Source organism: Nocardioides asiaticus, from assembly GCF_040049175.1.
In the GTDB taxonomy this organism is placed as follows: Bacteria; Actinomycetota; Actinomycetes; order Propionibacteriales; family Nocardioidaceae; genus Nocardioides; species Nocardioides cheoyonin.
Map to the genome: position 1 here is coordinate 1 of NZ_JBDZDM010000006.1, position 55,771 is coordinate 55,771.

54 protein-coding genes (1 of these 54 cut by a window edge) are annotated in these 55,771 nt (G+C 71.8%); 20 read left to right on the plus strand and 34 right to left on the minus strand.

What is annotated here, in order from left to right:
- Positions 1-219 precede the first annotated feature (219 nt).
- Positions 220-1,737, minus strand: coding sequence for a tRNA (N6-isopentenyl adenosine(37)-C2)-methylthiotransferase MiaB (gene miaB, locus ABLE53_RS20090; RefSeq protein ID WP_348860928.1), 1,518 nt, complete (start codon positions 1,735-1,737; stop codon positions 220-222).
- Between the two features lie 65 nt (positions 1,738-1,802).
- Here miaB and ABLE53_RS20095 point away from each other — a divergent pair, with 65 nt between their 5' ends.
- The 5 genes from ABLE53_RS20095 to ABLE53_RS20115 all read left to right on the plus strand — a co-directional run bounded on the left by ABLE53_RS20095 (position 1,803) and on the right by ABLE53_RS20115 (position 5,844).
- Entirely contained in the window at positions 1,803-2,339 is a 537-nt protein-coding gene (locus tag ABLE53_RS20095; RefSeq protein ID WP_348860929.1) for a YbhB/YbcL family Raf kinase inhibitor-like protein, read from the plus strand.
- A 101-nt stretch (positions 2,340-2,440) separates the two neighbouring features.
- Positions 2,441-3,217, plus strand: a complete 777-nt coding sequence (locus tag ABLE53_RS20100) for an amino acid ABC transporter ATP-binding protein (RefSeq protein ID WP_425474897.1) — start codon at positions 2,441-2,443, stop codon at positions 3,215-3,217.
- 47 nt (positions 3,218-3,264) lie between these two features.
- Positions 3,265-4,152, plus strand: coding sequence for a glutamate ABC transporter substrate-binding protein (locus tag ABLE53_RS20105; protein WP_348860930.1), 888 nt, complete (start codon positions 3,265-3,267; stop codon positions 4,150-4,152).
- 77 nt (positions 4,153-4,229) lie between these two features.
- On the plus strand, positions 4,230-4,904 hold the full coding sequence (locus ABLE53_RS20110) for an amino acid ABC transporter permease (protein ID WP_348860931.1): 675 nt from the start codon (positions 4,230-4,232) through the stop codon (positions 4,902-4,904).
- Between the two features lie 79 nt (positions 4,905-4,983).
- Positions 4,984-5,844: an amino acid ABC transporter permease gene (locus tag ABLE53_RS20115; protein WP_348860932.1), complete on the plus strand. Its 861-nt coding sequence runs from the start codon at positions 4,984-4,986 to the stop codon at positions 5,842-5,844.
- 15 nt (positions 5,845-5,859) lie between these two features.
- Here the strand turns inward: ABLE53_RS20115 and ABLE53_RS20120 are convergent, their stop codons facing one another.
- The 5 genes from ABLE53_RS20120 to ABLE53_RS20140 form a co-directional block, all read right to left on the minus strand.
- The gene (locus tag ABLE53_RS20120; RefSeq protein WP_348860933.1) at positions 5,860-6,588 is read right to left on the minus strand and encodes a type 1 glutamine amidotransferase; all 729 of its coding nucleotides are present in this window, start codon (positions 6,586-6,588) and stop codon (positions 5,860-5,862) included.
- Between the two features lie 31 nt (positions 6,589-6,619).
- Complete coding sequence (locus tag ABLE53_RS20125) at positions 6,620-7,135, minus strand: hotdog fold domain-containing protein (RefSeq protein WP_348860934.1); 516 nt, start codon at positions 7,133-7,135, stop codon at positions 6,620-6,622.
- A 52-nt stretch (positions 7,136-7,187) separates the two neighbouring features.
- Positions 7,188-7,466 carry a metal-sensitive transcriptional regulator gene (locus tag ABLE53_RS20130; protein WP_348860935.1) on the minus strand — a complete coding sequence of 93 codons (279 nt, stop codon included), beginning with the start codon at positions 7,464-7,466 and terminating at the stop codon, positions 7,188-7,190.
- Between the two features lie 81 nt (positions 7,467-7,547).
- A complete protein-coding gene (locus ABLE53_RS20135; RefSeq protein ID WP_348860936.1) occupies positions 7,548-7,931 on the minus strand; it encodes a VOC family protein in 384 nt (127 codons plus the stop codon).
- Between the two features lie 38 nt (positions 7,932-7,969).
- Entirely contained in the window at positions 7,970-8,752 is a 783-nt protein-coding gene (locus tag ABLE53_RS20140) for a methyltransferase domain-containing protein (RefSeq protein ID WP_348860937.1), read from the minus strand.
- A 102-nt stretch (positions 8,753-8,854) separates the two neighbouring features.
- Here ABLE53_RS20140 and ABLE53_RS20145 point away from each other — a divergent pair, with 102 nt between their 5' ends.
- On the plus strand, positions 8,855-9,346 hold the full coding sequence (locus tag ABLE53_RS20145; protein ID WP_348860938.1) for a MarR family winged helix-turn-helix transcriptional regulator: 492 nt from the start codon (positions 8,855-8,857) through the stop codon (positions 9,344-9,346).
- Positions 9,347-9,460: 114 nt separating this feature from the next.
- Here the strand turns inward: ABLE53_RS20145 and ABLE53_RS20150 are convergent, their stop codons facing one another.
- From ABLE53_RS20150 to rsmI, 7 genes are all read right to left on the minus strand, one after another.
- Positions 9,461-11,344 (minus strand): ABC-F family ATP-binding cassette domain-containing protein, encoded by a 1,884-nt coding sequence (locus ABLE53_RS20150; RefSeq protein WP_348860939.1) that lies wholly within the window; start codon positions 11,342-11,344, stop codon positions 9,461-9,463.
- A 66-nt stretch (positions 11,345-11,410) separates the two neighbouring features.
- Positions 11,411-12,298 (minus strand): 4-(cytidine 5'-diphospho)-2-C-methyl-D-erythritol kinase, encoded by an 888-nt coding sequence (locus tag ABLE53_RS20155; RefSeq protein WP_348860940.1) that lies wholly within the window; start codon positions 12,296-12,298, stop codon positions 11,411-11,413.
- A complete protein-coding gene (rsmA, locus tag ABLE53_RS20160) occupies positions 12,295-13,179 on the minus strand; it encodes a 16S rRNA (adenine(1518)-N(6)/adenine(1519)-N(6))-dimethyltransferase RsmA (protein WP_348860941.1) in 885 nt (294 codons plus the stop codon). Before rsmA ends, ABLE53_RS20155 begins: the two co-directional genes overlap by 4 nt.
- A 76-nt stretch (positions 13,180-13,255) precedes the next feature.
- Positions 13,256-14,422: a resuscitation-promoting factor gene (locus tag ABLE53_RS20165; protein ID WP_348860942.1), complete on the minus strand. Its 1,167-nt coding sequence runs from the start codon at positions 14,420-14,422 to the stop codon at positions 13,256-13,258.
- Between the two features lie 449 nt (positions 14,423-14,871).
- Positions 14,872-15,699, minus strand: a complete 828-nt coding sequence (locus ABLE53_RS20170) for a TatD family hydrolase (RefSeq protein ID WP_348860943.1) — start codon at positions 15,697-15,699, stop codon at positions 14,872-14,874.
- A 79-nt stretch (positions 15,700-15,778) separates the two neighbouring features.
- Entirely contained in the window at positions 15,779-16,639 is an 861-nt protein-coding gene (locus tag ABLE53_RS20175; protein ID WP_348860944.1) for an alpha/beta fold hydrolase, read from the minus strand.
- Positions 16,636-17,508: a 16S rRNA (cytidine(1402)-2'-O)-methyltransferase gene (gene rsmI / locus ABLE53_RS20180; RefSeq protein ID WP_348860945.1), complete on the minus strand. Its 873-nt coding sequence runs from the start codon at positions 17,506-17,508 to the stop codon at positions 16,636-16,638. The genes ABLE53_RS20175 and rsmI overlap by 4 nt, the downstream gene beginning before the upstream one ends.
- A 33-nt stretch (positions 17,509-17,541) precedes the next feature.
- On the opposite strand from rsmI, the gene ABLE53_RS20185 reads away from it, so the two are divergent.
- Genes ABLE53_RS20185 through ABLE53_RS20200 form a run of 4 tightly spaced genes read left to right on the plus strand, consistent with a single transcriptional unit; the run spans position 17,542 to position 21,239 of the window.
- On the plus strand, positions 17,542-19,269 hold the full coding sequence (locus tag ABLE53_RS20185) for a dolichyl-phosphate-mannose--protein mannosyltransferase (protein WP_348860946.1): 1,728 nt from the start codon (positions 17,542-17,544) through the stop codon (positions 19,267-19,269).
- Positions 19,270-19,282: 13 nt separating this feature from the next.
- The gene (locus tag ABLE53_RS20190; protein WP_348860947.1) at positions 19,283-20,443 is read left to right on the plus strand and encodes an N-acetylglucosamine-6-phosphate deacetylase; all 1,161 of its coding nucleotides are present in this window, start codon (positions 19,283-19,285) and stop codon (positions 20,441-20,443) included.
- Positions 20,444-20,484: 41 nt separating this feature from the next.
- Entirely contained in the window at positions 20,485-20,811 is a 327-nt protein-coding gene (locus ABLE53_RS20195; RefSeq protein WP_348860948.1) for an antibiotic biosynthesis monooxygenase family protein, read from the plus strand.
- The gene (locus ABLE53_RS20200; RefSeq protein WP_348860949.1) at positions 20,808-21,239 is read left to right on the plus strand and encodes a DUF3054 domain-containing protein; all 432 of its coding nucleotides are present in this window, start codon (positions 20,808-20,810) and stop codon (positions 21,237-21,239) included. Before ABLE53_RS20195 ends, ABLE53_RS20200 begins: the two co-directional genes overlap by 4 nt.
- Positions 21,240-21,251: 12 nt before the next feature.
- Here the strand turns inward: ABLE53_RS20200 and nicT are convergent, their stop codons facing one another.
- Complete coding sequence (gene nicT / locus ABLE53_RS20205) at positions 21,252-22,358, minus strand: Nickel transporter NicT (RefSeq protein ID WP_348860950.1); 1,107 nt, start codon at positions 22,356-22,358, stop codon at positions 21,252-21,254.
- An 86-nt stretch (positions 22,359-22,444) separates the two neighbouring features.
- A complete protein-coding gene (locus ABLE53_RS20210; protein WP_348860951.1) occupies positions 22,445-23,359 on the minus strand; it encodes a LysR substrate-binding domain-containing protein in 915 nt (304 codons plus the stop codon).
- 80 nt (positions 23,360-23,439) lie between these two features.
- Between ABLE53_RS20210 and ABLE53_RS20215 the strand changes: the two genes are divergently transcribed.
- Genes ABLE53_RS20215 through ABLE53_RS20225 form a run of 3 tightly spaced genes read left to right on the plus strand, consistent with a single transcriptional unit; the run spans position 23,440 to position 26,135 of the window.
- Positions 23,440-24,657: an acetyl-CoA C-acetyltransferase gene (locus tag ABLE53_RS20215; protein ID WP_348860952.1), complete on the plus strand. Its 1,218-nt coding sequence runs from the start codon at positions 23,440-23,442 to the stop codon at positions 24,655-24,657.
- Between the two features lie 49 nt (positions 24,658-24,706).
- A complete protein-coding gene (locus ABLE53_RS20220) occupies positions 24,707-25,486 on the plus strand; it encodes a CoA transferase subunit A (protein ID WP_348860953.1) in 780 nt (259 codons plus the stop codon).
- Between the two features lies 1 nt (position 25,487).
- On the plus strand, positions 25,488-26,135 hold the full coding sequence (locus tag ABLE53_RS20225) for a CoA transferase subunit B (RefSeq protein WP_348860954.1): 648 nt from the start codon (positions 25,488-25,490) through the stop codon (positions 26,133-26,135).
- Positions 26,136-26,287: 152 nt separating this feature from the next.
- On the opposite strand, the gene ABLE53_RS20230 is transcribed toward ABLE53_RS20225, so the two are convergent.
- From ABLE53_RS20230 to benA, 4 genes are read right to left on the minus strand one after another with little or no spacing between them, the layout of a single operon-like run.
- The gene (locus ABLE53_RS20230) at positions 26,288-28,993 is read right to left on the minus strand and encodes a helix-turn-helix transcriptional regulator (RefSeq protein WP_348860955.1); all 2,706 of its coding nucleotides are present in this window, start codon (positions 28,991-28,993) and stop codon (positions 26,288-26,290) included.
- Between the two features lie 27 nt (positions 28,994-29,020).
- Positions 29,021-31,750: a benzoate 1,2-dioxygenase electron transfer component BenC gene (benC, locus tag ABLE53_RS20235; protein WP_348860956.1), complete on the minus strand. Its 2,730-nt coding sequence runs from the start codon at positions 31,748-31,750 to the stop codon at positions 29,021-29,023.
- A 9-nt stretch (positions 31,751-31,759) separates the two neighbouring features.
- A complete protein-coding gene (benB, locus tag ABLE53_RS20240; protein WP_348860957.1) occupies positions 31,760-32,305 on the minus strand; it encodes a benzoate 1,2-dioxygenase small subunit in 546 nt (181 codons plus the stop codon).
- Positions 32,302-33,738, minus strand: coding sequence for a benzoate 1,2-dioxygenase large subunit (gene benA / locus ABLE53_RS20245; protein WP_348860958.1), 1,437 nt, complete (start codon positions 33,736-33,738; stop codon positions 32,302-32,304). Before benA ends, benB begins: the two co-directional genes overlap by 4 nt.
- A 237-nt stretch (positions 33,739-33,975) precedes the next feature.
- On the opposite strand from benA, the gene ABLE53_RS20250 reads away from it, so the two are divergent.
- The 6 genes from ABLE53_RS20250 (at position 33,976) to ABLE53_RS20275 (ending at position 39,637) form a co-directional block, all read left to right on the plus strand.
- Positions 33,976-34,896, plus strand: coding sequence for a LysR substrate-binding domain-containing protein (locus tag ABLE53_RS20250; protein ID WP_348860959.1), 921 nt, complete (start codon positions 33,976-33,978; stop codon positions 34,894-34,896).
- Entirely contained in the window at positions 34,893-35,996 is a 1,104-nt protein-coding gene (locus tag ABLE53_RS20255; protein WP_348860960.1) for a mandelate racemase/muconate lactonizing enzyme family protein, read from the plus strand. Before ABLE53_RS20250 ends, ABLE53_RS20255 begins: the two co-directional genes overlap by 4 nt.
- Before the next feature lie 67 nt (positions 35,997-36,063).
- Positions 36,064-36,948 (plus strand): catechol 1,2-dioxygenase, encoded by an 885-nt coding sequence (gene catA, locus ABLE53_RS20260; RefSeq protein ID WP_348860961.1) that lies wholly within the window; start codon positions 36,064-36,066, stop codon positions 36,946-36,948.
- 7 nt (positions 36,949-36,955) lie between these two features.
- Positions 36,956-37,249, plus strand: coding sequence for a muconolactone Delta-isomerase (gene catC / locus ABLE53_RS20265; RefSeq protein ID WP_348860962.1), 294 nt, complete (start codon positions 36,956-36,958; stop codon positions 37,247-37,249).
- 131 nt (positions 37,250-37,380) lie between these two features.
- Complete coding sequence (locus ABLE53_RS20270) at positions 37,381-37,788, plus strand: hypothetical protein (protein WP_348860963.1); 408 nt, start codon at positions 37,381-37,383, stop codon at positions 37,786-37,788.
- A gap of 70 nt (positions 37,789-37,858) precedes the next feature.
- Positions 37,859-39,637 carry a CocE/NonD family hydrolase gene (locus ABLE53_RS20275; protein WP_348861256.1) on the plus strand — a complete coding sequence of 593 codons (1,779 nt, stop codon included), beginning with the start codon at positions 37,859-37,861 and terminating at the stop codon, positions 39,635-39,637.
- On the opposite strand, the gene ABLE53_RS20280 is transcribed toward ABLE53_RS20275, so the two are convergent.
- Complete coding sequence (locus ABLE53_RS20280) at positions 39,634-41,118, minus strand: amino acid permease (protein WP_425474898.1); 1,485 nt, start codon at positions 41,116-41,118, stop codon at positions 39,634-39,636. The genes ABLE53_RS20275 and ABLE53_RS20280 overlap by 4 nt on opposite strands.
- Before the next feature lie 136 nt (positions 41,119-41,254).
- Here ABLE53_RS20280 and gndA point away from each other — a divergent pair, with 136 nt between their 5' ends.
- A complete protein-coding gene (gene gndA / locus ABLE53_RS20285; RefSeq protein ID WP_348860964.1) occupies positions 41,255-42,706 on the plus strand; it encodes an NADP-dependent phosphogluconate dehydrogenase in 1,452 nt (483 codons plus the stop codon).
- A gap of 12 nt (positions 42,707-42,718) precedes the next feature.
- Here gndA and ABLE53_RS20290 read toward each other — a convergent pair whose 3' ends face one another.
- The 14 genes from ABLE53_RS20290 to ABLE53_RS20355 form a co-directional block, all read right to left on the minus strand.
- Positions 42,719-43,252, minus strand: a complete 534-nt coding sequence (locus ABLE53_RS20290) for a glutathione peroxidase (protein WP_348860965.1) — start codon at positions 43,250-43,252, stop codon at positions 42,719-42,721.
- A gap of 174 nt (positions 43,253-43,426) precedes the next feature.
- The gene (gene katG / locus ABLE53_RS20295) at positions 43,427-45,670 is read right to left on the minus strand and encodes a catalase/peroxidase HPI (RefSeq protein ID WP_348860966.1); all 2,244 of its coding nucleotides are present in this window, start codon (positions 45,668-45,670) and stop codon (positions 43,427-43,429) included.
- A gap of 33 nt (positions 45,671-45,703) precedes the next feature.
- Positions 45,704-46,111, minus strand: coding sequence for a Fur family transcriptional regulator (locus tag ABLE53_RS20300; RefSeq protein WP_348861258.1), 408 nt, complete (start codon positions 46,109-46,111; stop codon positions 45,704-45,706).
- A 193-nt stretch (positions 46,112-46,304) separates the two neighbouring features.
- Complete coding sequence (locus tag ABLE53_RS20305) at positions 46,305-46,799, minus strand: flavin reductase family protein (RefSeq protein WP_348860967.1); 495 nt, start codon at positions 46,797-46,799, stop codon at positions 46,305-46,307.
- The gene (locus ABLE53_RS20310) at positions 46,796-47,293 is read right to left on the minus strand and encodes an NAD(P)H-dependent oxidoreductase (RefSeq protein WP_348860968.1); all 498 of its coding nucleotides are present in this window, start codon (positions 47,291-47,293) and stop codon (positions 46,796-46,798) included. Before ABLE53_RS20310 ends, ABLE53_RS20305 begins: the two co-directional genes overlap by 4 nt.
- Before the next feature lie 27 nt (positions 47,294-47,320).
- Positions 47,321-48,058 carry an alpha/beta hydrolase gene (locus tag ABLE53_RS20315; protein ID WP_348860969.1) on the minus strand — a complete coding sequence of 246 codons (738 nt, stop codon included), beginning with the start codon at positions 48,056-48,058 and terminating at the stop codon, positions 47,321-47,323.
- A gap of 35 nt (positions 48,059-48,093) precedes the next feature.
- A complete protein-coding gene (locus ABLE53_RS20320) occupies positions 48,094-48,672 on the minus strand; it encodes a cysteine dioxygenase family protein (RefSeq protein ID WP_348860970.1) in 579 nt (192 codons plus the stop codon).
- A complete protein-coding gene (locus ABLE53_RS20325; protein ID WP_348860971.1) occupies positions 48,669-49,391 on the minus strand; it encodes an enoyl-CoA hydratase/isomerase family protein in 723 nt (240 codons plus the stop codon). Before ABLE53_RS20325 ends, ABLE53_RS20320 begins: the two co-directional genes overlap by 4 nt.
- Complete coding sequence (locus ABLE53_RS20330) at positions 49,388-50,581, minus strand: CaiB/BaiF CoA transferase family protein (protein WP_348860972.1); 1,194 nt, start codon at positions 50,579-50,581, stop codon at positions 49,388-49,390. Before ABLE53_RS20330 ends, ABLE53_RS20325 begins: the two co-directional genes overlap by 4 nt.
- A complete protein-coding gene (locus ABLE53_RS20335; protein WP_348860973.1) occupies positions 50,574-51,716 on the minus strand; it encodes an LLM class flavin-dependent oxidoreductase in 1,143 nt (380 codons plus the stop codon). Before ABLE53_RS20335 ends, ABLE53_RS20330 begins: the two co-directional genes overlap by 8 nt.
- Positions 51,717-51,731: 15 nt before the next feature.
- Positions 51,732-52,862, minus strand: coding sequence for an LLM class flavin-dependent oxidoreductase (locus tag ABLE53_RS20340; RefSeq protein WP_348860974.1), 1,131 nt, complete (start codon positions 52,860-52,862; stop codon positions 51,732-51,734).
- Positions 52,859-53,917, minus strand: coding sequence for an ABC transporter ATP-binding protein (locus tag ABLE53_RS20345; protein WP_348860975.1), 1,059 nt, complete (start codon positions 53,915-53,917; stop codon positions 52,859-52,861). The genes ABLE53_RS20340 and ABLE53_RS20345 overlap by 4 nt, the downstream gene beginning before the upstream one ends.
- Positions 53,914-54,969, minus strand: a complete 1,056-nt coding sequence (locus tag ABLE53_RS20350; RefSeq protein ID WP_348860976.1) for an ABC transporter ATP-binding protein — start codon at positions 54,967-54,969, stop codon at positions 53,914-53,916. Before ABLE53_RS20350 ends, ABLE53_RS20345 begins: the two co-directional genes overlap by 4 nt.
- Positions 54,953-55,771, minus strand: partial view of an ABC transporter permease gene (locus ABLE53_RS20355; RefSeq protein WP_348860977.1) — the 3' portion only. 108 nt of this gene lie beyond the right edge of the window; 819 of the gene's 927 nt are visible here — the last part of the coding sequence; its start codon lies beyond the right edge, outside the window — the gene reads right to left on this strand; its stop codon occupies positions 54,953-54,955. The genes ABLE53_RS20350 and ABLE53_RS20355 overlap by 17 nt, the downstream gene beginning before the upstream one ends.

Genomic DNA, 55,771 nt, shown 5'->3' on the forward strand with positions numbered 1-55,771 from the left:
CGCATCGCCGCCACCCTCAACCAGCGGCCACGGCCTACCCTGGACCTACAGACCCCAGCCCAACGGCTGGCCCAGCTGCTCGACCAAGCAGCCTGACCCAGCGTTGCTTCGACCGATTGACCTCGCCGACACTTCGCCTGTCACCCACGGAGCGATCTGTCACGGTGACACTTTGCTGAGCGGGCTCGTCGGCCCCGCCCGCACCGAGGCAGGCGGCGCTCAGCCGCAGACCGGGGCCTGCGGGAGCGGGGCAGGGACGCCGACGCCGGGCATGCCCAGCCCGACCGCGCGCGGCTCGGCCGGCCGGGCCTGGCGGGCCTCCCAGGCGTCGCCCGACCGCGTACGCCGTACGCCGAGCACCGGACCGTCGGCCACGAGGTGGTGGGGCGCGGCGTAGGTGACCTCGACGGTCACCATGTCGCCCGGCCGGATCTCAACGGGCTCGAGCCCCGTCGACGGCGCGGAGCTGCTCTGCCGGATCTCAGCGGAGCTGAAGTGCACGAGCCGGTTGTCGGGGGCTCGCCCGGTGAGCCGGTGGGTGGCGGAGTCCTTGCGGCCCTCGCCCTCGGCGACCATCAGCTCCACGGTGCGGCCGACCTGCCTCTTGTTCTCCTCCCACGCGATCTCGTTGACCACGTCGACGAGCCGCTGGTAGCGGTCGGAGACCACGGCCGGATCGACCTGGTCCTCGAGCGAGGCGGCGGGCGTGCCGGGGCGCTTGGAGTACTGGAACGTGAAGGCCGACGAGAAGCGCGCGGCGCGGACGACGTCGAGCGTCGCCTGGAAGTCCTCCTCGGTCTCGCCGGGGAAGCCCACGATGATGTCGGTCGTGATCGCCGCCTCCGGGATCGCTGCGCGCACCCGCTCGATGATCCCGAGGTACTTCCGCTGCCGGTAGGACCGCCGCATCGCGCGCAGCACGGCGTCCGAGCCGGACTGCAGCGGCATGTGCAGCGACGGCATCACGTTGGGCGTCTCGGCCATCGCCTCGATGACGTCGTCGGTGAACTCCGCGGGGTGGGGCGAGGTGAACCGCACCCGCTCGAGCCCCTCGATCTCGCCGCACGCGCGCAGCAGCTTCGAGAAGGCCTGGCGGTCGCCGAACTCGACGCCGTACGCGTTGACGTTCTGGCCGAGCAGGGTCACCTCGGTGACACCCTCGGCGACCAGCGCGCGGATCTCGGCGAGGATGTCGCCGGGCCGGCGGTCCTTCTCCTTGCCGCGCAACGACGGAACGATGCAGAACGTGCAGGTGTTGTTGCAGCCGACCGAGATCGACACCCAGGCGGCGTACGCCGACTCGCGCTTGGTCGGCAGGGTCGAGGGGAAGACCTCGAGCGACTCGAGGATCTCGACCTGCGCCTCCCCCTGCACCCGCGCGCGTTCGAGCAGCACCGGCAGCGAGCCGATGTTGTGGGTGCCGAAGACGACGTCGACCCACGGCGCCCGCGCGGTGATCGTGTCGCGGTCCTTCTGCGCGAGGCAGCCGCCGACGGCGATCTGCATGCCGGGCCGCTGCGCCTTGACCGGGGCGAGGTGGCCGAGGTTGCCGTACAGCTTGTTGTCGGCGTTCTCCCGCACCGCACAGGTGTTGAAGACGACCACGTCGGCCTGCTCGCCGTCGCCGGCCGGCGCGTAGCCCGCGTCCTCGAGCAGCCCGGACAGACGCTCGGAGTCGTGGACGTTCATCTGGCACCCGTAGGTGCGGACCTCGTAGGTGCGGGCGGCGGTCGACATAACGGCTTCAAGGGTACGGCGGCGGCCCCTGCCGCTCACAAACCACGCTGTGGCACGGTGGACCCGTGCGACGGCTCGCCTTCGTGCTCGCGACCGCGCCGCTGGTGCTCGCCGGCTGCGGCGGGTCGGACTCGCCCGCGGAGCCCGCCGCGAGCACGCCGGCGCGGATCACCGTGACCTCGCCGGCGGTCGCGAACGGCCGACTGCGTACGCCGTACACCTGCGACGGCGCGGGCGCGACGCCGAGGATCTCCTGGTCCGGGGTGCCCGGCGACGCCCAGGCGCTGGCGGTCGTCGTCGACGACCCGGACGCGCCGGGCGGGACCTACTACCACTGGGTGGTGCTCGACCTGCCGGCGACGGCGACCGGGCTGAACGAGCAGCGCGCGAGCGTCGACGGCACCGAGGCGTCGAACTCCGGCGACGACACCGGCTGGCAACCGGCCTGCCCGCCGGACGGGACCCACCACTACCGGTTCACCGTCTACGCCCTGAGCGCGCCCACCGGCCTGCGCGACGGCGCCGACCTGGACGACGCGCTGGCGGCGATCGACTCCACGACGGTCGCCCGCGGCACGCTCACGGCGACGTACGCCCGCTGACGGGCCCACGGCCCGGGCCGCGGAGCCGCTCGAACACGCATTCCATAGTTTGTCGATGCTTATTGGCGGGAGTCGTATCCCCCTCGCTAGGGTCTCCGGCCATGACAGTGCTGGAGCAAGAGCCCACGAGCGCCGCGCCGGGTGAGCCGCTGGTGGTCCTCGACCACGTGGACAAGCACTTCGGCTCCCTCCACGTGCTCAAGGACATCAACCTCTCCGTCAAGCGCGGCGAGGTGGTCGTCGTGATCGGCCCGTCGGGCTCGGGCAAGTCCACGCTGTGCCGCACCGTCAACCGGCTCGAGACGATCGACGCAGGACAGATCTCGCTCGACGGCAAGCCGCTGCCGGCGGAGGGCAAGGCGCTGGCCCGGCTGCGCGCCGAGGTCGGGATGGTCTTCCAGAGCTTCAACCTCTTCGCCCACAAGACGATCCTCGACAACGTCACCCTCGGCCCGATCAAGGTCCGCCATCAGAGGCGGGCTGATGCCGAGAAGAAGGCCAAGGAGCTCCTCGACCGGGTCGGCGTCGGCCAACAGGCCGGCAAGTATCCCGCCCAGCTCTCCGGCGGCCAGCAGCAGCGCGTCGCGATCGCCCGCGCGCTCGCGATGGAGCCGAAGGTGATGCTCTTCGACGAGCCGACCTCCGCACTCGACCCCGAGATGATCAAGGAGGTGCTCGACGTCATGGTCGACCTGGCCAAGCAGGGCATGACCATGGTCGTCGTCACCCACGAGATGGGCTTCGCGCGTACGGCGGCGGACCGGGTCGTGTTCATGGCCGACGGCCAGATCGTCGAGGAGGGGACTCCCGAGGAGTTCTTCACCAACCCGAAGAGCGACCGCGCCCGGGACTTCCTCGGCAAGATCCTCAAGCACTGAGCCCCGCACAGGATCGACACACAACCGAACAACAGAAGGTGGACACGATGCGTTTGACCAGGTTCAAGGCCTCCACGGTGGCCGTACTGGTGGCGGCGGGCCTCTCGGCCTGCGGCAACGCCGGCAGCGACGAGAGCTCCGGCCCCGACGTCGCGGTGTCGAGCAACGCCGCCGACAGCTTCGAGGACGGCACCCGGATGAAGGAGCTCGCCGAGTCCGGCACGATCACGATCGGCGTCAAGAAGGACCAGCCGGGCATCGGCTTCCAGGGCGCCGCCGACGACATCCCGGTCGGCTTCGACATCGAGATCGGCAAGATGCTCGCCGCCTCGCTCGGCATCAAGCCCGAGGACGTCGAGTGGAAGGAGACCATCTCCGACAACCGCGAGCCCTTCCTCGAGTCCGGTGAGGTCGACCTGGTGATCGCGTCGTACTCGATCACCGACGAGCGCCGTCAGGTCGTCGGCCAGGCCGGCCCGTACTACGTCACCGGCCAGCAGCTGCTCGTCCCCACGGACAGCGACATCGACAGCGTCGACGACGTCAAGGGCATGGACATCTGCTCGGTCACCGGCTCCACCTCACTCGAGCAGATCGAGGCCAAGGGCGCCAAGCCGCGCGGCTTCGAGACCTACTCGGACTGCGTGGACCAGGTCCTCAACGGCACGGTCGACGCGATGACCACCGACGGCGCGATCCTGATGGGGTACGCCGCCGAGCACCCCGACGACCTCAAGGTCGTGGTGAAGCCCTTCTCCGAGGAGCGGTACGGCGTGGGCTACTCGAAGAAGTACCCCGAGATGTGCCAGTGGATCCAGGACACCATCAAGGCGGCCGAGGACGACGGCAGCTGGGCGAAGGCGTTCGAGGCGACGCTCGGCAAGTCCGGCGTCGACACCCCCGAGCCGCCGGCGATGGACGACTGCCAGTCCTGACCGGCCGCTGATCCACGGGTGGCCGGCCCCCGGCGGGGCCGGCCACTGCCTCATCACGGGAAGGAGACCTGCGGTTCGTGAACCTGGTCTTCGAGCACTTCGACCTCTACCTGCGGGCCTTCGGCTGGACCGTCCTGCTCTTCCTCGCCTCCGCGGTCGCGTCGCTTGTCATCGGCACGATCCTCTCGGCGATGCGGGTCGGCCCCGTCCTCATCCTGCGCTGGGTGGCGGCCGTCTACGTGGCCGTCGTACGCAACACGCCGCTCGTGCTGTGGTTCCTGCTCATCGCGCAGGGCCTGCCGATGGTCGACATCACCTTCCGTGACGTCGAGAAGCTCCACATCGACTCCTACTACTTCCGCGCCTGCCTCGCCCTGACGCTCTACACCTCGACGTTCGTCGGCGAGGCGATCCGGTCCGGAATCAACTCCGTCGGCCTCGGTCAGGCGGAGGCGGCCCGCGCGATCGGGCTGACCTTCCTCGGCACGATGCGCAACGTCGTCCTGCCGCAGGCGTTCCGGGCGAGCGTGCCGCCGCTGGCGAGCGTCATGATCGCGCTCCTCAAGAACACCTCGGTCGCCTACGTCTTCGGCGTCTACGAGGCGACCACCCGGATGAAGTACTTCAGCAACATCACCGCCCGCGACGAGGGTGTCTTCATCCTCTTCGCCCTCGGGTACGTCGTGCTGGTCGAGCTGGTCTCGCTCGCCGCCGGCACGCTCGAGCGCCGTTGGAAGGTGGCCCGCGCATGAGCGAGCGTCAGCGAGCGACCATCAGATCGCTCAGGCCGCCGCGTCCGTATTCTTCTTTTCTTCTCACGGAGGCGGCGGCATGAGCAACGTCCTGTTCGACTCCCCCGGCCCGAGGACGAGGGCCCGCCACCTCGTCTACGCGATCCTCACCGTCGCTGCCGTCGCCGGCATCGCGGTCTGGTGGATCCTCCGGCTCAACGACCACGGCCAGCTCGACTACGACCTGTGGGAGCCGTTCGTCACCCCGAAGTACGTCGACACACTGCTCGTCGACGGACTCCTCCAGACCCTGAAGATGGCCGGGCTCTCGGTCCTCCTCGCCGTCGTCTTCGGTGCGGTCTGCGGCGTCGGGAAGCTCTCCGACCACGCCGCGGTGCGGTGGGTCTGCTGGCTCGTCGTGGAGTTCTTCCGCGCCGTGCCGGTGCTGCTGCTGATGATCTTCCTCTACTTCGCGTACGGCGTCGGCGAGTCCGGCATCGGCGCGTACTGGTGCGTGGTCATCGCCCTCACCCTGTACAACGGCTCGGTGCTCGCCGAGGTCTTCCGCGCCGGGATCCAGGCGGTCCCGAGGGGGCAGTCGGAGGCGGCGTACGCCATCGGGCTGCGGAAGACCCAGGTCATGACCGGGATCCTGCTGCCGCAGGGCGTGAAGATCATGCTGCCCGCGATCATCAGCCAGTGCGTCGTGGCGCTCAAGGACACCAGCCTCGGCTACGCGATCACCGCCCCCGGCCTGACGTACGTCGGCAAGCTGATCTACGGCGAGTTCCATAACCAGATCCCGACGATCGCCGTGCTCGCCGCGCTCTACATCGCCTGCAACCTGGTGCTCACGCTCATCGCCACCTGGGTCCAGCGCCGGCTGGTCGGCCGGCAGAAGCCGCTCGAGGTGTCGATGGTCGGCGCCGCTGCGGGCGAGGACGCGACGGCGCCGCTCTGACGGCGCGCCGGCTGGTCAGGTGCCGGTGAGCGCCCGCTCGGCGACGACGGTGGCGAACCGGTCGACGACCTCGCGCCACACGGGGGTCGAGATCGGCTCGTCGGCGACCGCGGCGGCGTACAGCTCGTCGCGGTCGTAGCCCTGCGCGCGGAGCTTGTCGGCGTCCCAGCGGAGCACCTGATCGGGCCCGATCTCGGGGTGGAACTGGGTGCCCCACGCGACCTCCCCGACCCGGAAGGCCTGGAACGGGCAGCGGTCGGTCTCGGCGAGCCACACCGCTCCGTCGGGGAGGGTGGTGACGGCGTCGGAGTGGTGCTCGATGGCGGGTACGACGGCGGGCAGCCCGCCGAACAGCGCGTCCGTCTCCGCGTCCGGCCGGAGCCGGACAGGCACGCTGCCGTTCTCCGTGGCCACGGCCGACTCGACCACGCCGCCGGCGACGTGCGCAAGCAGCTGGCCCCCGAGGCAGATGCCGAGCACCGGGCGGCCGGCGTCGAGCGCCTGCCCCACGAGCGACCGGGTCGCGGGCAGCCACGGCGCCCGGTCGTCCTCGTCGGGCAGGTAGCCGCCGCCCATCACCATCACCGCGTCGTGCGCCAGCGTGTCGGGGAGCGGCTGCTCGGCGGCGTACACCACCTCGAGGCGGAGCCCGGCCCCGGCCAGCCAGTCGCCGACCCGCCGCGGACCGCCGCCGGGCGAGTTCTGCACGACGAGGACGGTCGGGGCGGAAGTCGTGGTGGACACGCCCCGCAGGCTAGCGGCCCCAGGTGACGTCCTACGCGTGCGCGGCGTTCGGCGCCGCCGTCCGCGCGGCGTCCTTCTTCGGGGTGACCCAGAGCTTGATGACGCCGTCGACGACGACGGCGCCGTCGTCGCGGACGGCCCGCACGCGGACCGGGAGGTCGGGGTCCTCGGAGTCCCACTGCGCCTGGTCGGTCTCGGCGATGCAGGTAATGTCGCTGGTCGCCTTCGCGGTGTAGGCGACCTCCATCCCCTTCGGGATCCAGCGCTTGTCGGGCGATATCGAGGCCTCGGCGAGCGCCCCCATCGCCATCTCGAGGCCGTTGCACAGCGCGATCGCGTGGACGGTGCCGATGTGGTTGTGGTTGCTGCGCCGGTTCGGCACGACGACCTCGGCGTAGTTGGGCCGCAGCTCGACGACGCGCGGGTGGATGGAGCCGAAGTACGGCGCCTTGCGGCTGAACGCGAAGGTGAAGACCCGCGTGCCGACGGCGGGGCCGACGACCGGCAGCCCGGTCACGGTCTTCCAGAAGTCGTAGAGCTGCGTCATGCCGCAACTTTAGCGGCGCGCATTACCGGCCGGTAACCGAGTCCCGATGCGCTCAGGAGAGGGACAGGAAGACCCGCTCGAGCTCGGCGAGCTCCTCGGCCGGCGCGCCCTCGGTGGCACGCTTGCGCAGCTCGCCGGCGAGCATCGCGAAGGCAGCCTTGTCGAGGGCCCGGGTGACCGCCTTGAGCTGGGAGACGATGTCGGCGAGGTCGCGCCCCTCCTCGATCATCCGGAGGACGCCACCGAGCTGCCCCTGGGCACGGCGTACGCGATTCAGGACACCGGTCGTGTCCGAGTCACGCTGCCGGGGGACGCTCACGTCGTCGGTCAAGGATCTCGCCTTTCGCGCAGGGGTCATCCGCAAGTCCGGTATCCCCCCAGTCGCATTACCAACGTCCCAGCGCGCGAATCGTTACACGCGCGGGGGCAGGGGCCAGACCACCTCGATGCGGTTCCCGAACGGGTCGTGCACGTGGAACCGCTGGAACGTCTCTGCATTGTGCCGCTGCGACCAGTCCACGTCGAAGCCCATTCCCGCGAGCCGAGCACCGAGCTCCTCGAGCTCGGCCCCGGTCTCGACCGCGAGCGCCGGGTGCGCCCGCTGCGGCGGACGGTGCGGATCCTCGACGCCGAGGTGCAGCTCTGCACCACCCGGCGCCCGGAACCAGGCCCCACCGCGATTCGCGAGCTCGGCCGGCTTGGCCACCTCCGCCAGCCCGAGCCCGTCGACGTAGAACCGCCGGGCCCGGTCCTCGCCACCGGCGGGCATCCCGACCTGTACGTGATGGATCCTCATCAGCTCTCCTTCGGGACGGCAGCGGTCGACACAGGGGATCATGCGCCCAGCACCCGGGCGACACAGAAGATCCGGCGGAACGGGAGCACGACCCGCCCCTCGCGGGGCGGGTAGGCCACGGCGAGCCGGCGCTTGAGCTCCGCGGCGTACGCCGGCCGGAGCGACTCGGGCAGGGCGGCCATCGTCGGCCGCAGGCTGGTGCCGGAGATCCACTCGAAGACGGGGTCCTCACCGGTCAGGACGTGCAGGTACGTCGTCTCCCACGCGTCCACCTCGCAGCCGGCGGCGGTCAGGGCGTCGAGGTAGACGGCCGGGTCGTGGGAGCTCGGCCGGGCGGCGTCGCCGGCGTACGCCGCATAGGGCTCCTCGGCGGACAGCTCGGCGCGGAGCGTGTGGCTCGGCTCGTCGAAGTTGCCGGGCACCTGGAAGGCGAACCACCCGTCGGGGGCGAGGCTGCGGACGAGCTCAGGGAACAGCTCGAGGTGGCCGGGGACCCACTGGAGCGTGGCGTTGGAGACGAGCACGTCGACGCTTCCGGGCTCGGTGTCGCGCGCCCAGTCGCGCAGGTCGGCGACCTCGAACCCGATCGCGGGGACGCTCGCGCGGGCCTTCTCGATCATCGGCTCGCTGCTGTCGACGCCGGTGACCACGGCGTCGGGCCAGCGCTCGGCGAGCAGGGCGGTGAGGTTGCCGGGGCCGCAGCCGAGGTCGACGACCGCCCCGGGCGCGTCGGCGCCTACCCGGGCGAGCAGCTCGACGAACGGCCGGCCGCGCTCGTCGGCGTAGGCGAGGTAGCGGTCCGGGTCCCAGGCGTGCGCCATGGCTCCTCCAAGTATCTTGATGTCGAGATATCTCCACCTTGGCACCGATAAGTCTCGACGTCAAGATTCTCGACGGGTCGGACATCCGCTAGTCTCGCCTGCATGAGGGACGAGGTCGACGACCTGAGCGAGGCCTGGGCCCGGGAGCGCCCGGACCTCGACCTCGCGCCCGTCGCCGTCTTCTCCCGGCTCTCCCGGCTCAGCCGGCGACTCGACCTGGCCCGCCGGAACGCGTTCACCGCCCACGGGATCGAGTCCTGGGAGTTCGACGTCCTCGCGGCGCTGCGACGCGCCGGGGAGCCCTACGAGCTCTCCCCCGGACGGCTGCTGCGCGAGACGCTCGTGACGAGCGGGACCATGACCAACCGCGTCGACCGGCTCACCGCCCGGGGCCTGGTCGAACGGCTGCCCGACCCCGCCGACCGCCGCGGCGTACTCGTCCGGCTCACCCCCGAGGGGAAGGCGGCCGTCGACGGCGCCTTCGAGGCGCTGCTCGCGGCCGAACGGGAATTCCTCAGCGGCCTCGACGAGCGTCAGCAGGACCAGCTCGCGTCGCTGCTGCGGACGCTGCTGGTGCCGTTCTCGGAGCGGTGATGGGCCGCCGGGTTTCCCCGGCCGGCCGGGGAAACCTGACCTTGTGGGCTGTCCAGACACCCCACAAGGTCCAATTTCCCCTGACAATCTCCGCCGCCGCGACGACGGCCGCCCCTACTCCAGCGCCTCGGCGGCCTCGAGCCACTCGAGCTCGAGCGACTCCTTCTCCGCCGAGAGCGCGTCGAGCTCGGCGGACAGCTCCGCCAGCCGGCCGTAGTCGCTGGCGCTCTCCGCGATCGCAGCGTTGAGCTTGGCCTCCTGATCGGCGATCCGCTCGAGCTGGCGGTCGATCCGCGCGATGGCCTTCTTCGCCGCGCGCTCCTCGGCCGAGCCGGGCTTCGCGCTGGGCGCCGGCAGCGGTGGCCGGGCAACCGACGGCGTGCCCGACCCGGTTGCTGATCCACCGCCGTCCCCGGACAGCGGTGAGCGAGCAACCGATCGGCCCGGCCATCCGGTTGCAGATCCACCGCTGGCAGCGCCGGCGGCGCCGGCGGCATCGGCAGCGAGGGCAGCGGCGCGGCGCTCGAGGTACTCGTCGACGCCGCGCGGCAGCATCGAGATCCGGCCGTCGCCGAGCAGTGCCCAGACCGAGTCGGTGACCCGCTCGAGGAAGTAGCGGTCGTGCGAGACCACGACCAGCGTGCCGGGCCAGGCGTCGAGGAAGTCCTCGAGCACGTTCAGCGTCTCGATGTCGAGGTCGTTGGTCGGCTCGTCGAGCAGCAGCACGTTGGGCTCGGTGAGCAGGAGCCGCAGCAGCTGGAACCGGCGCCGCTCGCCGCCCGACAGGTCGCCGATCCTGGCGACCAGCTTGTCGCCGGTGAAGCCGAACCGCTCCAGCAGCGCGGTGGCGGTCAGCTCCTGCCCGTCGACGGTCCTCGTCGTACGCCGGATCGACTCCAGCGTCGGCAGGACGCGCGCCTCCGGGTCCTCGACCTCGACCTCCTGGGTGAGGTGCTGCATGGCGATGGTGCGGCCGTGGCGCACCCGGCCGGCCGCCGGCGCCAGCTCTCCGGCCAGCAGCGAGAGCACCGAGGTCTTGCCGGCCCCGTTGACGCCGACGATCCCGATCCGATCACCGGGCCCGATCCGCCAGGTGGCGTGCGACAGCAGCTGCCGCTCGCCTCGGAACAGGTCGACGTCCTCGACGTCGATGACGTCCTTGCCGAGCCGCTGGGTCGCGAACCGCTGCAGCTGCAGCCGGTCCCGAGGCGGGGGTACGTCCTCGATGAGCGCGTTGGCCGCCTCGATGCGGAACCTCGGCTTCGACGTCCGCGCCGGCGCCCCGCGCCGCAGCCACGCCAGCTCCTTGCGGACGAGGTTCTGGCGGCGGACCTCGCTCGCGGCCGCCTGCCGCTGCCGCTCCGCCTTCGCGAGCACGAAGGCGGCGTAGCCGCCCTCGTACGCGTCGACCACGCCGTCGTGCACCTCCCACGTCCACTGGCAGACGGCGTCGAGGAACCACCGGTCGTGGGTGACGACGACGAGCGCGGACGTACGCCGGACGAGGTGCTGCGCCAGCCAGGAGACCGCCTCCACGTCGAGGTGGTTGGTGGGCTCGTCGAGCACGAGCAGGTCGTGGTCGCCCAGCAGCAGCTCGGCGAGGGCACAGCGCCGCCGCTCACCGCCGGACAGACCGACGATCGCGCGGTCGAGCTCGATCCCGGCGAGCAGCACCTCCACGATCTCGCGCAGCCGCGGGTCGGCCGCCCACTCGTGGTCGGAGCGACCGCCGAGGACCGCCTCGCGGACGGTGTGCGTGTCCTGCAGCGTGTCGCCCTGGTGCAGGTAGCCGGTCAGCAGCCCGCGCTGCTGCGACACCCGGCCGGAGTCCGGCTCCTCGAGACCGGTCATCACCTCCAGCAGCGTGGTCTTGCCGTCGCCGTTACGGCCCACGATGCCGACGCGGTCGCCGGCGTTGATGCCGAGCGAGACGTCCCGCAGCAGCGGGCGGACGCCGTACGCCTTCGAGACCTGCTCGAGGTTGAGAAGATTCGCCATGTCCCCTCCATTGTCCGGGAGGACACCAGCCCGGCACGAACCGTCGGCTGGCCTGACGCCGCGGCGTCAGGCGTAGGAGACGACGTGCGCGCCCGCCACCGGCGCGGCGGCCACCCGGACGTCCGGGTGGCCGTCGCGCAGGGCGGCGGCGACGGCGCGGGCGTTGTCGGCGTCCTCGCAGAGGTAGAGCGTCGTGGGGCCCGAGCCGGACACCATCGCGATGATCGCGCCCGCGCGCATCCCCGCCTGCAGCGTGTCCTCGAGCTCGGGCCGCAGGTCGAGGGTGGCGTCCTCGAGGTCGTTGCGGACCGCGACGGCGAGGTGGTCCGGCACGCCGCGGCGCAGCGCGTCGTACATCACCGCCGGGATCTCCGGCACCGGCGGCGACGGATGGAGGCGGTCGTACGCCGCGTAGACCGATGGCGTCGAGAGCCCCTCGTCGTCGGGGACGACGACCCACCACCAGGAGCCGTCGTCCTGGAGCGGCGTGACGACCTCGCCGCGCCCGGAGCCGGCGGCGGTGCCGCCGACCAGCGCGAACGGCACGTCGGAGCCGAGACCGGCGGCGAGGGTCAGCAGGTCGTGGTCGGAGGTGCCCAGCTCCCACAGCCGGTCGAGAGCGACCAGGGTGGCGGCCGCGTCGGCAGAGCCGCCCGCCATGCCTCCGGCGACGGGGATGCCCTTGTGGATCTCGATCCGGGCCCGCCGGTCGATGCCGTGGTGGGCGACGAGCGCGCGGCCGGCCTTGACCGCGAGGTTGCTGTCGTCGAGGGGTACGCCGGCGATCGGCTCGCTCAGCACGACCGACCAGTCCTCGGCATCGGTGACGGTGACGTCGTCGTACAGCCCCACGGCCTGGTAGACCGTCGCGAGCGGATGGAAGCCGTCGGGACGGCGCGGACCGACCCCGAGGTAGAGGTTGATCTTGGCCGGCGCACGCACCGTCACGCTCATGCAGGCTCCTCCAGGGACCCCAGAGCGGACAGCGCGAGCGTGATCCGGACGAAGGCGTGGATGTCGAGCGACTCCCCGCGGGCGAGCGGGTCGACCCCGGCTGCGCGGAGCGCCTCCTCGGCCCGCTGCGCCGAGCCGGCGAGCGGCCTGAGGACGCCGCGGAGCGCCTTGCGGCGCTGGGCGAACGCGGCGTCCACGACGGCGAACACCTGCTCCCGGGACACCGCCGTCGTCGGCGGCTCGCGGTGGGTCCAGGCGACCAGCCCCGAGTCGACGTTGGGCGCCGGCCAGAACACATTGCGGCCGACGGCGCCGGCGCGGCGTACGTCGGCGAACCAGGCGGCCTTCACGCTCGGGACGCCGTAGACCTTCGAGCCGGGCGGTGCCGCCAGCCGGTCGGCCACCTCGGACTGCACCATGACGAGTCCCTTGCGCAGCGACGGCAGCAGGGCCATCAGGTGGAGCAGGACGGGGACGGCCACGTTGTAGGGCAGGTTCGCGACCAGCGCCGTCGGCGGCGGCCCCGGCACCTCGGCGACCCGCAGCGCGTCCGCGTGGACCACCTCGAAGCCGCCGGCCTGTGCGGGCGCGCGGTCGGCGACGGTCGCCGGGAGCCGCGCCGCCAGGACGGGGTCGACCTCGATCGCCGTGACCCGGCCGGCCACCTCGAGCAGGGCCAGCGTCAGCGACCCGAGCCCGGGGCCGACCTCGACCACCACGTCCTCGGTCCCGACACCGGACTCGCGCACGATGCGCCGCACGGTGTTGGGATCGATGACGAAGTTCTGCCCGCGCTGCTTCGTCGGCCGCAGGTCGAGCTCGGCGGCCAGGGCCCGCACCTCCGCCGGCCCCAGGAGCCGGGGCGCGGAGGAGGCGGTCATGGCGGAGAGCCTAGTGGCCCGCCGAGTCGGCGCTTGCGCACGTCGCACGTACGCCGAGTCGGCGCTTGCGCACGCGTCAGGCGAGCTTGCCGCAGACCGGCCAGGCGCCGTAGCCGCCCTCGGCGGCACGGACGCGCTCGGCGACCGCGATCTGCGCCTCGCGGCTGTTCTGGTCCGGGCGACCGCTGCCGCCGTACGCCTGCCAGGTGGAGAGGCTGAACTGCAGACCGCCGTAGTAGCCGTTGCCGGTGTTCGCCGCCCAGTTGCCGCCGGACTCGCACTGCGCGATCCGGTCCCAGGCGGTGTTGCCGGAGGCGTAGTTGGTGGTCACCGGGCGGGCCTTCGTGCCGACCTTGACGATCTTCGGCTGGGCCTCGGTGACGGTCCGCGACCTCACGACGGCCTTCTTGATGGCCTCGCCGTTGCGGTAGACGATCCGGTAGGTCACGTCGCGTACGCCGTCCTGGCCGTCGGAGACGACCTTGGTCTCGCCCTTGTAGAGCGAGGAGTCCTCGCGCTCCTCGGTCGGCGCGGCCACGGTCTCGTGGGAGTCCCGCCTGATGACGGTCTTGAAGTCGGTGAAGACGATCTTGTCGCCGTCGTGGAGCATGGCGCCCGGCCGGGGGCTGACCTCGTCGTGGCCCTTGGGGTGTACGCCGAGCTCGTCTAGCGCGTCGAGCACGGTCAGCGCGGTGATCGTGCGCTTGACCGGCTTGTGCCCGGCGAGGCTGACCTTGACGGTCTTGGGCGTGATGATCTTCAGCGACATGCCGTCGCGGCCGATCGAGGCGCCGCGGCTGGTGGAGAGGTCGGCGCCGCCGCCGAAGCTGCGGCCGATCTCCTGGAGTGCGCTGCTGACGTCGGTCGCCGTCACCCAGTAGGTGTGGTCCTTGCCGTCGACGGCGAGCTCGAGCTTGCGGCCGTACTTCACCGAGATGGCGCTGCCGTCCTCGACCTTCGTGTCGAGGCTCGGCGCGACCTGGTCGTGGGCGTCGAGGTGGATGCCCTCGTGGTCGAGGACGTCGCCGACGGTCGACGACATCGAGCTGACCTCGTGGGACTTGCCGTCGACGGTGAGGGTCACGTTGGTCGAGAGGCTCTGGTAGCCCCAGGTTGCCCCGCCTGCCGCGAGAGCGGCCACGGCGACCAGTCCGATGAGGACCGGACGGCTCCGGCGCGAGTGGGAGAAGGTGCTGATCTTGCTGAGGGCGCGGCCGAAGACCGAGGTGCTGCTGGACGCCACGTTGCTCCGATGTTCGTGCTCTCCGGGCACGGGTGCCGACGCCCGAGGTCCCCTGTCGTGTCCTGTGAGCGGCGGCCGGTGATGCTCCCGATCCCGGCTGTCTAGTCCATCACCCGAACAAATCCCGTCGCCCAAATGCAAGTTCGCGACGGTTCTTTTACCTGGACCGGCCGGTAACATCGCGATCCGTTGTCCTACGGTTCGCGCGCGTGCGCGGCTGCGGATGCCCGAGGCGCCGTCCGCCGAGGCCGTCGCCGTACGCCAGATGTTCCAGCGTCATCACGGCGAGACCGGTCCATCTCTGTCCGTGAGCGATTCCTGAGAAATTCTTTACAAACGTTCAGGATTCTGGTGAGGTCCGCCGTTGGCACACCCCAGCAGGGGCTGGTCGTCACGCTTGTGATCTCGACCGCCTGGCGTCGCCGTTGCGGGCATCTGGCCGAGTTGGCCTACCAGGCTCCGCCGAAGGCGGCGTCGGTGTTGGCGTCGACGGCGTGGCAGAGCTCCCCGAGGTCCTCGCGGCGTACGTCGGCCATGAGCCGCATCGTCAGCGGGACCAGGTAGGAGGCGTTGGGGGCGCCGCGGTGCGGCATGGGGGTGAGGTACGGCGCGTCGGTCTCGACCAGGACGCGATCCTGCGGCACGACGCGGAGCGCGTCGCGCAGCGGCTCGGCGTTCTTGAACGTGACGGTGCCGGCGAAGGAGAGGTAGGCGCCACGGTCCAGGCACGCCTTCGCGAAGTCGGCGTCGCCGGAGAAGCAGTGCATGACCCAGCGCTCGGGCGGCCCGACCTGGTCGATCACCTCGAGCACCGCCTCGTGGGCGTCCCGGTCGTGGATGACGAGGGTCTTGTCGAGCCGCTTGGCGAGCTCGATGTGGCGGCGGAACGAGTACGCCTGCGTCTCGCGGCCCTCCTCGCCGGTGCGGAAGAAGTCCAGCCCGGTCTCGCCGACCGCGCGCACCCGCTCGTGGCCGGCGAGGTCCTCGATCTCGGCGAGCGCCTCCTCGAGGTCGTCGTGGAGCGGTGCGTCGTTCGGGTGGAGCGCGACGCCCGCGACGATCGCGTCGTACGCCGCCGCGGTCTCCACCGCCCAGCGCGCGCCGGGGAGGTCGCAGCCGATCTGCACGATCCGGGCGACGCCCACGGAGGACGCGCGGGCCAGCGCCTCCTCGACGGGCAGCGCCGCGGCCGACCGGCCCAGGTCGAGGTGGCAGTGGTTGTCGACGACCGACGCCGGCAGCGGCTCGGGGACGGGCGGGTACTCCTCCCGGCTCACGCCGCCGCCTCCGTGGAAGGACAGAGAGAATACGGACGCGGCGGCCTGAGAGATCTGACGGTCGCTCGCTGGCGCTCGCTCATGCGCCTCCGATCCGGTTGAGGATCGCCTCGGCCGCGGCCTCGGGGGCCTGGGTCGGGATCCAGTGGCTGACGCCGGTCAGCTCGACGTACTCGTACGGGCCTCTGACGTGCCGCGCGGTGCGCTCGACGCCGAGCCGGTCGATGGCCGTGTCACGGTCGCTCCACACCATCGTCGTCGGCACCTCGACCGGCGCGGCGCTGCCCATGCCGCGGATGGTGAGCGGCAGGGCGCGGTACCACATCAGCGCACCGGGCAGGGCGCCGTCGTCGACGATCTCCTGGCGGTAGCGGGCCAGCTCCTCCTCGGTCATCCCCGAGGAGCGCAGCATCCGGTCGACGAGGCCGCCGGGCTGGGCGGCGAGCCTCTCCGGGAGGCCGGGGATGTTGAAGGCGGCCATGTACCACGACTTCGGGCCCTGCGGGCCGAGGAGCGCGCTGGCGTACGCCGCCGGGTGCGGCACGGAGAACGCCGTCCAGGTCGTGACCAGATCGGGGCGGTGGGCGGCGACGAACCAGCCGACCGCGGCACCCCAGTCGTGGCCGACGAGGTGGACGGGCCCGCCGACCGCCTCGATCAGCGCGATCACGTCGCCGGCGAGCTTGGGAGTCACGTAGTCGTGCCGGCGGCCGGGCCGGGCGTGCGGCGAGTAGCCGCGCTGGTCGGGCGCGAGGGTGCGCACGCCGTGCTCGTGGAGCAGCGGCGCCACCTTCCGCCAGGACGTCGCCCGCTCGGGGAAGCCGTGCAGCAGCACGACCGTCTTGTCGGGAGCCGCGTCCAGCGGGCCCTCGTCGATCACGTCGAAGAGCAGCCCCTCGTGGGTGTAGGTCGTGACGCGCTCCGGCACCAGCTCGCTCATCCCCTGCCTCCTTCGATCGGCTTGTGCACAGCGTCGTACACCTCGCGCTTGGGTACCCCTGCCACCTTCGCCACCTCCACGATCGCCTCCTTGCGGCTCGTGCCGTCCTGCTCCAGCTCGGCGACCGCGGCCCGCAGGCTGGCCGGGTCGGCGTCGATCGCGGCCACCGGCGTCGTCCCGGAGACGACGATCGTCACCTCGCCGCGTACGCCGTCTGCGGCCCAGGCGACGAGGTCGCCGAGCAGACCCCGGCGTACCTCCTCGTGGGTCTTGGTCAGCTCCCGGCACACCGCCGCCGCGCGGCCCTCGCCGAAGGCGTCGCGCATCGCGGTCAGCGCCGCCTCGGTGCGGTGCGGGGCCTCGAAGAAGACCATCGTCCGCTCCTCGCGCGCGAGCGCCGCGAGCCGGCGCGACCGCTCGCCGGCCTTGCGCGGCAGGAAGCCCTCGAAGCAGAACCGGTCGACCGGCAGCCCGCTGACCGCGAGCGCGGTGAGGACGGCGCTCGGGCCCGGCACGGCAGTGACGTGGACGTCGTGCTCCACCGCCGCTGCGACGAGGCGGTAGCCCGGGTCGGACACGCTCGGCATCCCCGCGTCGGTGACCAGTACGACCCTGCTGCCGCCGAGCAGCTCGTCGAGCAGCGCCGGCGTGCGGGCCTGCTCGTTGCCCTCGAAGTACGACACGACCCGCCCGGAGACCGACACGCCGAGCTCGGTCGTCAGCCGCTTGAGCCGGCGGGTGTCCTCGGCGGCGACGACGTCGGCCTTCGCCAGCTCCTCGGCGAGCCGTGGCGGCGCGTCGTCCACCTGGCCGATCGGGGTGGCGGCGAGGACGAGGACGCCGGCCGGCCCGGGCTGCTCGGTGCTCACGGAGCCGATTGTGTCAGCCCGTAGAGTGCGCGCGTGGCGACGGTGACCAAGGATCGAGCGCAGGAGCGGGAGCGCACGGTCGGCCTGTCGCGCACCGCGCTGGGCCGCGCGGTGCCGTCGGCCTGGCGCCGCGCCGACCGGCGGCTGCGCGACGACCCGGTGCTCGGCTGGGTCGGGACGCTCGCCGTGACGCTGCTCGCCTTCGTGCTGCGGGTCTGGCACCTGAAGACGCCGAAGGCGTTCGAGTTCGACGAGACGTACTACGCCAAGGACGCCTGGTCGATGCTCCACTTCGGCTACGCGCGCAACTACGACGCCGACGCCGACCGCCACATCCTCGCCGGCGTCGTCGACGGCCAGTGGCTGAAGAGCCCGGAGATGATCGTCCACCCCGATGTCGGCAAGTGGCTGATCGCGGCCGGGGAGAAGCTCTTCGGGATGGACCCGTTCGGGTGGCGGATCGCCGCGTGCGTCGTCGGGTCGCTGATGGTGCTGGTGATGATCCGCTTCGCCCGTCGGATCACCCGCTCGACCCTGCTGGGGCTGGTCGCCGGCGTACTCCTCTGCTTCGACGGGCTCGAGTTCGTGCTCTCCCGGCTGGCACTGCTCGACATCTTCGTCGCCTTCTTCACCCTGCTCGCCGCGCACTTCATGGTGGCCGACCGGGACTGGTGCCGGCGGCGTACGGCGCGGGCGGTGTCGTCGGTCGACGGACCTCCGCGGTGGGGGCCGGTGCGCAGGCTGCTCTTCCGGCCGTGGCTGCTCGCGGCCGGGGTCACCTGGGGGCTGGCGATCGGCACCAAGTGGCAGGCGGCGTACGTCCTCGCGGCCTTCGGCCTGCTGTACGCCGCATGGTGCATCGGGATGCGGCGCTCCTTCGGCGTACGGCGGGCGTGGGCGAAGGCGCTGCTGGTCGACGGGCCGGTGGCGTTCCTGCACCTCGTCGTCGTGGCGGTGGTGGTCTACGTCGCGACCTGGACGCCGTGGATGGTGCACGCGGACGTGTACGAGAAGTCGCTCTCCTCGACGCAGTACACCCAGTACACCGGCCACGGGCACTGCGACGGCACGTCGTACGTCGCCGACCACCTGGACACGAAGAAGCGCTGGCCGACGGCGACCGAGCCGGACGCCCACGGCCTCGGCGAGGTGTGGCAGTCGCTGCGGACGCTCTGGTACTACCACCGCGACGTCTACACCTTCCACACCCACTTCCTGAACTGCGCGACGCACACCTACGAGTCGCAGCCCTCGGGCTGGCTGCTGCTCAACCGACCGGTCGGGGTGGCCGCGGACACCGGGATCAAGCCCGGCACCGACAGCTGCGACGCGCCGACCGGCTCGACCTGTCTGCGCCAGGTCATCCTGCTCGGCACCCCGCTGCTGTGGTGGGGGTCGTGCCTCGCGGCGATCGCCGCGCTCTTCTACTGGATCCTGGCGCGGGACTGGCGGTTCGGCGTCGCCGTGGTCGGGATCGCGTCGTCGTGGCTGCCGTGGCTGATGTACGCCGACCGGCCGATCTTCTCCTACTACACGATCGTGACGCTGCCGTTCCTCGTGCTCGCGTGCACGCTGGTGATCGGCAAGCTGATCGGGTCCGGCCGGGACTCCTCCCGGCGGCGTACGGTCGGCGTGGTCGTCTCCGGCGCCTTCGTCGTCCTCGTGATCGCGAACTTCGCCTGGTTCTGGCCGATCTACACCGACCAGCTGCTCACCCACTCCGAGTGGCTGGACCGGATCTGGTTCAAGCGGTGGATCTGAGAGTCTTGACCTTGTGACTGTTGACGACGGCGCGTCGGCCACCGTGCTGCGGGGGCGCGTCGTCGCGCCGGACGCGGTGCTCGAGGACGGCGTCGTCGAGGTCGCCGGCGACCGGATCGTGGCGGTTCGTACGCCGAGCCCGGCCGACCCCGCCCCGACCGGCGACTGGCTGCTGCCCGGGCTCGTCGACGTCCACAACCACGGCGGCGGGGGCGCGTCGTTCACCGCCGCCGACCCCGAGCAGGTCGCGGTCGCGGCGGCCCACCACCTCGCCCACGGCACGACCTCCGTGCTCGCCAGCGCCGTGACCGACGCGCCCGCGCGGATGCTCCGGGTCGTCGCGACCCTCGCGGACGCCGTCGACGCCGGGCTGCTCGCCGGCATCCACGTCGAGGGACCGTTCCTCGCCGAGGCGTGCCGCGGGGCGCAGGACGCCGCCTATCTCCTCCCGCCCGATCCCGCACTCGCCGCCGAGCTGGTCGCGGCCGGACGGGGCCACGTGCGCGTGATGACGATCGCCGCCGAGCTGCCGGGCGCCGAAGCGGTCGCCGAGGTGCTCGCGGCCTCGGGGGTCGTCGCCGCGCTCGGCCACACCGCCGCCGACGCGGCGACCGCGCGCGCCTTCCTCGCCGCGGGCCGAGCGCCCCTCGTCACCCACCTCTTCAACGGCATGCCGGCCGTCCACCACCGCTCCCCCGGCCCCGCGATGGCCGCACTGGCGGCCGCCGCTGGCGGGCTCACCTCCGTGGAACTGGTCGCCGACGGCGTACACCTCGACGACGAGACCGTCCGCGCCGTCCTCGACATCGCCGGCGAGCAGTCGGTGCTGGTCACCGACGCGATGGCGGCGGCCGGGATGGCGGACGGGGAGTACGAGCTCGGGCCGCAGCGGGTCGAGGTGCGCGGCGGGGTCGCCCGGATCGCGGGCGGCGGCGCGATCGCCGGCGGGACCTCGCGCCTCCTGGACCAGGTACGCCGCCACGCGGCCGCCGGCCTCCCGCTCGTCCGGCTGGTCCGCGCCGCCGCGACGCGGCCCGCCGCCGTCGTCGGCCTCTCGGACGTCGGCGCGCTCGCGCCCGGGCTGCGCGCCGACCTGGTGGTCGCCGGCGCCGACCTCCGGCCGCTGCGCGTGCTGCGGGCAGGTCGGTGGGTCGACGAGCGGGTCGGCGCCTGACCGCTTCGTCGCGCGCTCGGTCGGGGTGGGAGGATCGGGGCATGTCGGTCGTGAAGATCAACGCCCTGTCAGTCCCCGCCGGCGCCGGGGAGGAGCTCGAGAAGCGGTTCGCGGCCCGCGCCGGCGCGGTCGAGGGGTCGCCGGGCTTCCTCGGCTTCCAGCTCCTGCGCCCCACCCACGAGGGCGGCCGCTACTTCGTCGTCACCCACTGGGAGGACGAGGAGTCGTTCCAGGCCTGGCGCGAGGGCGGCGCCGGTCCGGCCCACGCATCCGAGCCCGGCGAGGAGCCGCGCCGCCCCGTGTCGACCGGGGCCGAGCTGCTGGAGTTCGAGGTCGTCCTCGACGTGAAGCCGAAGGCCGCGGAGTGAGTACGCCGGTGGATCAGCGGGCGCCGCAGCGGTCCGGCCCGGGGACCACCCTCGCCGGGCTCCGGCCGGCGTACGCCGGGCTCTGCCTCCTCGGCGACGTCGTGTGCGTCTTGCTGTTCTCGCTCGGCGGCCACCAGTCGCACGAGGCGGACTCCTCGCAGCTGGTCACGCTGCGGATCGCGTGGCCGTTCCTGGTCGGGCTGGCCGTCGGCTGGGCGGTCCTGGTCTGGCGCGGCTGGTCGGGCCGCCGGGTCTGGCCGGCCGGTGTGGCGGTCCTCGCCTCGTCGTACGTCCTCGGGCTGCTGCTCCGCGTCGCCACGGGCTACGGCATCTCCGGCGGCTTCCCCGTGGTCACGCTGCTCTTCCTCGCCATCACCATGCTCGGCTGGCGTGGCTTCGTCGCCGGCAAGCTGCGCTACCGCCGCTGATCCCCGCGCACGCTACGACAGGTCCGCCGTCCAGCGCTCCTCGATGCGGCCGTAGCGCCAGACCGCGAGGGCGAGGAGCCAGGCGACGACGAAGAGGCCCACGATGGCGTACCCGGCGTAGTCGAGGGGGATGGACGCGATCGCGGCCAGCGGACCGTGGGTGATGGAGAGCCGGTCGGCGATGACGCCGGCGAGCTCGATGGTGCCGATCACGAGGGCGACGGCGACCGAGATCGAGGTGATCGTGAGGTTGTAGAAGACCTTGCGGACCGGCTTGGCGAAGGCCCAGCCGTAGGCGTAGTTCATGAAGACGCCGTCGACCGAGTCCATCAGCGACATGGCGGCGGCGAAGAGGATCGGAAGCACGAGGATCGAGTAGAACGGCAGGTTGAACGCCGCCGCGCCGCCCGCCAGGACGAGCAGGCCGACCTCGGTGGCGGTGTCGAAGCCGAGCCCGAAGAGCACGCCGATCGGGTAGATGTGCCACGGCTTGCGCACCGACTTCGTGAGGCCGCCGAGGAACCGGTTCATGAAGCCCCGGCTGTCGAGCTGCCGCTCGAGCTCCGCCTCGTCGTACTCGCCCTGCCGCATCCTGGCGAAGACCCGCAGGATCCCGAGCAGCGCTACCAGGTTGAGGATGCCGAGCATCCAGAGGAAGACCCCGGACACGGTCGGGCCGATCATCCCGGTGAGGGTGTGGAGGGTGGAGTCCTCGTGCTCGACGGAGCCGACGAGCGCCTTGACCCCGATCGAGAGCAGGAACGCCAGCGCGAAGACGATGGTGGAGTGGCCGAGCGAGAACCAGAAGCCGACGGTCAGCGGCTTGCGCCCGTTGCCGCTGGTCTGGGCGTCCTGGAGCAGCTTGCGGGTGGTGTTGTCGACGGCCGCGATGTGGTCGGCGTCGAAGGCGTGCCGCAGTCCGAAGGTGTAGGCGAGGACGCCGACCCCGACGGTGAAGACCGGGTGGTCGCCGCCGAGGTGGAAGTGCTGCGGCGCCACCAGCCCGAACAGCACGCCGAAGCCGACCACGTGGAGCGCGACCACGACCGTCGCCATCATCGCCAGCGACCGCTTGTCGGCGGCCCCCAGGCTGGCCCGGAACTCCCGCAGGTGGCTCACTCGCGTTCCCTTCGACTCGATTGATCGACGCTGTTGCGAACTTATCGCAATAACGCGAGTGGGGCGACAGCGGGGCGGGCGCCGTCTCAGTCCGTGGCTGGCTCCGTGGATGGCTCGGTGGCGACGACGCGCTCGAGCGTCCGCAGGGCGCGTGCGATCCGCGGCGACTCGTCGCCGGCCCGCGTGCCGACGAGGAGGTCGATCCCGAGGCTGGCCGGCACGAGGGGTCGGTACGTCGCCCCGGCGATCCCGAGCGCCGCGACCGGCTCGGGCGCGACCGCCACCCCGAGCCCGGCGGCGACGAAGGTCACCAGCGTCGAGGTCTCCGCGACCTCGTGCCGCACCCGCGGGTCGAAACCCGCGTCGTGGGCGAGGCGTACGACGAGGTCGTACATCGCCGACCGCCCGTGACCGGCGTGCGTCACCAGGTCCTCCCCCTCGAGGTCGGCCATCCGGAGCCGCTTGCGCGCAGCGAGCGGGTGACCCTCGGGCAGCACCACGATGAGCCGGTCCCGGCGTACGGGTCTCGTCTCCACCTCCGGGTCACGCACCGGGCCGCGCAGCAGCGCCAGGTCCACGTCGCCGGCGACTAGCGCCGAGACCAGGTCGGGGCCGAGCATCTCACCGCGGAACTCCACCTCGACGCCCGGCAGCTCCTCGCGCAGGCTGCGGGCCAGCAGCGGCATGAGGGAGTACGTCGCCGAGCCGACGCAGCCGAGCGCGAGATGCCCCGCGACCCCGCTGTCGATCCGCCGGGCCTCGTCCTCGGCGGCGTCGACCGAGGCGAGGATCTCCCGCGTCCGCTCGAGGAAGACGGCGCCGGCCGGGGTGAGCTCGACCCGGCGGGTGGAGCGGCGCAGCAGCTCGACGCCGAGCTCGGCCTCGAGGGCACGGATCTGCTGGGAGAGCGGCGGCTGGGCGATGTGCAGCCGCTCGGCGGCGCGGCCGAAGTGGAGCTCCTCGGCGACGGCCCGGAAGTAGCGCAGATGTCGCAGTTCCATGCCATCAATATTCCATATGTCTCAATCAGGTGGAAATGGATACTTCCCCCGACTCAGTGGGGCGACGTAGCGTCGGTCACATGAGCGATGTCGTGATCTGCGAACCGATCCGCACCCCTGTCGGCCGCTTCCTCGGGGCCCTCGCCCCGCTCAGCGCCACCGACCTGGCCACCACCGTGCTGAAGGAGCTGGTCGCCCGCACCGGGCTCGGCGAGGGCGACGTCGATGACGTCGTGCTCGGCAACGGCTATGCCAGCGGCGAGAACCCGTCGATCGGCCGGATCGCGGCGCTCGACGCCGGGTTGGGCACCGGCGTTCCCGGCCTCCAGATCGACCGACGCTGCGGCTCCGGCCTGCAGGCGGTGATGTACGCCGCCGGCCAGGTCGCCACCGGGGCGGCGAAGCTCGTCGTGGCCGGCGGGGCCGAGTCGATGTCGAACGTCGAGCACTACGCCCTCGGGCTCCGCGGCGGCGTCAAGCAGGGCGGGATCGACCTCGCCGACCGCCTCGACCGCGCCCGCGAGACCGCGGGCGGCAAGGACCACCCGATCCCGGGCGGCATGATCGAGACCGCCGAGAACCTCCGCCGCCGCTACGGCATCAGCCGCGAGGAGCAGGACGAGATGGCCGTCCGCTCCAACCAGCGCGCGGTCGCCGCCCACGAGGCCGGCAGGTTCGCCGACGAGCTGGTACCGGTCACGATCCCCGGCCGGCGCGGCAAGCCCGACACCGTCGTCGACCGCGACGAGCACCCGCGCGCCGACACGTCGATGGAGACGCTCGGCAAGCTCCGCCCGATCCGCCTCAAGGTCGACCCCGAGTCGACCGTGACCGCGGGCAACGCCTCCGGCCAGAACGACGGCGCCGCGATGTGCGTCGTCACCACCCGCGAAGAGGCCGAGAGGCGCGGGCTCACCCCGCTGCTCGCCCTGAAGTCGTGGGCGGTCACCGGCGTCGAGCCCGAGTACATGGGCATCGGGCCGGTCTCCGCGACCGCCGCCGCACTCGAGCGCGCCGGGCTCACCTCGCTCGACGAGATCGACCTGATCGAGATCAACGAGGCCTTCGCCGCCCAGGTGCTCGCCGTCCTGCGCGAGTGGAAGATCGACCCGACCGACGAGCGGCTCAACCCCAACGGCTCCGGAATCTCCCTCGGCCACCCGATCGGCGCCACCGGCGCCCGGATCCTCGCCACCGCCGCCCGCGAGGCGCAGCGCCGCGAGGCCCGCTACGTTCTGGAGACGATCTGCATCGGCGGTGGGCAGGGCATCGCCGCCGTGTTCGAGACCGTCCGCTGAGCCCGACGTACCCCGTCGTACCCCACCCCATCGAAGATCTGGAGCATCCATGACCCTGGACAAGGTGGTCGGCTCCGCCGCTGAGGCGGTCGCCGACATCCCCGACGGAGCGAGCCTCGCCGTGGGCGGCTTCGGCCTCGCCGGCATCCCGTGGTTCCTCATCGACGCGCTGCTCGAGCAGGGCGCCTCGGACCTCACCGTCGCCTCCAACAACTGCGGCGTCGACGGGGCCGGCCTCGGGCTCCTGCTCGAGGCCCACAAGATCACCCGCGTCATCGCGTCGTACGTCGGGGAGAACAAGGAGTTCGCGCGGCAGTACCTTGCCGGCGAGCTCACCGTCGAGCTCACCCCGCAGGGCACGCTCGCCGAGCGGCTGCGGGCAGGCGGCAGCGGGATCGGCGCGTTCTACACCCCGACCGGCGTCGGCACGCTCGTCTCCGAGGGCGGCATGCCGTGGCGCTACAACTCCGACGGCAGCGTCGCGCTGACCTCGCCGCCGAAGGAGGTGCGGGAGTTCCAGGGCAAGAAGATGGTGCTCGAGGAGGGCATCGTCACCGACTACGCGCTCGTCCGCGCCGCGGTCGTCGACCGGGCCGGCAACGCCGTCTTCCACGCCGCCGCGCGCAACTTCAACCCGCCCGCCGCGATGTCCGGCCGCATCACGATCGTCGAGGCGGAGAAGGTCGTCGAGGTCGGCGAGCTCGGCCCCGACGAGATCCATCTGCCCGGCATCTTCGTCCAGCGGATCCTCGAGCTCACCCCCGAGCAGGCTGCCCGCAAGGACATCGAGAAGCGCACCACCCGCCAGCGCCCGAGCGAGGAGAACTGACATGAGCTGGTCCCGTGACGAGATGGCCGCCCGCGCGGCGCAGGAGCTGAACGACGGCGACTACGTCAACCTCGGCATCGGCCTGCCGACGCTCATCCCCGACTACCTGCCGGAGACGTCCACGGTCGTGCTCCACGCCGAGAACGGCATCCTCGGCGTCGGCCCCTTCCCGTACGACGACGAGGTCGACCCCGATCTCATCAACGCCGGCAAGCAGACCGTGACGGTGCTCCCCGGAGCGTCGTACTTCGACTCGGCCACCTCCTTCGCCATGATCCGCGGCGGCCACATCGACGTCGCCGTCCTCGGCGCGATGCAGGTCGCCATCAACGGCGACATCGCCAACTGGATGATCCCCGGCGCCATGGTCAAGGGCATGGGCGGTGCGATGGACCTCGTCAGCGGCGCCGGCCGGGTCATCGTGCTCATGGAGCACGTCACGAAGAAGGGCGAGCCCAAGCTGCTCACCGAGTGCAGCCTCCCGCTCACCGGCAGCGGCATCGTCAAGCGGGTCATCACCGACCTGTGCGTCCTCGACGTCACCGGCACCCACTTCGACCTCGTCGAGCTCGCCCCGGGGGTGTCGTACGACGACGTCGCCGCCGCCACCGGTGCGCCGGTCGTCGACAAGACGGCTGTCGTGGCCTGAGGGGCGGCGGTGGCCGGCCGTTTCAGGTTTCCCCGGCCGGCCGGGTAATCCCGATGTTGTGGGGTGTCTGAACACCCCACAAGGTCGGATTTCCCCTGCCAGCCGGGGAAACCACACCGGCAGCCGGGGAACCAAGAGCGGCGGCCCGGACCCTAAGCCCCCCGCCGAGGCCCGGGCAGCGTGGGATGCATCGCGGCCAGCTCGGCGCGGGTGCGGACGCCGAGCTTCGCGTAGATCCGGGTGAGGTGGTACTGCACGGTCTTCGGCGACACGAACAATCGGGCGGCGACCTCGCGGTTGGAGAGCCCAGTGGCGACGAGGTCGGCGACGGACTCCTCCTGCGGGGTGAGGTCGTCGGGCCCGCGGTCGCCGCGTACGGCGTGGACGCCGCCGGCCTTGAGCTCGCGGTCGCAGCGCTCGACGTACGTGCGGGCGCCGAGGGCGAGGTAGACGTCGCGCGCGAGCGAGAGCATCCGGTCGGCCTCGCGGCGTTTGCCCGCCCGACGCAGCGTCTGCCCGAAGGCGAACCGCACCCGGGCGAGGTCGTAGCGCAGCGGCATCGCCTCGAGCAGCCGCAGTGACTCCTCGAACGACGCCCGTGCCGCTGCGAGGTCGCCGGTCGCACCTTGGAGACGCCCGCGGGCGTAGCCGAGCCGGACCAGCGACGAGCGGTGGCCGCGCTCCCGCGCCCGCGCCTCGTGCCCGGTGAGCAGCGCATCGGCGGCGTCGTACCTGCCCTCGACGACGAGCGCGTTGGCCAGGACGTCCACCCACGGCCAGAAGCCGGGCTCGTCCAGGCTGGTGCCGGCCGGAACGCGGGTCAGCGGCTCGAGGGCCTGGAGTACGCCGGCGTAGTCGCTGCGCGCCTCCGCGACCTGGGCGCGGGCGAGCTGGCACGGCACCTGCATCACCTCATAGCCCAGTGCCAGCGACTCGGCGACCCGCACCGACTCCTCGGCCTGCTGCCACTCACCGCGCAGCGCACTCACCTGTGCGGCGGTCCACTCGAGGAGCGGGATGATGAGCGTCATCCCCGACGTACGCGCCAGTTCGCGGCCGCGCTCCACCACCCGCAGCGCCTGGTCCCAGTCGCCGGTGACGACGTGGGCGCGCGCCAGCCACGCGGCTGACCACAGCGCGATCCGGGTCGAGCCGCCGAGCTCGGTCGACAGCGCGCTCTCGAGACGCACGCGGGCGTCCTCGACCCGGTCGACCGCGAGCTCCAGCCAGCCCATCCCCATCGCGACCCGTTGCGCCTGGGCGCCGTGCGGGACGCGCTCGGCCAGCTCGGCGTACGACGCCAGCGCCGCGTCGGGGTCGCCCGCGGCGGCGACGCCGAGACCGCGGATCGCAGCGGCCTCCAGTCCGGCCGGCGAGTCCGCGCCGGCCAGCGCGATCGCCCGGTCGGCCCACCGGACGAGCTCCGGGCCTTGGCACCGGGCGAGGGCATGGAGCACGTGTCGCTGCGCGATGAGGCCGGCGGTGGCGGGATCCCGGTCGACGTTGACGATGTCCCAGGCCCGGCGCAGTCGCGAGCCCGCCTCGGCCGCCCGGCCGCGGAGGACGGCGAGATAGGCGAGTACGGCGTCACGGAGCGGCGTCTCGCGAAGCGACTCGATCACGGGCACGAGCGCGCTCGCGCCCAGCGCGTCGCCGGCGGCCACCTGCGCGTCGACGCTGCGGGTGAGCCGCTCGTCGCGCAGCAGCGGGTCGCTGGTGAGACGGCCGGCCTGCCGCCACAGTCCGGCGGCGACGCCCCAGGCTCCCGCGTCCGCCCGCTGGCGGGCGAGCCGGTCGACGTCGTCGGCCAACGCGTCGTCGACGGTCGGAGCTGCGGCGACCAGGTGGCCGAGACGGCGGGCCGGATCGGCGACGACGTCGGCGGCCCGCCGGTGCAGGTCGGCCGAGACCTGCTCGCCGAGGTGGGCCAGGACCGCTGACCGGACCATCGGGGCCGGCTGCTGCAGATCGGGGGTGAGCAGCTCCGCGCGGACGGCCTCGTCGAGCGCCGGCAGCGGGTCGGACAGGTCGGCCAGGGCGGCCGCCTCGGCGAGTGCGACGGGCGGTCCGGCACCGTGTTCCCCCGGCTCGGTGGGCTCGGCGAGCACCGCGACGGCCGCGACCAGGGCCCGCGCGGCCCCGCCGCAGCCGGCCAGCCGGCCACCGACGTCCGCCGCGACGTGCGCCGGCGCGGGGAGGTCCGGGTCGTACCGTGCCCACCGCGAGGCCGGCAGCTCCTCCAGCAGCGCCGCCGCGTCGCCCGGGTTGCCCTGCGTGTGCCGCCAGAGCGCCTCGGCCATCGCGGGGTGCAGCGCACGGCCGCGCGCCGCCGCCAGCTCGGCGACGTCGGCGGGCGCCACCGGGCCGAGGCGGAGCTCCTCGCCCCCCAGCGACGCGAGTACGCCGTCGGCCGACCGCGCCACGAGCAGCACCAGCAGCGGGAGCGACCGGTGGTGACGCACGACCGTGGACAAGGTCTGCAGCGAGCATGCGTCCCCGGCGCCGGCGTCGTCGACCACCGCGAGGGTCGGCCCGGTCACTGCCTCGCGCAGCTGCTCGGCCGCCGCGACGGGGTCGTCCGGGACGTCGGTCTGCAGCAGCTGGCGCAGCACTCCGCCGGCGTACTCCTGCTCCCAGGGCACCGCCCGCGCCCGCAGCACCCGCACCGGCTCCGCCGAAAGCTGCTCCGCCGAAAGCTGCTCGGCCGCGAGCTGCTCGGCCAGCGCGCTCTTGCCCCGTCCGGCGGGACCGGTCAGCAGCACCAGCCGGGCGCCGCTGACGCCGATCCCGGCCAGCACCTCCCGGAGCTCGCCGAGCTCGGCGTCCCGTCCGACGAGCACCGGCCTCGCTGTGAGCACGACCACACCCTAGTGCGGCCCGCCCACTCACCCGAGGTCGCCGCCTGCGACCGGCAGGACCGTTCCGGTGATGTACGACGCCTCGTCGCTGGCGAGGAAGCAGATCGCCGCCGCCTGCTCGTCGAGCGTGCCGTAGCGGTGCATCAGCGAGGAGTCGATGGTCTGGTCGATGTGCGCCTGGAACCATGCCCTCTCCGACTCGCTCCGCGGCTCCGGGGTCCCCCGCGAGACCCTCCGCGGCGGCGCCTCGGTGCCGCCCGGGGCCGTCGCGACCACGCGGACCCCGGAGTCGGCGTACTCCATCGCGAGGGAGGCGGTGATCGCGTTGATGCCGCCCTTGGCCGCGGAGTAGGGGATCCGGTGGATGCCGCGCGTCGCCGCGGAGGAGACGTTGACGATGACGCCGTGTCCCCGCTCGACCATCCCCGGCAGGACCGCTCGGCAGGCGTAGAGCGTCGTCATGAGCGACCGGTCCACCTCGGCCCGGATCTCGGCGTCGGTGAACTCGGTGAACGGCTTGAAGTTGATCGCGCCGCCGACGTTGTTGACGAGGACGTCGATCCGGCCGAACTGCGCCAGCGCCTGCTGCACCATCGCCGCGGCGCCGTCGTAGTGCTCGAGGTCGGCTGTCACGGCCAGCGCGTCCGGGCCTTCGGCCGTCAGCTCGTCGGCGAGCTCCTTGACCAGCTCGGACCGGTCGGCGACGACGAGCGCTCCGCCCTCGGCGCTGACCCGCCGGGCCACCTGGGCACCGATCCCCTGGGCCGATCCGGTGACGACCACGACCTTGCCGTCGAACCTCCCGGGCGTCACGAACCGGGGCCGCTTCGAGGCGAGCCGGTCCGACATCGCCCGCCGCATCGTCTCCTTCGACCGGTGGGCGTGGGCGACGATCAGCTCGCGGGCACGCTCCCGGTCACCGGTCTCGAACGCCGCCACGATGTCGAGGTGGTCCTGGGCGCAGAGCGGATGGCACCAGGTCGCGTGCCGCAGCACGTCCTCCATCCGGCCCTTCACCCCGAGGGCCTGGTAGGCCTGCAGCAGGTGCTCGTTGCCGGTCTGGGCGAACAGGTAGTCGTGGAACGCGGCGTTCGACTCCGTGTAGCCGGCAGCGTCGGTGAACCGGTCGCCGTCGACGTACGGCACCGTCGACTCGGCGAGCAACCGGTAGCCGGTCAGCTGCTGCGAGGTCAGTCGTCCGATGGTCAGCTCCAGCGCCCCGAGCTCGAGCGCCTCGCGGGCCTCGAAGATGGCGTCCGACGCCTGGACGTCGGGGTGCTCCTCGCCGATCTGGTAGCCGTCCGGCGTCACCGCCGGACCGCCGGTCGAGCTCGCCCCGACGCTGGTGCGCGCCGAGACCTCCTCGACCGGCGCGACGTGGGTGTCGGTCGGGAACATCTCCTGGCCGGTGATCCGGCGTACGGCGTCGCCGTCCTCCACCAGGACCGACGGACCGTCCCACGGCCCCAGCTCTGCTGCCGGCAGGAGCTCCTGGCCCGCGATCCGGCGGGCGTCGGCAGCAGGGAGCAGCTCCTCGCCTGCTGTCGCGTCCTCGGCTGCTGTCGCGTCCTCGGCCGCTGTCGTGCCCGGGGCGACCGTGTTGGTCTCGCCACCGCTCGCTTCGCTCGCGGGCTCGACCGGCGTCCCGGTTGGCTCCCCCTCTTCCGGCGGTGGCTGTTTGCCCGGGACGGCCAGGGCGAACTTCTCGTAGTAGAACCCGGTCGGCTCGATGCCGGCGTCCGCGACGTGCGACCGCACGGCCTCGACCATCGGGGGCGGGCCGCACAGGTAGATGGCGACATCGCCGTCGTACAGGTGCTCGGGCCGGATCAGGCTCATCACGTAGCCCTTGTTGGCGGCCGAGCTGGCCGGGTCCGAGACGCAGTGGTCCCAGGTGAGGCCGGGCAGCTGCGCCGCGAGCTCATCGAGCTCGTCGAGCCCGCACAGGTCGTCGTCGGTACTGACGCCGTACACGAGATGGGCGCGCCGCTCGGAGCCGTCGGCGCGCAGCTTACGGAGCATCGCCAGGATCGGCGCGAGCCCGGTCCCGCCGGCGATCAGGAGCACCGGCCGGTCGGTCTCGCGCAGGAAGAACGAGCCGTTCGGGCCGGTGAAGCGGACCCGGTCGCCGGTCTGGGCGCGGTCGGTCAGCCAGTCCGACATCGCACCGCCCGGGGTGAGCTTGATCAGGAAGGTGAGCCGCTCCTCGTGCGGGGCGTTGCTGAAGGAGTACGACCTGGTGACGCCGGGGTCGCCGGTGTCGGGCACCGCGATGTTGACGTACTGCCCCGGCAGGAACGCCAGCTCGCCGCGGTTCGGGATCTCGAGCCCGAGCCGCACCGTCGTCGGCGAGACCCGCTCGAGCTCCACGACGGTGCCGTCGTACGTCGCCGCGCGGGTCTTCGCGACCTCGGAGGTGCTGGCGATCTGCAGGACCAGGTCGGAGTGCGGCCGGAGCTGGCACGGCAGGACGTACCCCTCCGCCGCCTCGGGCTCCGAGAGCGCGTCGTCGATGTAGACGCCGTGCTCGTACTCGCCCGACTCGCACCGCGCCTTGCACGTCCCGCACGCGCCGTCGCGGCAGTCGAGCGGGATGTTGATCCGCTGGCGGTACGACGCGTCGGCGACCGTCTGGTCCTCGCGGCAGGTGATGAAGCGGGTGACGCCGTCCTCGAACGACAGCGCCACCGAGTGCGTGGCGCTCCCCTGGGCGGTGTCCTGGGCCGTGTCCTGGGCGTTCTCCTGGGTGGCAGTCATGGCGACACCTCAGAAGTGGTAGACGTCCACCACGTGGTGGATGTAGTCGTTCTTCAGCACCACCGTCTTGCGACGGATGAGCGGCTGCTCGCCGGAGAAGTCGATCGTGTAGAACGACGTCCCGTAGTAGGGGTCCACGGTGTGGTAGCGGAAGTACATCGTGTGCCAGTTGAACCGTACGTCGACGAGGTCGCCGCGCCGCTCGATCACCTCGACGTTGGAGATGTTGTGCGACGTCCGCGGCTCCGGGATCGAGGTCGCCGAGGAGCGCTCCGTGCGGACCCGGAAGACCCGGTCCTCGAGCCCGCCCTTGTTGGGGTAGTAGATCAGTGAGATCTCCTGCTGCGGGTCCTCGGTGAGCCGGTCGGTGTCGTCCCACGACGGCATCCAGTAGACGACGTCGTCGGCGTAGCAGCCGAGCCACTTCTCGAACTCGCGGTCGTCGAGGTAGCGCGCCTCGCGGTAGAGGAACTGCTCGATCGTGTTCTGGGTGATCAGCCGCGCGCCGGTCCCGGACGTCGAGCCGGTCGAGACGCCGCTGTGTGCGATGGTCATGTCAGTTCCCCTCCCCGTTCCGGTGGCGCGCCGCGAAGGCCGACTCCTCGGCGGCCACGGCCTTGCCGCATGGTCTCCAGCCAGTAGCCGTGCTGGACGGGGTAGAGCCCCTCGTCCTCGTTCTTGACCCCGGCCGAGATGACGCCGTGCATGCCGAGCGCCTCGGCGACCGGGTCCGGGCCGCTGAGCCAGTGCTCCGCGCCGCGGCTCATGTCGTTCCAGGGCGCGTTCGTGGCCCGGAAGGTGAGCTGGCAGGAGCGGAACTCCTCGAGGTCGTCCGGCGTCGCCATCCCGGAGGCGTTGAAGAAGTCCTCGTACTGCCGGATCCGCCAGGCCCGCGCCTCCCGGCTCTCGCCCTTCGGGGCGATGCAGTAGATGGTCACCTCGGTCCTGTCCGGCGCGATCGGACGGAAGTGCCTGATCTGGGTGGAGAACTGGTCCATCAGGTACACGTTCGGGTAGAGGCACAGGTTCCGGGAGCCCTTGACCATGAACTCGCCCTTGGCGTCGCCGTACTTCTCCTTCAGCTCCTCCATCCGGTCCCACAGCGGCCGGTCCTGGGGGTTGCCCGCCCAGGTCCACAGGCACAGGTGGCCGTTCGGGTACGACCAGTAGCCGCCACCTGACTTCCCCCACTGGCCGGCGTCGAGCGTCTTCGTCGCGTTCGTCGACTCGCCCGTGTTCCTCCGCGACGTCGTCGCGGCGTAGTTCCAGTGCGTCGCCGTCACGTGGTAGCCGTCGGCGCCGTTCTCCGCCTGGACCTTCCAGTTCCCGTCGTAGGTGTACGTCGAGGCGCCGCGGAGCACCTCGAGCCCGTCGGGCGACTGGTCGACGAGCATGTCGATGACCTTGGTGGTGTCGCCGAGGTGCTCTTCGAGCGGTACGACGTCGGGGTTGAGGCTGCCGAAGAGGAACCCGCGGTAGCTGGCGAACCGCTCCACCTTCGTCATGTTGTGGGAGCCGTCGACGTCGAAGGTCGCCGGGTAGCCGGCCCCCTCCGGGTCCTTGACCTTGAGCAGCGTCCCGTCGTTGCGGAACGTCCAGCCGTGGAACGGGCAGGTCAGCGTCGTACGGTTGTCGGTCTTCTTGCGGCAGACCATCGCGCCGCGGTGGGCGCACGCGTTGATGAGCAGGTGGAGCTCGCCGTCCTTGTCGCGGGTGATCACGACCGGCTGGCGCCCCATGTAGGTCGTGAAGTAGTCGCCCGGCCTCGGCAGCTGGCTCTCGTGGGCGAGGTAGATCCAGTTGCCCTCGAAGATGTGCCTCATCTCGAGCTCGAAGATCTCCTCGTCGGTGAAGATCCGTCGGTTGGCGCGGTAGATCCCGGCCTCACGGTCGTCGATCACCGCGTCGGCGAGCACGCCCTCGAGACGGTCGAAGGTGTCGGTGGCGGGCCCTTCGTACGCCGTGGGCCGGTCCGAGGTTGTGGTCATGGTGTGCCTCCAGCGGGTCGGGTCCCTCGACCTTGGCACCGGGTGGCGTCCGTCACACGAGGCGAATGCCCAGTCCCGACCTAGGCATCGATTGATCGCCACGGCTTATCAATGACCCGAAAACAGGACCTTGTCGTCGATAGATCCGCGACTTAGCGTGGCGGGGCACGTGGCACTCGTCACACCGTGCCCACCGACCCACACTGCGCCCACCGACCGATCGACGGGAGAGGACCCATGGAGCTGCGGCACCTGCGCTACTTCGCGGTCGTCGCGGAGACCTGCCACTTCGGCCAGGCCGCCGAGCGACTGCACATCGCCCAGCCGGCGCTCTCCCAGGCGATCCGCCAGCTCGAGGCCGAGCTCGACGTCACCCTCTTCAACCGCACCACGCGACAGGTCTCGCTGACCCCGGCCGGCGAGTTCCTCCGGGCCGAGGTGACGCGGGTGCTCGGCGCGGTCGACGACAGCGTCCGCGGCGTACGCCGGATCGCCGGGGGCCGGCACGGGCTGGTCCGCCTGGGGCTCACCGGTACGGCGGCGTTCTCGCACCTTCCCGCCATCGCGCGGGTCGTCAAGCGCGAGCTGCCCGGCGTCGCCCTCGAGATCCACGCCGACCTGCTGACGCCCGCGCAGTGCGAGCGGCTGCGGGCCGGCTCCCTCGACCTGGCCGTCCTCCGGCCGCCCGCCGTGGGCGAGGGCATCGCGCTGCGCACCGTCGACGTGGAGCCGCTCGTCCTCGCCGTACCCGCCGACCACCGGCTCGCCGTCGAGCCGGTCATCTCGATGGTCGACCTGCGCAGCGAGCCGTTCGTCGTCTACGGCAGCCGCGACTCGGCCGTCAACGAGGCGGTGCTGCGCAGCTGCCGCGCCGCCGGGTTCGTCCCGCAGCGCGAGCACGAGGCCCCCGGGACCGCCGTGCTCCTGGCCCTCGTCGCCGCCGGGCTCGGCGTCTCCGTGGTCCCGGCCGGCGTACGGTCGCTGCCCCTGGAGGGCGTGGTGTTCCGCGACCTCCTGGACGCGGGCAACGTCGACCTCGCCCTCGGCTGGCTCGACGGTCAGGACAACCCGGTCGTCGACGCCGTCGTCGGCGTCCTCGAGACAGCCGGGCTGCTGCGGACCCGGCCCGACGCCGTCCCGACCGAGGGGGCCCGATGAAGATCACCGCCGTAGAGGCGATCCCGTTCGCCATCCCGTACCTCAAGCCGCTCCGGTTCGCCAGCGGTGAGGTGCACACCGCCGAGCACGTGCTCGTCCTCGTCCACACCGATGACGGCGTCGTCGGCGTCGCCGAGGCGCCACCGCGGCCGTTCACGTACGGCGAGACCCAGCGCGGCATCGTCGCGGTGGTCGAGGACCTCTTCGCCCCGGCGCTCGTCGGGCTCACCCTGCTCGAGCGCGAGGTCGCCCAGGCGCGGCTCGCGCGCACCGTCGGCAACCCGACCGCCAAGTCCGCGGTCGACATGGCGATGTGGGACGCGCTCGGCAAGACCCTGGAGCTCCCCGTGACCGACCTGCTCGGGGGCTACACCGACCGGATGCGCGTCTCCCACATGCTCGGGTTCGAGGAGCCCGCGACGATGGTCGCGGAGGCCGAGCGGATGGTGGAGACGTACGGCATCCGCACCTTCAAGGTGAAGGTCGGCCGCCGCCCGGTGAGCCTCGACACCGCCGTCGTACGCGCGCTGCGCGAGCGGTTCGGCGACACCGTCGAGCTGTACGTCGACGGCAACCGCGGCTGGAACGCGTCGGAGTCGCTTGCGGCGATGCGCGAGATGGCCGACCTCGGACTGCTCTTCGCCGAGGAGCTCAACCCCGCCGACGACGTCCTCGGCCGGCGCTGGCTCGTCGAGCGTCTCGACGTGCCCTTCATCGCCGACGAGTCGGTGCCGACACCGGCCGAGGTCACGCGCGAGGTGCTCGGAGGCTCGGCGACAGCGGTCAGCATCAAGACCGCACGCACCGGTTTCACCGTCTCGCAGCGGGTCCACCACCTCGCCGAGGGGCTCGGCCTCGAGGTCGTGATGGGCAACCAGATCGACGGCCAGGTCGGGACCGCCTGCACCATCGCGTTCGGCGCGGCCTTCCGGCTCACCAGCCGCCGCGCCGGCGAGCTCTCGAACTTCCTCGACATGAGCGACGACCTGCTCACCGAGCCACTGCAGATCCGCGACGGCGAGCTGGTCCTGCGCCAGCGGCCCGGTATCGGGATCGAGATCGACCCCGACAAGCTCGAGCGCTACCGCACCGACCGCTGACACACCCAGACCTGACCTGGCCGTCCCGAGGCGGCCAGGACCACCAGGAGACAACAAGGAGATGACCATGAGCACCACCCACCCCACCGAGGCCGCCGCGGAGGCCGCGGCCGCCACGGCCGCCGCCTCCGGCGCGAGCGCCACCGCCCGCTTCCAGACGGACAAGACCTTCCAGGCCGTCCAGGACACGCCGAAGGAGCGCGTCGACCGGCTGGCCAAGCGCGTGCTGGGCGCCGTCTACGACACCATCCGCGAGGAGCAGGTCACGTACGACGAGTACAACGCGCTCAAGGCGTGGCTGATCCAGGTCGGGCAGGACGGTGAGTGGCCGCTGTTCCTCGACGTGTGGGTCGAGCACGTCGTCGAGGAGGTCGCGACCGCCGACCGAAAGGGCAACAAGGGCACCATCGAGGGGCCGTACTACGTCCCGAACGCACCCGAGATCGCCGACGAGAACGGTGTCGGCAACGTCCCGATGCGCGAGGGCGAGAAGGGCACCCCGCTGGTCTGGAAGGGCACCCTCACGTCCACCGACGGCACCCCGCTCAGCGACGGGAAGATCGAGATCTGGCACGCCGACGACGACGGCTTCTACAGCCAGTTCGCCCCCGGCCTGCCGGAGTGGAACCTGCGCGGCACCAACCACGTCGGTCCCGACGGCTCCTTCGAGATCCACACCGTGCAGCCCGCGCCGTACCAGATCCCGACCGACGGTGCCTGCGGCAAGCTGATCGCCGCCGCCGGGTGGCACGCATGGCGGCCGGCCCACATCCACGTCAAGGTGTCCGCGCCGGGCCACCAGCTGCTCACCGCCCAGCTCTACTTCCCCGGGGACGTCCACAACGACGACGACATCGCCTCGGCCGTCAAGCCGGAGCTGATGCTCGAGCCGAAGCCCCAGGGCGACGGCACCTCGGTCGTCGAGTACTCCTTCGTGCTCGACCCGGAGTGAGCGCCTGATGCTCTTCCACGTACGCATGGACGTGCACCTCCCGCACGATCTCGACGCCGAGACCAAGGCCGAGATCGTCGGGAGGGAGAAGGCCTACAGCCAGGAGCTGCAGCGGGCGGGCAAGTGGCCCCACATCTGGCGGATCGTCGGGGAGTACTCCAACTTCTCGGTGTTCGAGGTGGCCGACGGCGACGAGCTGCACACCCTGATCTCGGGGCTGCCGCTCTTCCCCTACATGGACATCCACGTCACCCCGCTGGCCACGCACCCCTCGGACATCAGCTCGGACCTCCACGGCTGACCCAGCGCTTGGCCGGGTCGAGGGCCAGCTGTCGACGCTGCGACAAAGACCGTGCACGCGGTGCCTACCCGCGCACGCCGTCCGCGGGCGACGCTCATCGGGACCGAACTCATTCGATGAGAGGACCCGACATGAGACCGATCGCTCGCACCCTGACCCTCGCGGCCGGCCTGGCCACCACCTGCGCCACCCTCGTGGCGCTCGCGCCGCAGGCGTCGGCGGTGACCTGGCACATCACGATGCAGTCCGATGACGGCGACCCCGGCGCGATCATCAGGTTCCAGCCGAACGGCGACTACGTCGAGGTCTGCGACCAGGAGGCGGACGGCTACGCGGCCTTTGGCGTCGTCAACGACTACAAAGGCGTCGGCTACACGATCCGAGCAGGCGGGAACGGCACCTGCAGCATCGTCGACGCCGACGACGCAGGGCACAACCTCCACGAGGACCAGCTGGCCTACTTCGCCATCTGCCTCGAGGGCGACGGAGGCAGCGACGACATCCACTACTGCGACAGCGCACAGTGGTACACCGGCTGACGCGTAACTCGGAGTTACACCCCGTCGTTGAGCCCATGTGACTCCCACCACACGCCGCCTCTTGTCCCTCGTGGCCGTCCTCGGCCCGCTCGCCGCACCGCTCGCGGCGGTCGCGTCACCGGCGGCGGTCGCGTCACCGGCGGCCGCCGCGAAGCCGGCCGCAACGGCGTGGAAGCCCCGCCCGGCGACGTACGACGTGGTCAAGCAGCAGACCACGGTGACGATGTCCGACGGCGTGAAGCTCGCGGTCGACGTCTTCCGCCCCGCGAAGGCGGACGGCACCCCGGCGCCCGGGCGGTTCCCGGTCATCCTCACCCAGACGCCCTACAACAAGCAGGCGATGGGGACGATGTCCGACGGCGACTACTTCGTGCAGCGCGGCTACGTCTACGTGCTCGCCGACGTCCGCGGGACCGGGTCCTCGGGCGGCCAGTGGGACAGCTTCGGCAGCCGCGAGCAGAAGGACGGGCTCGAGCTCGCGAACTGGACCACGTCCAGGGCCCGACCGTGGAGCAACGGGACGCTCGGGCTGTGGGGGCCGTCCTACATGGCGATCAACCAGTTCTTCACCGCCGCCCAGCACCCGCGCGGGCTCAAGGCGCTCTTCCCGATCGTGCCGGGCGGCGACGTCTACCGCGACGTGGTCGCCTCCGGCGGCCAGATCGACGCGGGCTTCATCCCGATGTGGCTCGGCCTCGTGACCGCGACCGGGCTGGTCCCGCCGGACACCACCGCGACAGCACCCGACTCGGCGCTGCTGACGCTCCTCCAGCACGCCGGCGGGGCGGCGGGCTTCCAGGTCCCCGAGATCACCGGCGCGATGCTCGGCGACGACGCGGCGTACGACGGCCCGTTCTACCGGCTCCGCTCGCCGCTGAGCGTCGTCGACAAGGTCAAGGTCCCGACGTTCGTCGTCGGCGGGGAGGACGACCTCTTCCAGCGCGGCGAGCCGATGCTCTTCGACCGGCTGCAGCGCGCCGGCACACCCGCGAGGCTGCTGATCGGCCCGTGGAACCACCTGCAGGCCTCGGAGGGTCCCGACCTCTCCGGCAGCGGCCTCGGCAGCCTCGACGCGCTGGCGCTGCGGTGGTTCGACCACTACCTGCGCGGCGCCGACACCTCGCTCGGCGGCATCAAGCCGGTCACCTACTGGGAGCTCGGGGCGCAGAAGTGGCGTACTGCGGGGGCCTGGCTCGGAAAGGACGTGCACGCCCGCGCGCTGCGGCTCGGCACGACCCTGGAGCCGACCGGCGGCGACACGGTCGCGCCGATCCCCCTCTCCGGGCTGTGCTCGCGGAGCACGATGCAGTGGACCGCGGGGATCGGGCAGATCCCCGGATGCGTGGACGACAACCGGGTCAACGACGCGACCGGGGCGTCGTACGAGACGGCGCCGCTCACGAGCGCACTGCACCTGCTGGGCCCGATCGACGCGCGGCTCTCGGTGTCGACCACCGCGACCGACGGACTGCTCGCGGTCGCCGTCGAGGACGTCGCCCCCGACGGCTCGGTCACGCGGCTCACCGGCGGCTGGCAGACGCTCCGCCTGCGCGCCGAGACCGCGTCGAAGTCGGTGCGCCGCGACGGGCTCGTCCTGCAGCCGTGGCATCCCTACACCCGTGCCGCCGAGAAGACGGTCACCCCCGGTCAGGTGATGCGGGTCGACACCGAGGTCTTCCCGACCGGCGCCGTCATCGGCAAGGGCCATCGGCTGCGGGTCACGGTGACGTCGTACGACGCACCGCATCTGCTGCCCAACACCACGCAGCTCGCCCGCGGGGCGGCCGGCGTCGTGACGATCCACCACGACGCCGACCACCCCTCGGAGCTGGTCGTGCCGGTCCGCTAAGCGGACGCGACCGGCTCGGACACGACCGGCTCGGCGCTGAGCGCCTCGGCACGCTCGGCGGCCAGGGCGCGGACCCGGTCCCGTACGCAGAACCAGCCGATCGTGAGCGCCGGCGCCATGATCACGATGGCGATCAGGTTCCAGATCTCCTGCTGGCAGAGCATGACGAGCACGGCGGCGAGGAAGGCGAGCGTGATGTAGGTCGTCCACGGCGCCCCCGGCGTACGGAACGCCGGGCGCGGGATGATCCCCTGCTTCGCCCACGACAGCAGCCGCAGGTGGCACAGCAGGATCGTGCCCCACGTCGAGATGATCCCGAGCGCCGAGAGGTCGAGCGCGATGTTGAACGCGTCCTCGGGCACCACCAGGTTCAGACCGACACCCATCACCGTGATGACGGCGGTGAGCGCGATGCCGCCGTACGGCACGCCGCTGCGGGTCATCCTCGCGGTGAAGCCGGGAGCGCTTCCGTTGACGGCCATGGACCGCAGGATGCGGCCGGTCGAGTAGAGCCCGGCGTTGAGCGAGGAGAGCGCGGCGGTGAGCACGACGAAGTTCATGACGTGGTCGACGCCGGCGATCCCGAGGTGGGAGAAGACGGTGACGAACGGGCTCTCGCCGTTCTTGTACGTCGCGTACGGCAGCAGCAGCGCCAGCAGGACCACCGAGCCGACGTAGAAGATCGCGATCCTGAGGACGACCGAGTTGATCGCCCGCGGCATCTGCTTCTCCGGGTCCTTGGTCTCGCCCGCGGCGGTGCCGACGAGCTCGACGGCGGCGTAGGCGAAGATCACGCCGGAGGTGACGATAGCGAGGGCCCAGGCGCCGTGCGGCATCAGGCCGCCGTGGTCGGTGATGACCGAGAGGCCGGGGGTGCTGCCGTCGATGTGGACGCGGCCGGCGACGAGTGCGATGCCGACGGCGAGGAAGGCGACGAGGGCGGCGACCTTGATCAGCGACGCCCAGAACTCCATCTCGCCGAAGATGCTCACCGAGATCAGGTTGACGAGCATGACGACGGCGAGGGCGATCAGCGCGAGCAGCCACTGCGGCACCGGGTCGAAGACGCTCCAGTAGTGCAGGTAGAGCGCCACCGCAGTCACGTCGACGATCGCGGTCATGCTCCAGTTGAACCAGTAGAGCCAGCCGGCGACGTACGCCGTCTTCTCGCCGAAGAACTCCCGGGCGTACGACACGAACGACCCGGTCGCCGGCCGGTGCAGGACCAGCTCGCCGAGTGCCCGCAGGATGAAGAAGACGAACACGCCGCAGATCGCGTAGACCAGGAAGAGGCCGGGTCCGGCGTCGTGCAGCCGGCTCCCGGCGCCCATGAAGAGGCCGGTCCCGATCGCTCCGCCGATGGCGATCATCTGGATCTGACGGGGCCGCAGGCCCTGGTGGTAGCCGTGCTCCTCGTGGGCGTGTGCGCGCCGATGATGGTCGGCGCGCTCGGTCGTGTCCGTTACTTGTTGGCAGGTCACGGCCGACGATTGTGTGCATGACCCCGTGCCGAGTTGCAAATCCCAACTCCGCCATTACCACACGGCGTACGCCGGCGGCGCCCCGCCCCGGCCGACCCCTGCCCGAGCGCTGGCCCGACGCGCAAGACTGGGGCCCATGAGCACACAGACAGAGGCGAACATCGGCGTCGTCGGCCTGGCGGTCATGGGGTCCAACCTCGCCCGCAACCTGGCCTCCCGCGAGGGCAACACGGTGGCGGTCTACAACCGCACGTACGCCCGCACCGAGGAGCTGATGAAGGAGCACGGCGACCTCGGCTTCGTCGCCTCGGAGTCGATCGACGACTTCGTCGCGTCGCTCTCCACGCCGCGGACGGCGATCATCATGGTCCAGGCCGGGAAGGGCACCGACGCCGTGATCTCGCAGCTGGCCGAGCGGTTCGAGCCGGGCGACATCATCGTCGACGGCGGCAACGCCAACTTCCACGACACGATCCGCCGCGAGCGGGAGCTGCGCGAGCAGGGCATCAACTTCGTCGGGACCGGCATCTCCGGCGGTGAGGAGGGCGCCCTCCACGGCCCCTCGATCATGCCGGGCGGCTCCGACGAGGCCTGGGAGACGCTGGGTCCGATCCTGCGGTCGATCGCCGCGGTGGCCGAGGGCGAGCCGTGCGTCACCCACGTCGGCACCGACGGAGCCGGCCACTTCGTGAAGATGGTCCACAACGGCATCGAGTACGCCGACATGCAGCTCATCGCCGAGGCCTACGACCTGCTCCGACGGGTCGGCGGCTACTCGGTCGAGGAGCTCGTCGGCATCTTCCGGGAGTGGAACTCCGGCGACCTGGAGTCCTACCTCATCGAGATCACCGCCGAGGTGCTCTCCCAGACCGACGCCGAGACCGGCCGGCCGCTCGTCGACGTCATCGCCGACCAGGCCGGCTCGAAGGGCACCGGCGTCTGGACCGTGCAGAACGCCGTCGGGCTCGGCATCCCGGTCTCCGGCATCGGCGAGGCGGTCTTCGCGCGGGCCGTCTCCAGCAAGCCGGTCCAGCGGGCCGCCGTGCAGAAGACGGTGACGAGCCGCCCCGAGCCGCCCACCGTCACCGACACCTTCGCCGACGACGTACGCGCCGCGCTCTACGCCTCCAAGGTGGTGGCGTACGCGCAGGGCTTCGACCTGATCGTCGCCGGCGCGAAGGAGTACGGCTGGGACATCGACCTCGGCGCACTGGCGAAGATCTGGCGGGCCGGCTGCATCATCCGCGCCCGTTTCCTGAACCGGATCGTGGAGGCGTACGCCAACAAGCCCGACCTCGAGACCCTCCTCGTCGACCCGTACTTCGCCGACGCGGTCGCCAAGGGCGAGGACGCGTGGCGCCGGATCGTCGGCGTCGCGGCGGCCTCCGGCGTCCCGGCACCGGGCTTCTCCTCGGCGCTCGCCTACTTCGACTCACTCGCCTCGGAGCGGCTGCCGGCCGCGCTCATCCAGGGCCAGCGGGACTTCTTCGGCGCCCACACCTACCAGCGGGTCGACAAGGACGGCACCTTCCACACGCTGTGGTCCGAGGACCGCTCGGAGGTCGCCACCGAGCCCTCCACCCACTGACCTCGCGAGGGGTCAGAGGTACTGCTCGAGGTCCGCCTTGATCTCCTCCGGGGTCACCGGCGGCTCGTAGCGCTTGATGACCCGGCCGTCACGGCCGATCAGGAACTTGGTGAAGTTCCACTTGATGTCACCGGGCTCGACGGCCGGCGTGACCTCCTTGAGCCGCTCGTAGAACGGCCCGAGGTGGGGGCCCCAGTCGCCGGGGGCCTCGGCGCGGAGGTACTCGTAGAGCGGGTCGGCGTCAGGGCCGTTGACGTCGATCTTGGAGAAGACCGGGAAGGTCACGTCGTACGTCGTCTGGCAGAACTCCTGGATCTCCTCGTCGGTGCCCGGCTCCTGCCCCATGAACTGGTTGGACGGGAACCCGAGGATCTCCAGGCCCCGGTCCTTGTCGTCGCGGTAGAGCGCCTCGAGGCCCTCGTACTGCGGCGTCAGGCCGCACTTGCTCGCGACGTTGACGATGAGCAGGACCTTCCCGGCGTACTCGCCCAGCGGCACAGTCCCGCCGTCCGCGGTCCTCGCCTCGAAGTCGTACGTGCTCGCCATGCCCTGCTCCTGTTCGTCGAAACGGCTGCGGATATCCGGGGCAACTGCGCGCCTGGCCGATCCATTCCGGCGTCTCTCGCTCATCGCCCAACGCGGACGAACATGACGACGGCGGTGTGTGGCTGCCACAAGGTGGCTGCCACACACCGCCGTCAGGGGTGCGTCAGAGCGCGATCACTTCAGGTCGAACCGGTCGGCGTCCATGACCTTGACCCAGGCAGCGACGAAGTCCTTCACGAACTTCTCCTTCGCGTCGTCGGAGGCGTAGACCTCGGCGAGCGCGCGGAGCTCGGAGTTCGAGCCGAAGACCAGGTCGGCGCGCGTACCCGTCCACTTGACCGCGCCGGAGCCGTCGGTGGCCTCGAAGGTCGTGGACGACTCGTCGGCCGGCTTCCAGGTGATCCCCATGTCGAGCAGGTTCACGAAGAAGTCGTTGGTCAGCACACCGGGGGTCTCGGTGAGCACGCCGAGCTGGGAGCCCTGGTAGTTGGCGCCCAGGACACGCAGGCCGCCGACGAGGACGGTCGTCTCCGGAGCGGTCAGGCCGATCAGGTTGGCCCGGTCGATCAGGAGGTACTCGGCCGGCCGGTCGACACCCTTGCCGACGTAGTTGCGGAAGCCGTCCCACGCGGGCTCGAGGTAGGAGAAGGACTCCACGTCGGTCAGCTCCTGGGTGGCGTCGCCGCGACCCGGGGTGAACGGCACCTCGATGTCGTAGCCGGCGGCCCTGGCCGCCTGCTCGATGCCGACGGAGCCGGCGAGCACGACGAGGTCGGCGAACGAGACCTGCTTGCCGCCCTCGGCGTTGAACGACTCCTGGATGCCCTCAAGGACCCGGACGACCTGGGCGAGCTTGTCGGGCTCGTTGACCTCCCAGGTGCTCTGCGGCTCGAGACGGATGCGGCCGCCGTTGGCACCGCCGCGCTTGTCGCTGTTGCGGTAGGAGGAGGCCGCAGCCCAGGCCGTGGAGACCATCTGCTGGACGGTCAGACCGGACTCGGCGATCTTCGCCTTGAGCGCGGCGATCTCCGCGGCACCGATCGGCTCGCCCTCGGGCATCGGGACCGGGTCCTGCCAGAGCAGCTGCTCGGAGGGGACCTCCGGGCCGAGGTAGCGCTGGATCGGGCCCATGTCGCGGTGGGTCAGCTTGAACCACGCACGCGCGAAGGCGTCGGCGAACTCGTCGGGGTTCTCCATGAACCGGCGCGCGATCGGCTCGTAGATCGGGTCGACCTTGAGCGACAGGTCGGTGGTGAGCATGCGCGGCCGGTGCTTCTTGGTGGGGTCGAAGGCGTCCGGGACGTCCTCCGGGGCGTCCTTCGCGACCCACTGGTTGGCGCCGGCGGGGCTCTGCTCGAGCTCGTAGTCGTGATCGAACAGGTTCCTCAGGAAGCCGATGCCCCACTGGGTCGGCGTGGAGTTCCAGGTGACCTCGAGACCGCTGGTGATGGCGTCCGGACCGACACCGGTGCCGTAGCCGTTCTTCCACCCGAGGCCCTGGTTCTCCAGCGGCGAGGCCTCCGGGTCCGGGCCGAGCTTGTCGTCAGGGTGGGCACCGTGGGTCTTGCCGAAGGTGTGGCCGCCGGCGATGAGTGCGACGGTCTCCTCGTCGTTCATGGCCATCCGGCCGAAGGTCTCCCGGATGTCGCGCGCGGCGGCGACCGGGTCCGGGACGCCCTCGGGGCCCTCCGGGTTGACGTAGATCAGACCCATGTGGGTGGCGCCGAGCGGCTTCTCGAGCACGCGCTTCTCGGGGTCGAGGATGCGCTTGTCGCTGCCGAGCCACTCGGTCTCGGAGCCCCAGTAGACCTCCTCGGGCTCCCAGACGTCCTCGCGACCGCCGGCGTAGCCGAAGGTCTTGAAGCCCATCGTCTCCAGCGCGACGTTGCCGGCGAGGATCATGAGGTCGGCCCACGAGATCTTCTTGCCGTACTTCTTCTTGACCGGCCACAGCAGGCGGCGGGCCTTGTCGAGGCTGACGTTGTCGGGCCAGCTGTTGAGCGGCGCGAACCGCTGCATGCCGGCGCCGGCGCCACCGCGGCCGTCGCTGACGCGGTAGGTCCCGGCGCTGTGCCAGGCCATCCGGATCATCAGGCCGCCGTAGTGACCGAAGTCGGCCGGCCACCAGGGCTGCGAGGTCGTCATGAGCTCGGCGAGGTCCTGCTTCACCGCGGCCAGGTCGAGGGACTCGAACTCCTTGGCGTAGTCGAAGTCCTCGCCCATCGGGTCCTTGGCCGGCGGGTTGGTGGCGAGCAGGTTCAGGTTGAGCCGGTTGGGCCACCAGACCGTGTTGGGGTCGCTCTGGGTCGGGTGGGGAAGGTCAGCGCCATGGGCGACGGGGCAACCCGCCGCGGGTGCCGGCACCTCCTCGTCGGTGGTGATCTGGCCGTGTTCGTTTCCGGGTGCGGGCTCGGTCATGGGAATTCCTTCCAGTGCTTGCCGAAGAGGCGATCAGGAACTGTGGGCGGTGGTCGAGCAGTCGGGGCACAGGCCCCAGTAGATGACCTCGGCCTCATCGATGGTGAAGCCGTGGTCGTCGGACGCGGTCAGGCACGGCGCTTCGCCGACGGCGCAGTCGACGTCGGCGATCACGCCGCACGATCGACACACGACGTGGTGGTGGTTGTCTCCGACCCGCGACTCGTAGCGGGCCACGGAGCCCGTCGGCTGGATGCGACGCACCAGCCCGGCGCCCGTGAGCGCGTGCAACGAGTCGTAGACGGCCTGGTGGGACACCTCGGGAAGCTCCTCGCGAACGGCCCCGAGGATGGAGTCCGTATCGGCGTGCGGGAGCGCGTGAACGGCACCCAGCACGGCGACCCGTGGCCGGGTCACTCGCAGTGCTGCGTCACGCAGCATCTGGGGGTAGTCCAACGCCTTGGCCACATCCGCAGTCTTGCCCGCTTTCTGGAATGAGTCAAGATTTCGCGGACATGATTCGCCGGGACGTCATACGGTCGGCGACTGCTCGTCGCCTGGCCCCGCATGACGTCCCGCCGAGGGTGGTGACCCGGGGTCGCGGACGGGTGCGGTCCGCGACCCCGGGAGCCTGTCAGCCGGCCAGGCGGCCAAAGCCGGACCGGTGGAAGACGAGGGGTTGGCCCTCGGAGTGCTCGACGGCGTGGAGGGCGAGCAGGACGAGCACGTGGTCGCCCGCCTCGACCTCGCGGTAGATCGTGCAGTCGAAGCGGGCCACACCCTCGTCGAGGGTCAGCGCTCCATCGTCGGAGGCGCTGACCGGGATCCCGTCGAAACGCTGGTCGACGGGGCCGGCGAGCTGCCGGCAGACCTCGCGGTGGCTCTCCGCGAGCACCGTGACGCCGAGGTGGGTGGCCCGACGCAGCTCGGGCCAGGTCTTCGAGGTGCCCGCGACAGCGAACGACACCAGCGGCGGATCGAGGGACACCGAGGTGAAGCTGGACGCGGCCAGGCCCAGCGGCGTGCCGTCGACGACCGCTGCGACGGCGACGACGCCGCTGGGGAAGACCCCGAACGCCCGCCGCAGGGCGGCCGGGTCGAGGTCCTGGTTGGTGGTCAGTGCGGTCATGCGCCGGGGTCCTTCAGCAGGGCGGCGATGGTCGGCCGGTTGGCGGCCAGCCAGTCGGCGTACGCCGCCGGGTCGTCGTACGCGGAGTCGACGACGTACAGGCCGCGGCCCGGGACGGTGCCGCCGATCTCGGTCAGCACCGGCCGGAGCGTGAGCTCCGGCGCGAGCGAGTGCGCCGGGCTGCCGCCGAGCATGAGCGGGATGGCGAGGCCGGAGAGCCCGGTGCCGCCGGCGAACCGGTCGAGGAAGAGCTTCAGGAGTCCGGTGTACGCCGCCTTGTACGTCGGGCTGGCGAAGACCACCAGGTCGGCGGCGCCGACCTGCTTCACCAGGTCGGCCACGTGCTCGTCCGACCAGTCGAGGACGGCGTTGCCAAGTGTGGCGAGATCGACGACGAGATCGGGCTCCCCGGTCAGCTCGCGGGCGAGGTAGGTGGCGGCCTCGAGCGTCCGGCTCTGGGGCTTGGGGTTGCCGACGACGACGGCGGTGGTCATGGACGGTGTCCTTTCCTCGGGATGTGTTCAGCCGCGGACGGCGGCATCGACACGGGTGAGCACGGGCGGGAGGTCGGGGCCGAGCCTCAGCGACTCCAGGAAGAGCACGATCGTTGCGGCCACGGAGCGGTGCGAGAGGTCGTTCAGGAGGTCATGGCGACCACCGTCGACTCGCCAGACCTGTGCCATGGGCGCGGCGGCGTACGGCGCGATCGCGTCGTCGGCCGGCGTGATCGGGTCGGCGCTGCCGTGGATCACGAGGACCGGCTTGTCGGGCGCCGTGAGGGTCAGGTTCGACCACGCGTCGGGAAGCGGCTCGCCGAGGCTCCCGCGTCCGAAGGAGGGGTCCTCGTCGATCACCCGGCGGTGCACCGGGCAGGCGGTGCGGGCGTCGACCTCCTCCTCCCAGGACCTGGTCGTCGTGGACGCCGGGAGCGCGAGACCGACGACGACGGCAGCGTCGACGTCGAGCTCGTCGGCCAGGGTGGCGGCGACGGTCGCCCCGGTGTCCGTGCCGATGAGGACCGTGGGTGAGGGCAGCGACTCGTCGGCGATCAGCTTCTCGATCTCTGCCCTGGCAGCGGCGACATCGGCGAGGTCGAGGGGCACGAGGCGGACCTTGTAGGCGTCGGCGGACAGGCGGGTGCCGAAGCGCTGGTACGTCGTCGCCGTCTCTCCGCGCCCGGGCAGGACGATCAGCGTCCCGCGCGGGGTGCCGCCGACCGGCTCGTCCCAGGCGGCGGGAACGGTCTGATCGATGGTCATGGGTGGCTCCTTCGTCGGGGTTGTCTCGTGGATGGTCAGTGCGCCCAGGCGGAGGTGAACCAGCTGACCGCCCCGCTGTCCGGGTCGTAGGAGCGGCGCGGCAGCGTGCCGATGTCGGCGCCGTACACGTGGATGCCGATCACCGGCTCCTCACCGCCGCAGCTCACCTGGTGCACGTCGTCGTCGGTGGTGCAGCAGACGGTCACCTGGCCGGCGGTCCACCGCTCGGTCCCGGCGGCGACGAGCGGGACGTCCGGTGTCGCAGGCTTCTCGTACCGGGTCTCCACCTCGACGCCGCTGTAGATGCCGACCACACCCCAGGTCTCGTGGCCGTGCACCGGCGTGCCCTGGCCGACGTCCCAGACCGCGCTCGCGATCGAGAAGGCCCCGTCGGGTGCCACGTGGAGCGGGTACATCACGTAGCGCTCGGGGTTCGGGCGCCACTTCGGCTCGGGGATCTCGAAGCCGTCGCGCAGCAGCGCGGTGAGCTCGTCCCGGACGGCGGCGGTGAGCGCTCTCTCGTCGAGCCTCCGCTCGACCAGTGCGCCCACGACGGCGGCGAACTGCGCCACCTCCGGGATCTCGCTCTCCACCGGAACGATCTGCTGGGTCATGACACGGTCTCCTTCGGTCGGGATGTGGTGGCGGCGTACGACGCGATCCGGTCTCGGAGGCCCGGCTCGGCCACCGATCGCGCGAGCGCCGCCAGGGCACCGTCGGCGTCGTACGCCCGGGACTGCTGGAGAAGTCCCTGCCTCGCCAGCGGCGAGGTCGCCGACCAGATGCGCACGACGTCCCCGACGCTCGCGTCGCAGTCCTCGGTGAGCTCGGTGAGCAGGCCGGCACCCGCGGCCGTCGCGGCGTCGAGCCTGCGCCCGCCCTCGAGCGCCCGGTGCGCTCCGGCCAGCGCGGCGAGCCGCCCGGTGCCGAGCACGACGCCGAAGGACGCGCCGGGGAAGCGGAACGAGGCGGCCGAGGTGCCGATCCGGTGGTCGCAGGCGAGTGCCAGATCGGCACCGGCTCCGACGGCCGCGCCCTCCACGACCGCGACGGTCAGGCACGGCAGCGTGAGGAGCCGCTCGAGCAGGAGCCCGATGCGCAGCAGCCGGTGGGCGAGCGAGCCGTCGGTCTCCTCATGGAGGCCCGAGAGGTCGAGCCCGGCCGCGAAGTGCCGGTCGCCGCCTCGAAGGACGAGCGCGTCCGGCCGCACGGACGCAGCCTCGTCGAGGACGCCGTGCAGTGCCTCGACCAGCTCGGAGGAGAGCGCGTTGGCTCGTGCCGGCCGGTCGAGGACGACCTGCCAGACGGCCCCGCGCCGAATCCTGAGCGTCATGACGTCCCCCACTCGGCGAGGACCTCGTCGGTGTCGCGGCCCAGGACCGGGGCGGGCCGGTCCAACCTCGGATCGAGCCCGGCGATCCGAGCGGGATAGGCCACCGTCGGTGTCGGCCCGGCGAGCGGCACGTCCAGCTCCTGCACGAGGCCGGTGACGGTGACGTGCGGGTCGGCGAGGATCTCGCCGAAAGTGTTGACCGGCCCGCACGGGACGCCACGGGCGCGCAGCTCGGTGAGCCAGTGGTCGCGCTTCTCCTGCTCGAAGCGCTCCTGGAGCAGGGCCTCGAGCTCGCGCTGGTGGGCCACCCGTTCGACCTGGGTCACGAAGCGAGGGTCGGCCACGAGCCCGGGGAGCCCGACGACCTCGGCGACTGCCCGCCACAGCTTGTCGTTTCCGGCGGCCACGGTGAAGTCGCCGTCGGCCGCCGAGAAGCCCTGGTACGGCGCGTTCCGCGGGTGGGCCGTCCCGAGGCGCTGCGGCTCGCGGCCCGAGCCCCAGTACTCGCTGGTCTGCAGGGCCGAGACGCCGAGGAGACAGTCCAGCATCGGGCAGTCGACGCGGACCGATCGGCCGCTGTGGCGAACCTGGGGAAGGAGCGCAGCGATGGTGTACGCCGCGTAGAGCCCCGCGGTGAAGTCGCCCACGGGCACCCCCGCCTTCACCGGGTGCCCGTCCGGGTCGCCGGTGACGCTCATCAGCCCGGACATGCCCTGGATGACCACGTCGTACGCGCCGACATCGACGTACGGGCTCGTGAGCCCGTACCCCGAGATCGAGCAGTAGACCAGGCCGCGGTGCCCGGCCGAGACGTCGTCGTAGCCGAGCCCGAGCCGGTCGAGCACGCCGGGCCGGTAGTTCTCGACCACGACGTCGGCAGCCTCGATGAGCTGCCGTGCGCGAGCCAGGTCCTCGGGGTCCTTCAGGTCGGCGACCACGGAGCGCTTGTTGCGGTTGACGGAGGCGAAGTTGTGGCTGAACCGCTCCTCCCCGGTCTCGGAGGCGGCGAACGGCGGCCAGGCGCGCATCTGGTCGCCGGTCGGCGGCTCGACCTTCACGACGTCGGCGCCGAGGTCGGCCAGCAGCATGCCGGCGAACGGCCCGGCGGCCACGTGGGCGAGCTCGACGACCCGGACTCCCTCGAGCGGGCGCCGGAGCGGCGGCGGGGCGGGATGGTCGGTGTCAGGCACTGGCGACCTCGCGGGTGCGACGGCGGTGGGCGAGCTCCTGGCGGACGAGCGGGAGGAGGTTCTTGCCGTAGTCCTCGGCGTCCTCGATCGGCTCGTAGCCCCGGATGAGGACCGCGTCTACGCCGATCTCGACGTAGTCGAGGATCGCGGCCGCGACCGTCTCGGGGGATCCGACGAGGGCGGTGGAGTTGCCCCCGCCACCCATCGCGGCCGAAGTCGGGGTCCACAGGCACCGGTCGTGGAGGTCGCCCTTGGCGGCGGCGGCCAGGAGGCGCCGCGACCCGGCGTTCTCCGGCCCGTCGGCCCCTCCCCGCAGATGCTTCCAGCTGTCGCGGAACTTCGCGCCGGCGGCGCCGTTCATCTGGCCGAGGATGGCGTGCGCACGCTCCCAGGCGGCGGCGTCGGTGCTGCCGAGGATCGGGCGGAACGACACCGAGACCCGCGGCGGACGGTCGCGACCCGCCTCGGCGGCCTTCTGGCGGACGGTCGAGATCTGCTCGCCGGTCTCCGCGAGCGGCTCGCCCCAGAGCATGTAGGTGTCCGCGCGCACCGAGCCGACGGCGTACGCCGCCGGAGAGCTGCCGCCGAAGAAGAGCTCCAGGTGGCGCCCGTCGTAGGGGTGTACGCCGGGCTCGTACCCCTCGAACTCGTAGTAGCTCCCGTGGAAGTCGCGGGGCCCGGAGGTGTCCCAGGCGGCGCGGAGGATCTGGAGGTACTCGTCGGTGCGGGCGTAGCGCTCGTCGTGGGAGAGGTAGTCGCCGTCGCGGCGCTGCTCCTTGTCGGTGCCACCGGTGACGATGTTGAGGGCCACCCGACCCTTGGTGAAGACGTCGAGCGTGGCGAACGTGCGCGAGGCGACGGTCGGCGCCACGACGCCCGGGCGGTGGGCGATGAGCAGGCCGAGGCGCTCGGTCACGGCGGCCACGTGATGGGCGACCTGGACGCCGTCCGGGCGGTTGGAGCCGTAGCCGATGAGGACGCGGTCGAAGCCGCCCTCCTCGTGCACCTGGGCGAAGCGGCGGGTGTAGTCGGGGTCGATGACCGGGCCGCTGCGTTGGCGGATCTCGGAGGAGTCGGCGGTGCCGATCATGCCGAGGATCTCGACGTTGTCGTAGGTCGGTGCGAGGTCGTTCACGAGGGGCTCCTGGGTTCAGACGGCGACGGGCTGGTGGGACCCGGCACCGGCTCGGACGAGCTCGATGACCCGGGCGTACCTCTTGGCGTCCGCGAGCGGGTCGAAGCCGCGGATGAGGAGCGTGGTGACGCCGAGGTCGACGTAGTCGAGCAGCGCCTCGGCGACCTGCTCGGGGGTACCGACGAGGGCGGTCGAGTTGTAGGACGCGCCGGTCGCCTTGGCGAGCGCCGTCCACAGCCGCTTGTCGTGGACCTCTTTGTCCTGGGCGGCGGCCATCAGCCGGCGCGCCCCTTCCGCCTGCTCCCCGAAGGTCGTGCCGATCCGCCGGTCGGGCGCCTGCCAGCCGGCGGTCCTGCGGGTCTGCTCGAGGATGGCCTCGGCGCGCGCCCAGGCCGCCTCTTCCGTGTCCGCGACGATCGGGCGGAGGCTGACGCTGAACCGGGGCGAGCGGCCGTACGGCGCGGCCGCTGCCCGCACCTGCTCGATCCGCTCGCGGATGCCCTCGAGTGGCTCCCCCCAGAAGGCGTACGCGTCGGCGTGCTTCCCGCCGACCCGGACCGCGTCCTCGGAGGCGCCGCCGAAGTAGACCGGGATCGGCACCGTCGGGCGCACCGAGGACCAGGAGTCAGCGACCCGGTAGAACTCGCCGTCGTGGTCGAAGCGCTCGGTCGACTCCCAGGTCTTGCGGACGACCGTCAGGAAGTCGTCGGTACGCCGGTAGCGGGTCGGCTTGTCGGTCCAGTCGCCGTCGCGGGCCTGGTCGGCGTCGTCGCCGCCGGTGATCACGTGCATGGCCACGCGACCGGGGTGGAGGTTCTCCAGGGTGGCGTAGGCGCGGGCCGCGAGCGTGGGTGCCAGGAAGCCCGGCCGGTGCGCCAGCAGCACGCCGAGACGGTCGGTCGCCTCGAGGACCTGGTCGGCCACGAGGAAGCCGTCCGGCATCGAGGAGGTGTGCGCGATCAGGACCCGGTCGAACCCGGCGGCCTCATGGGTGCGCGCGAGCTCGGCGGCGTACGCCTTGTTGACGACGGGGCCGACGGGGACTGCGGCCTCGGACTGGGCGGTGACCGCACCCGCGCTCCCCGAGCGCTGCTCCGCGGTGGTGGTCGCCTGGGTGGCGGCGATGCCGATGAACTCGATGGTCATGCTGACTCCTTGCCGAGCCGAGTGGTGGGGCGGTGGGTGGTGTCGACGCGCTCGGCGCTGACCCGGTCGATCCAGGAGCCGGCGACGTGACAGGCGGCCGAGCGATCCGGGTGGGCGGGCAGCTCCTCGAGCGCCGGCTGCCGGTGGCATGCGTCGTGGACGAACCGGCAGCGGCCCGCGAAGACGCACTCCCCCGCGGCGGGCTCCCACGGGGCGGCATCCTCCGCACGCCGCAGCTCGGCCGGCCGGAGCCGGTCCTCCCGGGCGACCGAGGGTGCGGAGGCGGTGAGGAGACCGGTGTAGGGGTGGGCCGGGCGGGTGAGCACGTCCTGGACCGGACCGAGCTCGACGAGCCGGCTGCGGTAGAAGACGGCGATCCGGTCGGCGATCCCCGCCAGCGACGACAGGTCGTGGGCGATGATCACCACCGCGAGGCCGAGCTCGGTGCGGAGCCGGTCGAGCAGGCTGAGCACCAGGTTGCGGTTCGAGACGTCGAGGGCGCTGACCGGCTCGTCGCAGAAGAGGAGCTTGGGACGGGTGACGATGGCCCGCGCCAGCGAGACCCGCTGCCGCTGGCCGCCGGACAGCTGCCGCGGCAGCCGGCCACGCAGCTCGGCGTACTCCAGCCCGACGAGCCCGAGCGCCTCGGCAACCCGCTCGCGGCGCTCGGCCTTCCCGACGTCGCCGGCCACGGCCAGCGGCTCCGCGACCAGCTGCTCGACGGTGAGGTCGGGGTCGAGCGAGCGCAGCGGGTCCTGGAAGACGAGCTGGATCTCGCCGCGGCGGCGGAACCTCCGCAGGTCTCTGCTGCGCAGGCCGCCGATGTCGGTGCCGGCGAAGGTGATGGAGCCGGCGGCGGGGCGGACGAGGCCGACCGCTGCGCGGGCGAGCGTCGTCTTGCCGGAGCCGGTCTCCCCGACGATGCCGACGATCTCGCCGGGCCGGACGTCGAGGGTGACCTCGCGCAGCGCGGCCCCGGTGCCGAGGTGGGTGCCCTTGCGCGGTGGGGCGTAGGTGACCGACAGCTCGGTCACGGTCAGCAGCGGCTCACTCATGCGGAGACCTCCACCCGCGCGTCGTTCGGCTGGGCGGCGATCTCCTCGATCCGGAGGCAGCGCGCCGCACGGCCGGGGGCGACCTCGACGATCTGGACGGGGCCGGCGGTGCAGTCGCCGGTGGCGAACCGGCAGCGCGGCGCGAACCGGCAGCCCGCCATCCGCTCCCCCGCCGACGGCGGCTGGCCGGGGATGACCTCGAGGGTGCGCCGGCTCCAGTCGCCGATGGAGGCGACCGAGAGCAGCGCCCGCGTGTAGGGGTGCTGCGGGTCCGCGAGGACCGCCTCGGTCGGGCCGCTCTCGACGATCTCGCCGGCGTACATCACCAGGATCCGGTCGCAGGTCTCCGCGACGACGGCAAGGTCGTGGGTCACGAGGAGCAGGGAGAGCTCGTGGCTCTTCCGCAGCCTCGCGACCAGCTCGAGGATCTCGGCCTGGACAACCGGGTCGAGCGCGGTGGTGGCCTCGTCGGCGATGAGCAGCTCCGGCTCGCAGGAGACCGCGATCGCGATGAGGACGCGCTGCAGCATGCCGCCGGAGAGCTGATGGGGGTACTGGTGGAAGACGTCCTCTGCGTTGTGGAGGCCGACCTCTCCGAAGAGCTCGACCGCGCGCGACCTGGCGTCGTGGCGGGAGAGACCGCCGCGGACACGGAGCTGCTCGACGAGCTGGTGGCCCACCGTGATGCTCGGGTTGAGGTAGGAGCCGGGGTCCTGGAAGACGGCGCCGATCCGCGAGCCGCGCACCTGGTCCCACTCGCTCCGCCTCGCCCGGGTGAGGTCGACGGCGCGGTCGCCCTCGCCGAGTGTGATCCGCCCCGCGTCGACGGCCCCGGACTCCGGCAGCAGCCCGAGGACGGAGCGGCAGGTGAGCGTCTTCCCGCTGCCGGACTCGCCGACGAGCCCGACGGCTTCGGCGCGGCGTACCTCGAACGACACATCGCGTACGGCGACGAGGTGGTCGCCCACGCTGACCTGGAGCCCGTCGACGTCGAGGGTTCGGGCCGCGTCGGCGTACGACGTCGGGGCGGTCTGGTCAGGCTGCGGCGGCATCGCTGCTCTCCTTCCGCTGCTCGCGCCGCTGCGGCGGCACGCGGAGGTCGTCGCCGCGCCGGAGGGCACGGCTGAGAAGGCCGCGGCGGCGGCGCCGCTGGCCGGTGGCGTCCCGGATGCCGTCGGCGATGAGGTTGAGCGAGCCGACGGTCGCCATCATCAGCAGGGCCGGGAAGATCGGCGCCCAGCTCTGCTGGGCGAGATAGCCGAGGTCGCTCGACAGCATCCCGCCCCAGGTCGGCGCCGGCGGCTGGACGCCGAGGCCGAGGAACGAGAGCGAGGCGACGATCAGCAGGCTGGAGCCGGTGGCGTGCGCGCCGGCGACCGCCACGTTGGGCAGGACCTTGCTCCAGATGTGCTTGCGGAGCGTCCACCACTGGGTGGCGCCCATGAGCTCGGCGGCCTCGACATACTGCGTCCGGCGCAGGCCCATCGCCACCGAGCGGGTGACTCGGTAGAAGATCGGGCTGATCAGGATGCCGACGGCGATCATCGCCTGCTGCAGGCCGTTGCCGATGGTGCCGGCGACGGCGATGGCGAAGACGGTGAACGGCAGGATCATGAGCGTGTCGGCGACCCGCAGCGAGATCCACTCACCGATCCGCCCCATCCACGCCGACAGCAGGCCGGTGGGGATTCCGAGCACGGCCCCGATGGCGACCGCCTCGAGCGCGCCGGCCACGGAGAGCCGGGTGCCGGCCATCAGTCGCGACAGGACGTCGCGACCGACGTAGTCGGTGCCCAGCAGGTGGTCGCCCGAGGGTCCTTGGAGGACCTGGTCGGTGTACTGCTTCAGCGGGTC

Bases quoted from the DNA above. Each gene is read 5' to 3' on its own strand.
- miaB (WP_348860928.1), bottom strand. From the start codon at position 1,737: ATGTCGACCGCCGCCCGCACCTACGAGGTCCGCACCTACGGGTGCCAG.
- ABLE53_RS20100 (WP_425474897.1), top strand. From the start codon at position 2,441: ATGACAGTGCTGGAGCAAGAGCCCACGAGCGCCGCGCCGGGTGAGCCG.
- ABLE53_RS20105 (WP_348860930.1), top strand. From the start codon at position 3,265: ATGCGTTTGACCAGGTTCAAGGCCTCCACGGTGGCCGTACTGGTGGCG.
- ABLE53_RS20115 (WP_348860932.1), top strand. From the start codon at position 4,984: ATGAGCAACGTCCTGTTCGACTCCCCCGGCCCGAGGACGAGGGCCCGC.
- ABLE53_RS20125 (WP_348860934.1), bottom strand. From the start codon at position 7,135: ATGACGCAGCTCTACGACTTCTGGAAGACCGTGACCGGGCTGCCGGTC.
- ABLE53_RS20135 (WP_348860936.1), bottom strand. From the start codon at position 7,931: ATGAGGATCCATCACGTACAGGTCGGGATGCCCGCCGGTGGCGAGGAC.
- ABLE53_RS20140 (WP_348860937.1), bottom strand. From the start codon at position 8,752: ATGGCGCACGCCTGGGACCCGGACCGCTACCTCGCCTACGCCGACGAG.
- ABLE53_RS20145 (WP_348860938.1), top strand. From the start codon at position 8,855: ATGAGGGACGAGGTCGACGACCTGAGCGAGGCCTGGGCCCGGGAGCGC.
- ABLE53_RS20150 (WP_348860939.1), bottom strand. From the start codon at position 11,344: ATGGCGAATCTTCTCAACCTCGAGCAGGTCTCGAAGGCGTACGGCGTC.
- ABLE53_RS20155 (WP_348860940.1), bottom strand. From the start codon at position 12,298: ATGAGCGTGACGGTGCGTGCGCCGGCCAAGATCAACCTCTACCTCGGG.
- rsmA (WP_348860941.1), bottom strand. From the start codon at position 13,179: ATGACCGCCTCCTCCGCGCCCCGGCTCCTGGGGCCGGCGGAGGTGCGG.
- ABLE53_RS20175 (WP_348860944.1), bottom strand. From the start codon at position 16,639: ATGAGCGAGCTGGTGCCGGAGCGCGTCACGACCTACACCCACGAGGGG.
- ABLE53_RS20195 (WP_348860948.1), top strand. From the start codon at position 20,485: ATGTCGGTCGTGAAGATCAACGCCCTGTCAGTCCCCGCCGGCGCCGGG.
- ABLE53_RS20210 (WP_348860951.1), bottom strand. From the start codon at position 23,359: ATGGAACTGCGACATCTGCGCTACTTCCGGGCCGTCGCCGAGGAGCTC.
- ABLE53_RS20215 (WP_348860952.1), top strand. From the start codon at position 23,440: ATGAGCGATGTCGTGATCTGCGAACCGATCCGCACCCCTGTCGGCCGC.
- ABLE53_RS20220 (WP_348860953.1), top strand. From the start codon at position 24,707: ATGACCCTGGACAAGGTGGTCGGCTCCGCCGCTGAGGCGGTCGCCGAC.
- ABLE53_RS20225 (WP_348860954.1), top strand. From the start codon at position 25,488: ATGAGCTGGTCCCGTGACGAGATGGCCGCCCGCGCGGCGCAGGAGCTG.
- benC (WP_348860956.1), bottom strand. From the start codon at position 31,750: ATGACTGCCACCCAGGAGAACGCCCAGGACACGGCCCAGGACACCGCC.
- benB (WP_348860957.1), bottom strand. From the start codon at position 32,305: ATGACCATCGCACACAGCGGCGTCTCGACCGGCTCGACGTCCGGGACC.
- benA (WP_348860958.1), bottom strand. From the start codon at position 33,738: ATGACCACAACCTCGGACCGGCCCACGGCGTACGAAGGGCCCGCCACC.
- ABLE53_RS20250 (WP_348860959.1), top strand. From the start codon at position 33,976: ATGGAGCTGCGGCACCTGCGCTACTTCGCGGTCGTCGCGGAGACCTGC.
- ABLE53_RS20255 (WP_348860960.1), top strand. From the start codon at position 34,893: ATGAAGATCACCGCCGTAGAGGCGATCCCGTTCGCCATCCCGTACCTC.
- catA (WP_348860961.1), top strand. From the start codon at position 36,064: ATGAGCACCACCCACCCCACCGAGGCCGCCGCGGAGGCCGCGGCCGCC.
- catC (WP_348860962.1), top strand. From the start codon at position 36,956: ATGCTCTTCCACGTACGCATGGACGTGCACCTCCCGCACGATCTCGAC.
- ABLE53_RS20270 (WP_348860963.1), top strand. From the start codon at position 37,381: ATGAGACCGATCGCTCGCACCCTGACCCTCGCGGCCGGCCTGGCCACC.
- gndA (WP_348860964.1), top strand. From the start codon at position 41,255: ATGAGCACACAGACAGAGGCGAACATCGGCGTCGTCGGCCTGGCGGTC.
- ABLE53_RS20290 (WP_348860965.1), bottom strand. From the start codon at position 43,252: ATGGCGAGCACGTACGACTTCGAGGCGAGGACCGCGGACGGCGGGACT.
- katG (WP_348860966.1), bottom strand. From the start codon at position 45,670: ATGACCGAGCCCGCACCCGGAAACGAACACGGCCAGATCACCACCGAC.
- ABLE53_RS20300 (WP_348861258.1), bottom strand. From the start codon at position 46,111: ATGCTGCGTGACGCAGCACTGCGAGTGACCCGGCCACGGGTCGCCGTG.
- ABLE53_RS20305 (WP_348860967.1), bottom strand. From the start codon at position 46,799: ATGACCGCACTGACCACCAACCAGGACCTCGACCCGGCCGCCCTGCGG.
- ABLE53_RS20310 (WP_348860968.1), bottom strand. From the start codon at position 47,293: ATGACCACCGCCGTCGTCGTCGGCAACCCCAAGCCCCAGAGCCGGACG.
- ABLE53_RS20315 (WP_348860969.1), bottom strand. From the start codon at position 48,058: ATGACCATCGATCAGACCGTTCCCGCCGCCTGGGACGAGCCGGTCGGC.
- ABLE53_RS20320 (WP_348860970.1), bottom strand. From the start codon at position 48,672: ATGACCCAGCAGATCGTTCCGGTGGAGAGCGAGATCCCGGAGGTGGCG.
- ABLE53_RS20325 (WP_348860971.1), bottom strand. From the start codon at position 49,391: ATGACGCTCAGGATTCGGCGCGGGGCCGTCTGGCAGGTCGTCCTCGAC.
- ABLE53_RS20340 (WP_348860974.1), bottom strand. From the start codon at position 52,862: ATGACCATCGAGTTCATCGGCATCGCCGCCACCCAGGCGACCACCACC.
- ABLE53_RS20345 (WP_348860975.1), bottom strand. From the start codon at position 53,917: ATGAGTGAGCCGCTGCTGACCGTGACCGAGCTGTCGGTCACCTACGCC.
- ABLE53_RS20350 (WP_348860976.1), bottom strand. From the start codon at position 54,969: ATGCCGCCGCAGCCTGACCAGACCGCCCCGACGTCGTACGCCGACGCG.